Here is a 56,483-nt window from a genome sequence, read left to right on the forward strand (position 1 = left end):
CCGCGCTCCTCATCGATCTTCTTGAGGGCTTCCTTAAAGAGGTCGCGGGGTGGTGTGTTTGAATTTTGGTCGGACATATTGAGTCTCCATGATTTAGTAGCCCCCGAGCCTGCATGTCGGCAGCGGCTCAAGGGGCACTTGTTTTGAGGTAGTGAGCGGAAGACTAGGCTTGCGGCGCGGCCCAATCCTCGGCGTAGGTGTCAATCCACCATTGAAGGTCTTCGCCGTTACGCCACTGCTTGAGGAACTCGGGAACCTCCACCGTCAGTAGATGGTCCAGGGCGAACGCGATGGCCTCGCCATCTGTCTGAGGTAGGGACCATGTTTCGGGGTGCGGTGTTGCAGCCTCTCGGTCGGGACTAGCGCTCTCTTCGAGGATCGCAGCGTACAAGGCAGCTATATTGGCCAAGTAACTATCCACCGTTATCCCCGATGGAAGCGAACCGCTTGCTTCCCGCTCTTTGGCAACACGTTCGGTGTGTTTCTTCACCGTCTCAAGTGCTGCCTTCCGGGGGCGTCCGTAATTGTTCTTACGTAGTGTGAAGAGACGGAGGTCGCTGGTGCCCTCAAGGCTGTCTACGGTCTCGTCGCTGCTGGCATCCGCGAAAATGCGGGCCAACGTAACGCGATCATCCGCGAAGTCTCGTGGCCAGAACTTTGGGTAGATTATCGCCTTCGGCTTTCCGAAATTAGAGTTCGTGCCGAAGGTATTCCCGAAGCGGGAAAGCTCATAAAGATAGGAGGCTTGGAGGACGCTCATGAGTAGGGTCTTTCGGTGCCGTTTCCCCAACACGAGGACGGCGGTGGAGGAGATATGCCCCTCCCCGACTTCAGGCTCATCGAACTCATCAAGAATTCCGTACTGGACAACCCAGCTAGGCGGCACGGCAAGCGCTCGGTGCGGCTCGCGGATTGCAATCTCGGGGGTGATTAGTGGTGAGGTTTCAAAATTTCGCATGGGGAACTCCCTTGTGCAGCTACGTTGATGTGCTACAAGGTTCCCGAATGCCTCGAAAATTTCCGATGCGTTTTCAGTAAGATAATGGACTAAGTGGCGAGTTCGAGCCTCTCACCGCCCACCATTTTTCCTCTATGGCCTGCTGCCGGTTTCTTGGACACCGAGATAAGGTGTTTAACGGAATTGGAGAATTGGACTGCAGAATCGGAAACTGCCGCGGACGGAATAGAAGCTTCCCGCCAGTTGCGGTCATCAAACCGACAACCGCATGCATTGGCTTGTTGCCGTGTTTGTCACGGAGGTCAGAATGGCGCTAACCAGCAAGATTTCCGAATACGATAATCGATGGCCTGACATGTTCAACTCTGAAAAGGCTCATCTTGAAGGGGTTTTCGGCGCTAAGGCGATTGAAATTCACCATGTTGGAAGCACGGCAGTTCCTGGCCTTGCCGCGAAGCCGGAAATTGACGTGCTTGTGGTGGTCTCTGACCACGGAAATGAAGCCGGAATTGATCAGGCAATGTCATCTTTCGGGTATATCCGAGGCACGAACCTCTCGGACGGACACCACTTTTATCGTCGCGATGTTGGGGGCATCCGAACACATAAGGTTCATGTTTGCCTGACGAAGCATTGGCAGATTTCCAGAATGCTGGGCTTCCGCGACCTCCTCAGGCAGGATGATGATCTACGGCAGAAGTATCAGACCCTGAAGTTGGAGTTGGAATCCACGAACAAGCACGGAATTGGGGAATACTTGGCTCAAAAGGCTCCCTTTATCGATGCCGTTATTGGTCCTCCACCGACTGCGAAATAAAGTGTCGTGACCAGCGAAGAGAGCGTTCTCGCTGAAATCATTTCCAAGACTCACATCTGGTCTTTCGGACTCAAGGTCTGTGCGCGATCGCATATGACGCAACCATGTCACATGCGATGCTGAACCGACTTCTCCACAATCTGTTCTCTGGACACGTTCGGCGAGCATGATAATGACTCGTGACGCTTCGTAACAAACCGACATCGCCGATGGAGCCCGTCCTGTCCCCGCTTCCTCGCCTCCGCCGCCTTCTTGTTTCCCTTTTATCGCTGATTCTCGCCGCGTCCGTCCTGTCGGCATGCTCCACGACGGATGCGCTCGAAATTTCCCAGCCGCAGGCAGAGCCTTCGAAATACGCCGCCATCGTCATCGATGCCCGGTCCGGCAAGGTTCTATATTCGGAAGCGGCCGACCAGATCCGCTACCCGGCGTCCCTTGCGAAGATGATGACGCTCTACCTCGTCTTTGAGGCGCTGCAGAGCCGCCGGCTGTCGCTGAACTCCCAGATACCCGTTTCCGCCAACGCGGCGCGCCAGCCGGCGTCGAAGCTCTATCTGAAGGAAGGGACGACCATCGATGTCGACACCGCGATCCGGGCGCTGGTGGTCAAGTCCGCCAACGATGTCGCGACGGCCGTCGCCGAACACCTCGCCGGCAGCGAGGCGCAATTCGCGCGCCGGATGACCGCGCGGGCGCGCACGCTCGGCATGGGACGCACCGTGTTCACCAACGCCTCCGGCCTGCCCGACCCGGCCATGCGCACGACAGCACGCGACATGTCGAAGCTCAGCCTCGCGCTGCGGCGCGACTTCCCGCAATACTATTCCTATTTCAAGCTCGTCAGCTTCGAGTACCGCGGCAAGACGATCCGCGGCCACAACAAGATCCTCGGCATGGTCTCCGGGGCCGACGGCATCAAGACCGGCTATATCAGGGCGTCCGGCTACAATCTCGCGGCATCCGTGCGCCGCAACGGCCGGTCGATCGTCGCCGTCGTCATGGGTGGAAAGTCCGGTTCGGCGCGCGATGCCCACATGGCGCAATTGCTGACCGCCACCTTCAACCGCTCGATCCGCTGACGCGCCCCAAAGCGAAAATCCAGGCACAAAAAAACCGCGGCCACCCTTTCGGATGGCCGCGGCGAATAATGCGAGCTCGGCGGATCAGCCGTTGAGCGCGTCTTTCAGGCCCTTGCCGGCGGAGAACTTCGCCACGCGTTTGGCCGGAATATCAACCGGTGCACCCGTGAGCGGGTTACGGCCGGTCGTCGCGGCGCGCTGGTTCACGCCAAAATTGCCGAAGCCCAGGATGCGGACGTCGCCGCCGGATTTCAGCGTATCAGTGATGGTTTCGAACAGCGCGTCGACGGCCGAAGCGGCGTCGCCCTTCCCAAGACCCGTCTTTTCCGCAACTGTCGCGGCAAGCTCGTTTTTATTCATTGTCACAATCCTTCTCGATCTATGCGGCCGGGTGTGCCGTCTGCGGGAACTGCCCGACCGGTAACAGGCGGACCATATATGGATTCGCCGCCCGGCCGAAGGGGAATGGCCCGGAAACGCCCGGAAATCAAAGAAAAAACGCCGCATTTCTGCGGCGTTTACAAGTTTTTGGGAGTGAAACGCCTCAGTGAGCGACGTTTGAGAGGTTGTCATCGTCGATCGGGGCGACTTTACCCTTCATCGATTCGACCTCCTCGTTCCACTCGATCGGTTCCAGCTTGGCCGTCAGGGCGTGTTCGAGAACCTGCCCGATCCGTCCGACCGGTATGATTTCGAGCTCGCTTTTGACGTTTTCCGGAATGTCGGCGAGATCCTTCACATTGTCTTCCGGGATCAGCACCGTCTTGATGCCGCCGCGCAGCGCCGCGAGCATCTTTTCCTTCAGACCGCCGATCGGCAGCACGCGGCCGCGCAGCGTGATCTCGCCGGTCATGGCGACGTCCTTGCGAACCGGGATGCCGGTCAGCACGGAAACGATCGCCGTGGCCATCGCGATACCCGCCGACGGTCCGTCCTTCGGCGTCGCGCCTTCCGGCACGTGGACGTGTATGTCCTTCCTTTCGAAGATCGGCGGCTCGATGCCGAAATCGATGGCGCGCGAGCGGACATAGGAGGCCGCCGCCGAAATCGATTCCTTCATCACGTCACGCAGGTTGCCGGTGACGGTCATCTTGCCCTTGCCGGGCATCATCACGCCCTCGATCGTCAGCAATTCGCCGCCGACCTCGGTCCAGGCCAGTCCGGTGACGACGCCAACCTGATCGTCCGCGTCGATCTCGCCGTAGCGATAGCGCGGAACGCCCAGATAGTCGTCCAGGTTCTCCGGCGTGACCTCGATGACCTCCTTGTCGGTGCGCAGGATATCCGTCACGGCCTTCCGCGCGAGCGTCATCAGCTCGCGTTCGAGGTTACGCACGCCCGCCTCGCGGGTGTAGGTGCGGATAACCTGGCGCAGCGCTTCGTCGGTGATCGAGAACTCGCCCTCCTGGAGAGCATGGTCGCGGATTGCCTTGGGCAGCAGGTGCCGGCGTGCGATCTCGACCTTCTCGTCCTCGGTGTAGCCCGCGATGCGGATGATCTCCATGCGGTCCATCAGCGGCGCCGGAATGTTCAGCGTGTTCGCCGTGGTGATGAACATCACGTTCGACAGGTCGTACTCCACCTCCAGATAGTGGTCCATGAAGGTCGAGTTCTGCTCCGGGTCGAGAACCTCGAGCAGCGCCGATGACGGGTCGCCGCGGAAATCCTGGCCCATCTTGTCGATCTCGTCGAGCAGGAAGAGCGGGTTGGATTTCTTCGCCTTCTTCATCGACTGGATGACCTTGCCGGGCATCGAGCCGATATAGGTGCGGCGGTGACCGCGGATTTCGGCCTCGTCACGCACGCCGCCGAGCGCCATGCGAACGAATTCGCGGCCGGTCGCCCTGGCGATCGACTTGCCGAGCGAGGTCTTGCCGACGCCCGGCGGGCCGACGAGGCACAGGATCGGGCCCTTCAGCTTGTTCTGGCGCTTCTGCACGGCGAGATACTCGACGATGCGGTCCTTGACCTTCTCGAGGCCATAGTGATCCGTGTCGAGCACGTCCTGCGCGACGTCGAGGTCGTACTTGACCTTCGACTTCTTGCGCCACGGGATCGACAGCATCCAGTCCAGATAGTTGCGCACGACGGTGGCTTCGGCCGACATCGGGCTCATCTGCTTGAGCTTCTTGAACTCGGCGTCGACCTTCTCGCGCGCTTCCTTGGAGAACTTGGTCTTGGTGATGCGATCTTCCAGCTCGGCGAGTTCGCCGTTGCCGTCTTCGCCGTCGCCCAGTTCCTTCTGGATCGCCTTCATCTGCTCGTTGAGATAGTACTCGCGCTGGGTCTTCTCCATCTGCCGCTTGACGCGGCTGCGGATGCGCTTTTCCACCTGCAGGACGGAAATCTCGGATTCCATGTGGCCGAGCGCCTTTTCCAGGCGCGACTTGACGCTCACGGTCTCCAGGATGTCCTGCTTCTCGCCGATCTTGATCGACAGGTGCGAGGCGACCGTATCGGCGAGCTTGGAGGGCTCCTCGATCTGGGTCACCGCCGTGACGATATCGGGCGAAATCTTCTTGTTGAGCTTCACATAGCTCTCGAATTCCGAGACGACGGACCGCGACAGCGCGGACAGTTCGACCTCGTCTTCCTCGGGTTCGTCAAGCGCGGTCGCTTCCGCCTCCAGGTAGGAGGTGCGGTCGGAGAAGCCGCTGATTTCCATGCGCGACACGCCCTCGACCAGCACCTTCACCGTGTTGTCGGGAAGCTTGAGGAGCTGCAGGACGTTGGCGACGGTGCCGTGGGCGTAGATCGCATCCGGCGTCGGGTCGTCGTCCCCGGCATCCTTCTGCGTCGCCAGCAGGATCTGGCGATCGTTCTCCATGACATCTTCGAGCGCGCGGATCGATTTCTCGCGTCCGACGAAGAGCGGCACGATCATGTGCGGGAAAACAACAATGTCACGCAGCGGCAGGACGGCATAGAGCCCGTCTTGACCACCCGTTGCCGTTTTCGTTTCGGCTTCAGCCATTTACTGTTCCTTTCATGCCTTGTCGGCTTTCGGACATTCCGGTCCCGTGCCCATTGGCCGCGGTCGCGGAACACTCCTTGTAATTGGTCCTGCGTCCTGTCGTTTTCAACGGGCTCTAACAGGTGGAATCATACCCAAGTCTCGCGCCAAAGGCGGATGTCCGCAATGGCGCGGACCGGACTTCAAAAGAAAAAGGCCGGTCGCCCGGCCTTTTCACTAACGTTCACCGTGTGCGTCCGCGTCACGCGGATGCGTTTTCCTTGTCCTCGGCGCGGTCCGCGTAGATATAGAGCGGACGGGCGCTGCCTGACACCACTTCCTCGGAAATGACGACTTCGCGCACCCCTTCGAGGGCCGGAAGCTCGAACATCGTGTCGAGCAGGATCGATTCCATGATGGAGCGCAGGCCGCGCGCGCCGGTCTTGCGTTCGATCGCCTTGCGGGTGATCGCGCGCAGCGCGTCCTCGTGGAAGATCAGGCTGACCTCCTCCATCTCGAACAGGCGCTGATACTGCTTGACGAGCGCGTTCTTCGGCTCGGTCAGGATCTGCACCAATGCGTCCTCGTCGAGGTCCTCGAGCGTCGCCAGCACCGGCAGGCGGCCGACGAATTCGGGGATCAGGCCGAAGCGCAGCAGGTCTTCCGGCTCGACGCGGCGGAACAGTTCGCCCGCCTTGCGCTCGTCCGCGGATTCCACGGAAGCTGCGAAGCCGATCGAGGTCTTGCGGCCGCGGTCGGAGATGATCTTGTCGAGACCGGCGAAAGCGCCGCCGCAAATGAACAGGATGTTGGCCGTGTCCACCTGCAGGAATTCCTGCTGCGGATGCTTGCGGCCGCCCTGCGGCGGAACCGAAGCGACCGTGCCTTCCATGATCTTCAGAAGCGCCTGCTGGACGCCCTCGCCCGACACGTCGCGGGTGATCGAAGGATTGTCCGACTTGCGCGATATCTTGTCGATCTCGTCGATATAGACGATGCCGCGCTGGGCGCGCTCGACATTGTAGTCGGAGGCCTGCAGCAGCTTCAGGATGATGTTCTCGACGTCCTCGCCGACATAACCCGCTTCGGTCAGCGTGGTGGCGTCGGCCATGGTGAAGGGGACGTCGATGATGCGCGCCAGCGTCTGCGCAAGCAGCGTCTTGCCGCAACCGGTCGGGCCAATCAGCAGGATGTTCGACTTCGCCAGTTCGACGTCGTCGTTCTTCTCCGCGTGGGCGAGCCGCTTGTAGTGGTTATGCACGGCGACCGACAGGATACGCTTGGCGTGGCTCTGGCCGATGACGTAGTCGTCGAGGACACCGAGGATTTCCTGCGGCGACGGCACGCCCTCCTGGCTCTTGACCATGGAGGACTTGTTCTCCTCGCGGATGATGTCCATGCAAAGCTCGACGCATTCATCGCAGATGAAGACCGTCGGCCCAGCGATCAGCTTGCGGACCTCGTGTTGGCTCTTTCCGCAGAAAGAGCAGTAGAGCGTGTTCTTGGAGTCTCCTCCGCCGCCACCGCCACTGTTGCCAACCTTGCTCATGCCCATTCCTTTCAGAGGATCACGGTTCGGAACCTGAACATGCGTTCCCGCAATCCCGACTTCATTTCTGCGACGCGACCGACCGGCCAAACACGCCTTGCGTCACAAAGGATTCAAATCACATTCGTACACATATACGCTTCATGCGCAACGATTCGACAATTTCCTTTACGGTTCCCTTAAGACCGCGACACTGATTTCAACCTAATCGCCTCCCGACCGCGCGAAAAGCGTAGATTTGACGTAGCGTCGCGTTCCTCGCGCCCCGTCGCACAAATGCAACATGGGCGCGACGGACCTTATTTCTCTTCGGTATCGATCGCGTCGCGTGATTCGATGACCCGGTCGATCAGGCCGAATTCCTTGGCGAGATCGGCCGTCATGAAATTGTCGCGCTCCAGCGCGTTTTCAATGTCATCGTAGGACCGGCCGGTGTGCTTGACGTAAATCTCGTTGAGCCGGCGCTTCAGCGCCTCGACTTCCTTGGCGTGGATCAGGATGTCGGTGACCTGACCCTGGTAGCCGCCAGAGGGCTGGTGAACCATGATGCGCGAATTGGGCAGCGAGAAGCGCATGTCCTTGGCGCCTGCCGTCAGCAGCAGCGAGCCCATCGACGCGGCCTGGCCGATGCACAGCGTCGAGACCGGCGCCTTGATGAACTGCATCGTGTCGTAGATCGCGAGACCCGACGTCACCACCCCGCCCGGCGAGTTGATGTACATCGAGATTTCCTTCTTCGGGTTCTCCGCCTCGAGCCAGAGCAGCTGCGCGCAGACCAGCGACGCCATGCCGTCCTCGACCGGCCCGGTGATGAAGATGATGCGTTCCTTGAGCAGGCGCGAGAAAATATCATAGGCGCGCTCGCCGCGGTTGGACTGCTCCACGACCATCGGGACGAGGTTCATGGCGGTGTCGATCGGATTGCTCATCGGAGACCTTTCGGGGATTTGCTGGAAAGCGCACGGGAAACATGGGCGCGAAAGAATCATTCGGGCAATATTTAGGGTGCCGGACCCCGGTTCCGCAAGACGCGGCTGCACGTAAACCTTAATGGCCGGAAGGTGGGGAAAAGAACGCCGAAGGGGCGGTTTTCGCGTGACGTGTCAGGCGGGCGACCGCAGACGGGCGAATCGGCCCGCGTTTGGGTCGGATGTATGCACCGACATCGTCTTCTCGATACGACTGGACGCGCGTCACCCTTACGCAGTTGAACTGTCACGGTAAATTCAGTTGATCGGACGAGAAACTCATTTATTCTGAGATCACAAACGCAACTCGACGTGGATGCGCCATGGCCCGGACGTTTTAATCTCCCGCTTTCGTTGCCTTTCTGTGCGACCCGTTTCAACCGGCCGCGATACTGGCCCTTTACTATAAGACATTTCCAATGAACCGATATTTCTTCCGCTGCGTCGCGGCCATGCTCCTTTCCTTCTCCGCTGTCGCATCTGCCGAAGCGCAATCCGACAATTCCCGCGTCATGATGGTGCTCGACGGCTCCAATTCCATGTGGGGCCAGATCGACGGGGTCGCCAAGATCTCGATCGCAAAAGAGGTTATGACGGATCTGATCACGACCTGGGATGACGGCGTCGATATGGGGCTGATGGTCTATGGCCACCGGCGCAAGGACGACTGTTCCGACATCGAGGTAGTCGCCATGCCCGGCCCGGTCGACCGTGCGACGCTGATCGACAAGGTCCAGTCGATCTCGCCGAAGGGAAAGACGCCGATCACCGATTCCATGCTGCTCGCGGCAGCCACAGTCGGTTATTACACCGGCGACAACGCCTCGGTCGTTCTTGTTAGCGATGGGCTGGAAACCTGCGAGGCCGATCCCTGCGCCCAGGCGCGGTCCTTCGAGGTGGTCAATCCGGGCTTCGACGTGCATGTCATCGGCTTCGACGTGACCGACGAGGAGCTCGCGGCGCTGCAATGCATCGCCACCGAGACGGGCGGCCAGTTCTACCGGGCGAACTCCGCCGGTGAGCTGCTGAGCGCTCTGCGCGCCACCGTTGCTGCGACACCGGCTCCAGCGCCCGTGCCTGCCACGTCTGAACCCGCCGAGCCGAAAGCTTCGCAATTCCTCTACGCCAAATTGTGCGAGACCTGCGAGCGGCTCAACCCGCTCGACGTCAGCTGGAACGTCTACAAGGACGGCCAGCCCTTCTACGACGGGCTTGGCGTTGTCTTTCCCGACGACCCTGTATTTGAAGCCGGCACGTATGAAGTCGCAGTACGTTTCAAGAGCACCCATGTCACGGCCAAAGGCGAAATCGAATTCGGCGAAGACGGCAAGCAGATTGGCGCGCTCAACCTCAATGGCGGCTCAGCGGTCATGTTCGCCTATGCGACCGATGACAAGACAATTGCCGCCGATCCGATCCTTTATGAGTTCTTCGAGATTGGCGCGGATGGGCCGGCCTCCGAGGCGCTGACCGAAGCGGCCAGTTCCAATGCCGATACCTATCTGCCGGAGGGCCGCTATCTCGTGCGCGCCACCCATCAGGACATCAGCGAGACTGCCGAAATCGAAATCGTCGCCGGGCAAGCCACAGAGTACGCATTCGATATGCGGATCGGATTTCTGCTGCCCAAAGCCGTCCTGAGCGCCCAGGGGGCGCCCGCCACAGGCATCGATTACGAGGTCTACCGCACGCAGGCCGATGCTGATGCCGGTTCCGGCCGCGTGTCCTTCATGGTTGGAGAGCGAAATGCGCCAGAGGCGTTGCGTGCCGGCGATTATGTGATCAAGGCGCTTCTCGATTACGGCAACAGGCCGCCCATTTCGGTCGTGCGCACCTTTCCGGTGACGATCAGAGGCAATGAAACCGCCACGCCGACCCTCGACATGCAGGCGGGCCTGCTCAGCCATGAGATCGCCAACGAGACAGGCAAGAGCCTGCTCAATATCGATTATGTCCGCGAAAGCGACGGCAAGCGGGCCGCCTATTACAATCTCGGCGGATCGCACACGCTCGCTCTGGCCGAGGGGCGCTACTTCCTGCGCGCCATGATCAGCGGCGGCCAGACCTTCGACAGCGATCCATTCGACATAGCCGCCGGCCAGACAACCAATGTGAAAGTGACCTTGCGATGATCCGTTCGCGTCTCGTCTCGATCGCCATGGCAACGCTGATGGCCGGCAGCGCTCCGCTCAATGCGCTGGCCGGCCAGGCGCAAACCGCCCGGATCAACGCCGCCGAAGGCGCCTATCAGCAAGCGCTGAAGGACTATGCTGCAACCGAGGAACGCGCCCGCAGGGCCTTTACCGAGCGCAACGCGGCCAGGAAAAAATACCAGGCCGAATGGCAGGCCTATTGGGCCAAGCGCCAGGCGGCGGAAAAGGCCCACGCCGCGCTGCTGGACGAGCGCGGTCGCGCGCTCGACGCCGCCCGGTCGCGGATCACCGACGCGGAACTGGCGGCGGACCGCGCGACAGCCGAAGAAGCATCCGCGAAGGTGCGGCTGCTGAGCATGCTTCGCGCCCAGAGCGTCGCCGAGAAAGGCACCGACAAGATCCTCGCCCGCAACCTGGAAGCAAGGGCTGACGAGTTGCGGATGGCCTATGACGCGGCTGTGGACGCCGCTCGCGCCGCACAGCGTGAGGTCGCCGCCGCCGGGGAGGCCCTCGACGCCACCACGCGCGATTTCGAGGCGCGTCTCGACGCCGCCCGCGCCGCCATGACGAGCGAGCAGGAACTCGACGCCATCGAGGCAAGCTTTGCAGCCGCGCTCGACGCGGCGACGGCAGCGCCGACCGACGAAGCCCTCAATGCCCGCGCTCTTGAGCAGACAAGCGCGGGCGCTGCTTTCCTCGCCTTGATGCTTCAGGTTCCGCCGCCCTTCGTCGAGCGTGTCACCGTCCATCGCGGCGACGAGATCTGGTACGACGCGTCCTACGTGACCGACGAAAGCGGCTCGGCGACGGCAGATCCGCTCGGCCAACGCGGCTATCGCGACGCGCTGGCTCTCGCCGAAGCAAAGATCGCGAGCGCCGATGACCTGATCGCACAGGCCGAGAAACGGCTCGCCGGTGCCCGCGAGGCTTGGGAAGAGGCAAGCGAAAAAGCCGGCGAACACGCGTTGCGCATCCACCTGCGCAATCGCGACATGCTGATCTTCGTTCTGGCCGTGGAGTCGACCGGGGTGGTGCTGTCCGCCGCGCTGACGGGCGGCGCCGCCGCGCCGGCTGTCTCAGCCCTCGCCCGGAAGCTCGGAAAGGCCGGCCTTGAGATTCCCGCCCAGGCCGTTCGCAAACTGCCCAGTCGCTTCTGGACCGACTTCGACGCCGGCGGAATCGCCACGATCGCGACAGAGGCAATCCAGGCCGGAATCGGCAAGCATACCTCCATGCAGCTCGCCGAAAATCCCAACGTCGTGCCCTATGTCAACGATCTCAATGGCGTCGAATCGACGGTCGTCGGCGATGTCGTCGAGATGCTGGCCAAGGACGGTATCGGCAATGTGCGCACATTGATCTCCTCCGGCATCAGCGAAGGCCGTGTCCCGGTCGACGCGGTCACCAATGTCAGCATCGATGCCGTCGCCACGGCCTACAAGTCCTTCGCGCAGTCAGCGGTCAACCACTCCAATGCGCTCAGCGAAGACATCGTTTTCCAGAAGACCACCGAGGCGCTCCTGGCGCAGCGCAAATATAACGGCCTCGTCGCCTTCCGAAACGCCCTCATCACCGAGCGGGAGCGCCTCGCCGGCATCGCCTCCACGCTCGGCTCGATGATCGAACTCGGCCTGCACCCGCGCAAACGGCAGGTGGCTGCGGATACGGTCGTCCCGGCGAACGAGGCTGAGCGGATCGCCGAACGGCCAATCACCGTGACCGTGCGGTTTTCCGAGCCGCTTGAACACACGCCGAAACTGGCTTTCGACGATCCCGGCGTCAGGGTCGGCAAGCCGGTCGTCGGCGAGGCCGGTCCGTCGGTCTGGGAATTCCCGGTCACGCGCTTCGGCAGTCTCGCCGGCGCGGACACGATCCCCATGGAGATCTCGCTGTCGAGCGAGGAATCGCCCTACTCCAACCTCGATAGCAATCCCGCGACGCCGCCGCGCCTTGCCAGCCTGAACGCCTATGACTGGACCGGCTACGAACGCGGCACCGACCGCAACCATGCCGTCCGCCTCGCCCCGGCATCCGCAGACGTCCTGCTCATCGACATCCCGTCACTCGACCGTTTCGGCTGTCATGTCTATCGCGAAGTCGCGGTCGGCGAGGACGTCCTCGAACATGTCAGCGGTTACTATGATTTCGACCGCGGCCAGCCGGTGCCTCCTTTCGCAGACGGCGAAATTCTCTCCGTTTGCACGCAGGCCGGCGCCAATGCCGGCGAGGCAAAACACGATGCCGGGGGCCGCTTGCTGGCCATAGGCTGGGGGGACACCGATCCCGGATACTCCAACGGCTATTTCCGCCCGACGACCGATCTCTTCGAAGGCATCGACGACGGCGTTGAGGACTTGGACGACTTCATTCTCGATGGGCCGACGCCGGAGGACTTCCCCGAACTGGAATTGCCGAGCGGCAAGTTCGAAGTGATCGAAGTTTGCGGTAGCGAAGGCTTTTGCTGGTTGGAGTTGGTGAAGTAGCGCCGCAGAGGTCCTGCTGTCGGCCCTACCCCTCCACGATCGCATCACAACGATATCCGCCCCTCCTCGCTCGCCACGCCCTGGCGAACGAGCCACTCGGCCGCAGATCATTTACGTATTTGCAGCCCGGTTTGCTAAGCGCAGGGTTCGGCTCACAGGACCTGAAATGCAGACAAGGGAATAGGTATCACCGGTAAGCGTGAGCGACCTGGAGACGTCGTGATCAAATGAGCGCTTACTCGGCGGCCTGCACGAAGACCCTGCTTTCGAAGTTCCCCAGGTCTGCCCGCGACGCAAGGAAAGCGGCGAGAGCGATACCCCATCCGGTCGCCAGTGCGGTGAACCAGATGGTGCTTCCCATCGGCTCGATGACTGCGGCGAGCCCGGCGAGGCCGATGACAACCCGCAGCGACATGGCCAGCGGCTTTCCGCACCATCCGCCGAAGGCAATCGCCCAGAGCGCAGTCGCCACCATCAGACCAAGCGCGCTCAATCCTATCTCTGCCGCGGTTCCCTGCCAGAGAATACCAGGATCGAACACGAAGCCGAAAGGTATGAAGAACGCCACGAGGCTCATGCCGAAGGCGGACATGCTCGTTTTCATGGCCGAGGAGTTGCCGACTCCGGCTGCGGCGAAGGATGCCAGCGCGACCGGCGGCGTGACCATCGAAAGGACGCAGTAGTAGAAGATGAAGAAATGCGCTGCCAGCGGCTCCAGCCCAAGCTTTTGCATGGCGGGAACATAAAGAACCGCGCCAATGATATAGGCGGCGACCGTGGGCAAGCCCATGCCCATGATGATGCAGCCGAGCATGGCAAGCGCGAGAGACGCGTAGATCGAGCCTTCGGAAAGGGTCAGCAGCGAGCCTGCGAATTTCAGGGCGAGGTTGGACTGCACAGCCACGGCGATGACAAGGCCAATGGCGGCGATCGGTATCGCGACTTCCGCAGCCTGTTTCGGTGCTTCACGCAATCCTCCGATGAAGCCGTCGAGACCGATCCAGGTCGAACGGCGCAGGAAAGGCGTGACGATGGACGCGAGGGTTGCGATCACAGCCGAGTAGGCCGCCGAGTAGCCACTGACGAGCGCGAAGACGAGAACGACCGGCGGCAACAGGAGATGAAGACGCGGAAGCAGCGGAGCGGTCCTGGCGACTTCTTCCGCAGTCATCGCTCTCTGCCCGCCCCGGCGGGCTGACAGGTCCACCACGAGGAGAAGAGCGAGATAGAAGGCCACCGCAGGAATAAGTCCGGCAAGTGCGATCTGGCCGTAGGGCATGTTGAGCATCTCGGCCATGATGAAAGCGGCGACGCCCATCACCGGCGGCATGAGCTGGCCTCCCGTGGAGGCTATCGCCTCGACGCCGGCCGCGCGGTGATCCTTCATCCCGCAGCGCTTCATCAAGGGTATCGTGAACACGCCGGTCGAGACGACGTTGGCGACCGCACTTCCCGAGATCGACCCCATCAGGGACGAGGAAATGATAGCGGTCTTCGCGGGCCCGCCGACGGCACGTCCGGCCAGGCGGATTGCGAGGTCGATGAAGAGCTGACCGCCGCCGATAGCGCCGTAGAACGCGCCGAACATGATGAAATAGAAGATGAAGTCGGCGGAGGTGGAAGTCGTTATGCCGAGCACGCCCGCGGTCGTCATGGTCGAGATTTCGATGGCGGGCTCAAGGTCGAAGCCCCGGAATGAAAGCCAGCCTGGCAGAACATTGCCGAAGAACGCGTAGGCAATGAAAACCAGCAGGACGCTGACAAGGATCCATCCGACAGCGCGGCGGGCGCCTTCCAGCAACAGCAGCACGAGCGCGGTGCCAGCCCAGATGTCGATGGTGAGGATTGGCGACACGTTTTCCATTCGCGTCGTCAGCCGGTCGAATTCGCCGAGATAGTAGGCGCCGACGGCAAGCGAAGCGGCGATCAGCAGCGCGTCGATGGCGATGCAAAGGGAACGAGGCATCCAGTCCGCGGAAAGGGGCCTGTACAGGAACAGGAGGACGAGGGCGAAGACGACGTGGGCCGGTCGCTGGAGCATCGGCTGCTGGGCATCGAACAGTATCCACACCTGAAACGCGATGAACGCACACCCGATGACGAAAGCTGGCGAACGCAAAGCCGATTTGAGATTTTCTGCAGGCATGGTTCTTCCTCCCGAACCCAGAAGACAAACGGGAGGCGCATGTCGATGCGCCTCCCGAAACGGTTACATCCAGCCGCGTTCCTTGTAGTAGCGGACTGCGCCGGGATGCAGTTCGATTCCGGTGTTTTCCGGCTTGTATGCGTTCTCCGCCTTGAACGACTTCCAGGCGGCATGGGCGGCGCCCATTACCTCGGCGTTCTCGCACAGGGCCTTGGTGATCTGGTAGGCCTTCTCCTCGTCAAGGGAGGCGTTCGCGATCAGGACGGTGCCGAGATTGGCGCCGGTGTTCTCGCCCGTCTGGTCTTCGAACCAGGGACCATATTTGCCGGGTGTCATTCCATTCTTCGCGAGAAGATCCATCGCGTCCTGCGGAATGTCGAGGAAGACCGTATCCGCGGTCAGGTTGACCTCGGTGATCGTCGGATGCCCCTTGATCATCGTGTCGATGTAGATATCGGCGTTGCCGTTCCGGACCGTGTCGGCGATCTGGGCCGCGGCTACCTGAACGACATCACCGCCATCGGCCTTCAGTTTGTCGAAGCTCGATCCGTAGGCTTCCAGAATCAACTCCGCGGCGGGAACAGCGCTCGAACCGGTCGGCTTCAACAGGAGGCGGATCGGCTTGCCGGACTTGATGATTTCGGCAAGGTCGGTCGTTCCCATCTCGTCGGTGAAGGCCTTGCGGGCCATCACGCCGATATAGACGTTGTTGAGGCCGCCTACGAGCGCGCGGATATCGGGCGCTGAAGCGCCTTGATAGACCGGCGCGCCTTCTGCCGCCCATTTGGCCGTCGCCACGTTCGACAGCGCGATCTCGGCCTTGCCGGACTGTACGACCATCGGATTGGCGACACCGCCGCCGCGCGCGATGACCTCGACGGTATTCGCCCCGAAGATCGGCTCGATCATCTGTTCCAGCGTTGCCGCGAAGACATACCAGGAAGATCCTTCGCGCATCGCGCCGATGCGCACCTCCTGCGCGAACGCCGCCGTGGTTGTCGAGGCAATGACGACCGTAACAGCCGCTGCCTTGAGATAGCTCCCGAGAATGGAAAACATTTCTAACTCCTCCAGTTGAATTGGGCCCCTGCCGGAAGGCAGGGGCGGAAATTGACGGTCAGGCGGCCATCATGTTTTGGACAGGGCTGATGCCGGCGGCCTTGAACGCCTCCTCGATTTCGCGCTCGGCTGCCGCGCCGAGATCCTTCAGCGGCTCGCGGATCGTCGCATGGTCGAGCAGGCCGCGATAGCGCAGGCCGATCTTGAGGGCGACGGTGCCCTCCATGTGCGATCCACGGTGATAGACGGTGCGGGTGACCGGCAGGAGTTGTTCGAACACCTTGCGGGCAGCGGTGTAGTCCTGCGCCTTGCCGGCCTTGATCAGGTCTATCAGCAGTTCCGGTGCGATATTGCCGTAGCCGACAAGGAGACCGTCGACATCGAACATGGTGGGCAGAAGCCACTCGTCATGGCAGGACAGGATCTGCAGGTCGGGCTGGGCCTTCTTGAGTTCCGGGATCTCGACATACCAACGCTTCATGTTGCGAACGCCGTTCTTTGTCGCCACCACGCCCTCCTGGGCGGCAATCTCGATCTGCGTGTCGAGATCGTAACTTGCCTTGGTCGCATCGGGATACTGGAACAGAATGCACTGAAGCCCCGAATTTTCCCAGATCGCCTTGTAGCGGTCCTGCGGAGCCCCCTTCTGGAAGCCGAAACGCAGCCAGCCATGGTTCGGATAAACGAGCGCGCCGGTCGCGCCGGCCTCGCGGCACTTCTTTGCCTCTTCGGCGGCAACCTTGGTGCCCTCGCCCGTGATGCCGGCGACGATCGGCACGTCGACAGCATCCGCGTAGGCGCGGATGAGTTCAAGTCGCTCGTCCATGGTCAGGAAAGTGCCCTCGCCGGCATGGCCGAGAATGACGAGGGATTTGACGTCGTCGAATGAGGCAAGCCATTTGGCGATGCGGACGTTGGCTTCGATGTCGAGATCGCCATTGCGCTTGAATGCGGTGACAGGTGCGGGGCTGAGACCGCGAAGATCCATGGTGGACATGTGCTTCTCCTCACTTTAGGATCGATAACGGGAACGTTCCCATTTATGTTCCACCGAATTCCACTTGCGGAAAGGGATCGTTTGTGGGAACGTTCCCATCTAGAACCTGACAGAACTGCGAGTCAAGAGAAAATGTTGACCCTTCGTAAATCCGACGCTGTCCGAGGAGGCGATCTTGGATCAGAAAACGGAAGCCGGTGACCGAAAAGGCCGGGTGACGATCCTTGATGTCGCGGCCGCGGCCGGCGTCTCCAAATCCACCGTCTCGCGGATCCTTGACGAAAGGCTGCCGCGCTCGGACAGCGAGACGGCCCGCAGGGTTCGCAAGGTTGCCGAGGAACTCGGCTACATTCGCGACGTCTCCGCCGCCAGCCTGCGCCGCGGACGGACGATGACCGTCGGCGTGATCGTGCCACGGCTGACCGACACTGTCATGGCCATGCTCTACGAAGCCATCGCGCATGCGTGCGAACGGACCGGCCAGTTCGCCATCGTCGCCACCACCGAAGACAAGCCGGATGCCGGGCGAGAGGCAGCCGAAACGCTGCTCAATCGCGGCGTGGACGGCCTCGTTCTCGCGACGTCGCGTCTCGATGACGACTTCCCGTCCGAATTGCAGGCGCGCGGCGTGAACTTCGTTCTGGCCCTTCGTACGGACGGAAAAAGTGCGTCCGCGATCGGCGACGATCGCCTGGGCGGCTATCTTGCCACGCGCCACCTCATCGACCTCGGGCATCGACGCATCGGACTGATCAGCGGCCCATCCTATGCCTCGAGCGCACGCGGACGCCTCTCAGGCTATATGGACGCGTTGTCTGAAGCCGGGATCGGTTTCGACGAAAGGCTGGTCGCCAAATCGACCTTCGGAATCGATTCCGGAGCCGAGGCGGCCGAAAAACTCATGAGCCTGGAAGAGAGGCCGACGGCCATATTTGCAGTCAACGACAATACCGCCATCGGCGCGTTGTCGACACTGAGCCGAAAAGGTCTTTCGGTGCCGGAGGACATCTCTCTCGTCGGTTACAATGACGTTCCGATCGTCAGCAGCTTGCCGGTCCCGCTCACTTCCGTGCGCGTGCCATTCGACCAGATCGCCAGAGCGGCGCTCGATTTGCTGAGCAAGGATGCGGGCGGCAAGGCAGAGACAATTGTCGCCACGCCGACGCTATTTCCGCGGAGATCCACCGCCGGCCCGCCTGCAGCAAAGTGAAACGACGAATCGTCGAGATTCATTAGCCTAGACCTTCTCCCCCTACCCCTCCGCGCGCATCCACGCCTTCAGCGCGCCGAAGTCCCCGTGCTCGACATATTGCGCCACGCGCCGCCCCACCGCCGCGCCGAATTTGTAGCCGTGGCCGGAACAGGCCGAGACGACAATGCAGTTGTCGCGGCGGTCCACGAAGAAGCGTTCGTCCTCGGTGAAGGTGTAGGCGCAGGTCACGACGTCCGTCACGCGGTACTGCTCGATGTCGCGCATCGGCGGCGCGAACAGGTTGCGGACCGTCTCGCCCTCGCCCGCCACCGGCTCGCGGTTTGCGTCCGCGTCGGCGTTCTTCATCTTGTGCAGGCCCGAGCCGAATTTCAGCCCGCCGCCGCCGGAAGGCGGCAGGATGTAGCCGTCCGTTTCGCCGCCGACATCGAGCACCACCGGCGCATGCGCCCAGGCCTCGGCGAGGTGTGACGGCGGATCGAGATAGACCACGGCGGTCCGGTAGGCCGCCAGGTCGGAGACGAGATCGGGAAACAATTTGGTCACCCAGGCGCCGGCGGTGACGATCACCATGTCGGCCTCGATCACCCGCCCGTCCTCCGTCGTCACGGCGGCGCGCGCCGGGTCGACTTCCCTCACCCGCATCGTCTGGCGCAGCGACACGCCGTTGACCTGCAGCCATGCCGCAAGCCCGAACCCGATGCGCCGGCAATGCAGCGCGCCGCCCTCCGGCGAAACGAAGGCATAGCGGATCGTGTCCGGATCGAGGAAGGGAAACCGCTTCACCGCCACGCCCGGCTGTAGCACGTCGCAGGGCCAGCCGCCCTCGCGCAGGCCGTTCAGGTAATCCTCCGCCTCGTCGCCCGGCTCCCGGCTGACCGCCATGAACCCGCGCGGATCGAGGCAGGACTGGCCGAGATCGGCCCAGACCTCGTCCCACGCCTCATAGGCCTCGGTGATCGCCGCGCCGTAGCCGGAACCCGCGCCATAGGCGCGCCGGATGATGCGATGATGGTCGCCGGACGCGCCCATCGGATTGGGGATGGTGCCCTGTTCGAACAGGATGACGCTGTGGCCCTGTTTGGCGAGCGCCCAGGCCGTCGAAAGACCGGCAATGCCTGCACCGACAACGGATATTTTCATGCTGCTGCCCTACAACCGGATCACATATTCCTTGCGCGTCGTTTCGACGACTTCCCAAGTCCCGGCAAATCCCGGACGCAGGATGAAGCTGTCGCCCGCCTTCACGGTCATCGCCTCGCCGTCATCGCCGCAGATCACCGACACGCCTTCGAGGATATGGCAGAATTCCCACTCGTCATAGGCGATCCGCCATTTGCCGGGCGTCGCCTGCCAGATGCCGCAATAGAGCCCGTCGCGCTCCTCGACATTCCATGTCGTGAAGACGGGATCGCCGAAAATCACCTTTTCCGGCGACGGCCTTTCGGTCTCGGGCTGCGCGCCTTCGGGAATGACCGGCAGCATGTGCGGCCCGCTCAATGGCCTGTCCCCCGCATCAGCATACCTGCACACCGCATGCGGTGATCGTGAACTCTGTCGCCGGCTCCGTCCGCGCGGCGTCGAACTGGCGGCCGTCGCGGCATTGCGCGCGCGCCTCGAAGGTCTTGCGGCCGGCGAGTTCGTCTTCCTTGATGTTGAGGTAATATTCCACGGCGCATCCTTCATCGACGGCAAGCTGCGCCGCCAGCTGGTCCAGCCAGGCCGGGTCGGCCGACTGGGACAGCGCAGGCGAGACGCCCGCACTCAGGATAGCGAGGAAGAAGACGGCGCGCGCCGCCCGTCTGGAACGTGGCATGAGGGCCTCCACCGTTTGTGTTCGGTGGAAGCCTAGCCCAGGGCGCGCCGCATTCAATTGCGAAAGATCAATCAGGCGGTCTTGTCGAGCGCCTGGTCGATATCGGCGATGATATCGGCGACATCCTCGATGCCGATCGACAGCCGGACGACATCGTTGCCGGCACCCGCCTTCTCCCGCTGCTCGTCCGTGAGCTGGCGGTGCGTGGTCGATGCCGGGTGGATCACCAAAGTGCGCGTGTCGCCGATATTGGCGAGATGCGAGATGATCTCCACGCCCTCGACGAACTTGACGCCCGCCTCGTAGCCGCCCTTGACGCCGAAGGTGAACACCGAGCCCGCGCCTTTCGGGCTGTAGCGCTTCTGCAGCGCGTTGTTGTGGTGCCCTTCGAGGCCGGAATACTCGACCCACTCGACCTTCGGATGATCCTTGAGGTGTTTGGCGACGGCGAGCGCATTGTCGCAATGGCGCTGCATGCGAAGCGCCAGCGTCTCGATCCCGGTCAGGATCAGGAAGGCGTTCATCGGCGCGATCGCCGGGCCGAGGTCGCGCAGGCCGAGCACGCGGCAGGCGATGGCGAAGGAGAAGTTGCCGAAGGTCTCGTGCAGGACGACACCGCCATATTCGTCACGCGGCGTCGACAGCATCGGGTACTTGTCGGAGGCCGACCAGTCGAAGGTGCCGCCGTCGACGATCACGCCGCCCATCGAGTTGCCATGCCCGCCGAGGAACTTGGTCAGCGAATGGACGACGATGTCGGCGCCGTGTTCGAACGGGCGCACGAGATAAGGCGAGGCCATCGTGTTGTCGACGATCAGCGGGATGCCGGCATCATGGGCGATCTTGGCCATCGCCTCGATATCGGTCACGAAACCGGCCGGGTTGGCGAAGCTCTCGATGAACAGCGCCTTGGTGCGGTCGTCGATCTGCGAGGCGATCGTTTCGGGATCGTCGACATCGGCCCAGCGGACTTCCCAGCCGAAATTCTTGAAGGAATGGCCGAACTGGTTGATCGAGCCGCCATAGAGACGCCGCGCCGCGATGAAATTGTCGCCCGCGGTCATCAGCGTGTGGAACACGATCATCTGCGCCGCGTGACCGGACGCGACTGCAAGCGCCGCCGTGCCGCCCTCGAGCGCGGCCAGCCGCTCCTCGAGCACCGCCTGGGTCGGGTTCATGATGCGGGTGTAGATATTGCCGAAAGCCTGCAGGCCGAACAGCGACGCCGCATGGTCGGTGTCGTTGAAGACATAGGCGGTGGTCTGGTAGATCGGCGTGGTCCGCGCCCCTGTCGCCGGGTCCGGCTGGGCGCCGGAGTGAATGGCCAAAGTGTCGAAACCGGGTACTCGCTGGGACATGATCCCCTCCTCCTGAACGAATGTGCCTGATCTTTTGGCCGAGTGGCGGACGCCTGTCAAAGCGCATTTCAAAAGCAAACGGCACCCTGGCGGGATTTCCATACCCGCAAGCGGCTCCATCCGGGAAAACGAATCCCGGCCGTTTTCGGGACGGCCTATTTGTTCCGGATGCCGAAGCTCTGGAAGCCGGCGCGGACTTCCGGCCGGCGCGCCGAAATCGTCTTCGAGTTCACGCCGCTCCAGCCGATTTCCCCCGACAGGCGGCCATATTCGATCTTCGGGCAGCGGTTCATCACCACGTCGATACCGGCCGCCTCCAGCCGTTTCGCGCTGTCGTCGTCGCGCACGGTGAGTTGCATCCACACGACCTTCGGCAGCGGCTCCATGGCCAGCACCTCGTCGGTGATGCCGGGCACCGCCGCGGATGCGCGGAACACATCCACCATGTCGACGGGCTCGGGAAGCTCGGCTAGCGACGCGTAGGTCATGCGCCCGAGGATTTCCCCGCCCGCATGTCCCGGATTGATCGGGAAGACGGTGAACCCCTTGTCCATCATGTATTTCATGACGAAATAGCTCGGCCGCACCTGCTTGGCCGACGCGCCGATGATCGCGACCGATTTCACACTGGTCAGGATGGAGCGGATATAGTCGTCGCTGTAGTGATCGTGGTCCATGGCGCGCCCTGTCATTTGCCGCCCCATATCATTCCGGAGCGGCGCTGTCTCCGGCGCGTTTTGTCTCGCACCATTGCGCGACGCTGCGAAGGTCGTTTTCCATCGCGGCGGAAACCGATTTCTTCATCAGCGGCACCAATACACGCGCCAGCAGGCTTTTCGGCGTCGCGGTCATCTCCGCACCGACCAAGGACCCGTCTTCCGCCGGCCCGACCGTGAAGACCGTATCCCACTCGGCCCCACCGGCCTGCAGGACAAGCCGCACGCGCTCGTTCCGCACATACTCCGTCACCTCGATTTCGGTCGAATAGTCGCGCCCGCCCATGCGCCGCGTCTCGCAGAACCGCGTGCCAACGCCGCTCCGGGTCTCGCCCAGATACTCGACCGAGACGATGTCCGGCACCGCCTGCCTGAAATTCTCGATATGCGCGATCGTGTCGAAAACCATATCGACGGGCGCATCGACGTGACGCTGGAGGACGATCTTCATAGTGGACCAGACTTCATGGCAGACCAGAATAAGCGCGCGCGGAAACGCCGCCAATCACTTTGCTGTCATTGTTCCCTGGCCGTCATTGCTCCTTGCGGATCGCGACCGCGCTGATCCGCCAGCCCTGATCGGTTTTCGCGAAACAGACATGACTCGCCAGATAGGGGATCAGAGGCCCTTTGCCGAACCCCATCTGGACATAGGCGCCGATGCCCTCCGGCATGACGAGATGGCCCCAGCAGCAAGAGCGGATCTGCGGCGCGTCCGCATCGACATACAGCAATTGCCCAAGCTCCCAGCCGCGAAGCACGCCGCCACGAAAGAAACCGGTCTCGGCGGGTGTCCGGCGCGCGACACCCCAATCGGAGACCACGGTCCCGGTGTCCTCCAGAAGCGCTGTCATGTCCGCATGGGCCAGTTTTTCGAACGTCCCCGTACAGACTTCGCCGCCGAGCGATGAATTCGGGGCGACCAGCCCGTCCTCCAGCAAGGCTTTCAAGACGTAGCCGGCGTGCATCTCCGCGCCGCGGTCGGTCGCCGGTTCGTCATGCACGGCCCGGCCGATCGCCTTCATCGCTTCGGCGCGCTGCAATCGCGCCACCGGCACGAAACGATCGTCCTCGACAAGGTCGGGCGGGCCGACGAACAGGGTCACCTCGTCTGCCAGCACATCCCCGAAATCCGTCGGCGTCGCGTTTCCCGCCGCGACATTCGCCCCGCCGTGCCACATCACATCGCGGGCGCGCTCGATGAAGGCCTGGAGGTCCGGTTCGACAGGGCCGTGGTCGGCCAGGATGATGCGGTCGTAGGACACGCGCGGATTGCCGGCCGCCGCGTTCGTTATGCCTGCCGTCGCGACAATCAGGGCCGCGCCGAGCGCGATACTGACTGCGCGGCGCGTCATGGCGTGCGGTATCCGACCGCATCGATCTTCCAGGCGCCCTCCTCGTCGCGGCCGAAACAGACATGGCTGTTCATGTAGGGCCGCAGCAGCGGGTCGTAGACCGAGCGGCTGACATATCCGCCGGTGCGATCCGGCTTCTGCACGTAGTCCCAGCAGCAGTTTTCAGGCCGTTCCTTGTCGCTGTCCACATAGAGCAACTGGCCGAGCTTCCATTCGAACGGTCCCGTCCGGCCCATGAAGCCCGCCTCCTCCCAGGGGAACGCCGCGATCCGCCAGTCGGATTCGAAAGTATCGGTCCGCTCCACCAGCGAACGCATCTCCTCGTCGTCCAGCTTGCCGAAGGCCGATGTGCACATCGCGCCGTTCATCCACGGATTGGGCCCGACGAAGCCGTTTTCCAGCAATTCGCGCAGCTCGCGCGCGCCGCGCGCCTTCTCCTGCGACAGCGGGAGGCGGTTGTAGCCGGCAAATTCGCCGAACTCGCCGATGAAACGCCAGCCGGCATATTCCTCCACAAGGTCGAAATTGTCGCCGGCGGTCAGTTCCACAGCCCCGACATAGAGCCGCACACCATCCGCCATATGTTCCTCCAGCCTGCGCTCCTTCTTGAGATCCAGCTTCTCGCCGAGAAAGGTCGCGCTGATGGCGCTCTTGATGAAGGCCTGCAGATCCTCGGGCGGAGGCGGTGGCAATTCGATCAGGATTTCCGGGTAGTCCACGGGCTCCGCCAATGCGGGCGCGACCGCGCCCAGTCCGCATGTGAGGGCCACCCACGCCCCGGCCACCTGTCGGCACGCATGGCCGACCCCGCGAAAAGCACCCATCGCCATCCCCTGTTTTCAACCCCGGCGGGAAGCGAGTGTAAACGCGATTACGGCAGATCCATGAACCCGTCGGCGTTGTTCGCCATGAAGGGGTTGTAGGCCAGTTCCCACAGATGGCCGTCCGGGTCCGCGAAATAGCCGGAATAGCCGCCCCAGAAGACCTTCTCAGGCTTCTTCACCTCGGTCGCTCCGCAGGAAAGCGCATGCGCGAAGGCTTCGTCCACTTCGGCTTCGCTGCCCAGATTGTGCCCCAGCGTCACCGCGCGAAAACCCGATCCCGCTTCCTCGATACCCGCATCGGCGGCCAGCGCGGCGCGCCCGAACAGCCCGAGCACCGTCCCCTTCATCCTGAAGAAGGTCACGCTCTCCTGCGAGACGGAAGATTTCTCGAAACCGAGCTTCTGGTAAAATTCAGTCGAGGCCGCCAGATCGGCGACACCCAGCGTGATCATGGAAATGCGGGGATCGAAACTCATGGAATTTCCTTACATGAACAAATCGGGAACATTCTAGGCGACGGTATTGGCAAAGGCAAGCGTTCAGGCAGCGCGAGAAGCCCTCACAGGGCAATCGCCGTTTCATCCTTCGCCGTCCGGATGACCATCATGGTGAAGAAGCGCGCGATATTGGTCTGATCGCGGAAAAGCCGGTCGCACAACGCGTCATATTCCTCCATGTCGCGCAGGCGCAAGACGAGCACAACATCGGTCTCGCCCGTCACCGCATAGGCTTGCGAAACCGCTTCCTCAGCAACCGCCAGATCGAGGAAGCGCCGCATGTGCTGCTCTCCGTGCAGCTTCAGCTCCACGGTCACCAGCGCCTTGATCACCCGACCGGACCGTGCCGGGTTCAGGATGGCGACAACCCGGTCGATGATGCCTTCCTTGCGAAGCCTTCGAATGCGCCGCAGGCAACTGGAGGGCGAAAGGCCCACCTCGTCGGCCATATCGACATTCGTGCGCGACGCATCGCGCTGCATCAGGTTCAAAAGCTTGCGGTCGATCCGGTCCATGTTCGCGGTCTCCATCTCGAAATCCGTATGCAATAAAATTGCACCGAACTGCAATCTTTGACCACAAATGCGACTCGTGTCGCGGTAGCTGATGGGACCAATCTCGATGGAGTCCCGCCAATGCCGTTCCTGCCGTCCGCCATGCGCACAGCGCGCGAAACGATCGAAGTCTACTGGCTCCTCGTCCGCATCATGGTTCCGGTCACGATCCTAGCGGAGGCGCTGTCGCGCATAGGCGTAATCGAGGCGGTCGCGCCGGCCTTTGCGCCGGTCATGCATGCGCTTGGACTGCCTGCGGAACTCGGGCTGGCGTGGCTGACAGGCATGCTCGTCGGCGTCTGGGGCGCAGTGCCGCTGGTCTTCACGCTCGTTTCTCCCGGCGCGATGAGCGTGGCGGACATCACTGTCTTCTCGGCGCTCGTCCTTTTCGCCCACGGTCTGCCCATCGAGCAGAAGATCATCCGGCAAGCGGGTCCGGCCATGGCCGTGACCACGCTGCTGCGCATCGCCGGCGGGCTGCTCTATGCGTTCCTGCTGCACAGCCTGCTCGCGGCCACGGGATGGTTGTCGTCGCCCCTCGATCCGGTCTGGATACCGATGAGCGCGACACCCGGCTGGCCCGAATTCCTGGCCGGCCTCGCCGAAAGCCTCGCCTGGATGTTCGTGATCCTGCTGGGCCTTTCCCTCGGGCTTCAGGTTCTGAAGGCAACCGGCATCCTGGGCCTGATGATGAAGGCGCTTTCACCGTTTTTGCGGCTCATCGGCATCAAGGGCGAGGCCGAGCATCTCACCGCCATCGGCCTGTTCCTGGGCATATCCTACGGCGCCGGCCTGCTGATCCGCGAGGCGCGGTCGGGCGCGATATCGCCGCGCCAGATCTTCCTGTCCTGCGTTTTCATGGGCTTCGCGCACAGCGTGATCGAGGACACGCTGATCGTCATGGCGCTTGGCGCGGATATCGTTGGCATCCTCGTCGGGCGACTGATCTTCGCCTTCGCCGCAGTCGCGGCCATAGCCGCGTTCCTGCGGGGCCTGCCGGACGAGACCTTTCACCGATGGATATTCCGATCCGGCGCTCCCGCTAGTGCCGACCGGAACCTCACGGATACGGCAGACGCTTAGCGATCGGACGGGCGTAGCGGCATGCCCTTCAGCTTGAATCGGCCAGCCCGAGCTGCCGCACAAGAGTGGCGCTGTCATAATAGTCACGTCCCTCGACGACCATTCCGTCCTTGACGCGCATCACCGAGCAATAGCGGACTTCCGCCCGTTTTCCCGTCGGCGCGAACTCCCCTAGGCTGGACCGCAATATCCCGGTGTGTGTGCCGCTATTGCGAAACTCGACAATCGCCCATTCGCCACATTGGCTGATGATGACGTTTTCGACTTTGCACAATCCGTCCGGGAAGGCTTCGCGCCAGCGATGGTAGTCGGCCTTGTAGGCGGCTTTTCCCGGGAGTTTCTCGCCACGGGCGATGTCTTCGAAATCGCAATCCTCGGCGATCACTTCCGCGCCGCGATCGGGGTCTCGCATATCCCAGGATTCATGAAACTGGCGCACGATTTTCTCGGTGGGGTGCATTCTATAACCTCTCCACTTCGCCGCGACGGATCCCGGTCGTGGCCGGGCCTTACTTTTTTGCCGGTCCGCTGCCGCATCGGGGAATGGGACGACCGCGAGTGGCATACCCGATAAACATGGCTATTTCGTCAGCACGCGGTGCGTCCGGCACGCATAGCGTCATCGTATCGAAATGGTCGAACGACCACGGATCGTCCTTGTGGCCGAGCGGCATATCGATCGAGTCGCCGATGCCGCCGAGTTTCACATTGGAGGGAATCACCGCCAGACCGCCATGAGCGGCGGCCCGCATGGGCGCCCCCAATCTGGGGTGAATGACCGCTCCGCCATGCTCCATGTCGCCTGCCGCGCCAACAATTGCCGCCTTGCCATAGGACACGGCCGGTCCATCGAGCATCGCGACGGCCTGCTGCGCAAGCTGCTGCCCCAACAAGGCTCCGATCTCGAAAAGAGCAGACAGATCAGGCTCAAAACGGCCAGCTAACGGGTTGCGGAATACTGCGGCCACCGCGACGCGCGAAACCGGTTCGCACGGTTCGCCGAAGGAATCTGCAGTGATCAGCTCTCTTGTGAAGACTGTTTTGCGTGGCTCTACCATGACGCCACGTTAGCAGCCATCGAAGCCTCCACCAATGCAAATCGCATCCCCGTAGAGGGGCAAGCGCCTACTCGCCCGTCCACTCCGGCTTGCGCTTCTGCAGGAATGCGCCGATGCCCTCCTCCGCGTCGCGGAACAACATGTTCTCCACCATCACATTGGCGCAATAGTCATAGGCGTCCGACAGGCTCATCTCGGCCTGATGGTAGAACGCCTCCTTGCCGGTCTTCAGCGTCAAAGGCGATTTGGAAGCAATGACTTCGGCGTATTTGTTGACAACCTGATTCAAATATTCCTTCGGCACGATCCGGTTCACCAGGCCGTATTCCTTGGCGCTCGAGGCGTCGATGGTCTCGCCGGTCAAGAGCATCTCCATCGCCTGCTTGCGGTGGACGTTGCGGGTCAGCGCCACCATCGGGGTCGAGCAGAACAGGCCGATATTGACGCCTGGCGTCGCGAATGAGGACGTGTCCGTGCAGATGGCGAGATCGCAGCTCGCCACCAGCTGGCAGCCGGCGGCCGTCGCCAGCCCGTCCACCTCGGCGATCACCGGCTTGGGCAGCGTGACGATCGTCTGCATCAGGTCGGCGCACAGGCGCATCGTCTTTTCGAAGAACGCCCTGCCCCGGTCCTCGTCGGCGCGGTGCAGCGTCATCTCCTTCAGGTCGTGCCCGGCGGAAAACACCTTTCCAGCCGCCGCGATCACAATGACGCGCACATCGGCATTGTCGCGCGCCGCGCCAAGCGCAGCCATCAGCGCCTCCATCGTGGCGATCGAAAGCGCGTTGGCCGGCGGGTTGGCGAGCGTCAGCCGCAGGACGGGTCCGTTCAGATCCTGCGTGACGGGCGGCGTATCGACGAGTGCGGGTGCGGCGGACATGCGTATTCCTTCGGCTGGCATGGACTTGACGGTAAACTACCAGCCGGGCAAACCCGGCGGCAAGACAGATCGTCCACAGCAATTCGTTCAGGCCCGGCCATGTCCAATCCGCCCACCCCGATCGTCTCGGTCGAAGATCTCGAAACCTTCATGGAGACCGAGTTCTCGCAGGTCTATCTGGACGGGCGCATCTATGCGATCACCGATCTACGCCCCGGCGTGCTGACGATGCGGCTCGACCCGACCGAGCGCCACCTGCGCCCCGGCGGAACCGTCTCCGGCCCGTCCCTGTTCACGCTGGCCGATTACGCGGCCTATTGCGTCATCCTCGCCCATATCGGCCTGAAGGGGCTGTCGGTCACCACCAGCTTCCATATCGACTTCATGCGCAAGGCCGAGCCGGGCCCGGTCTATTGCGCCGCGAAGCTGCTGAAACTCGGCAAGCGCCTGGTCGTCGTCGAGATATCGATCACCGACGAAAAAGACGAACTGATCGCCCACGGCTCCTGCACCTACTCGATTCCGCCGCGCGATTGAGCGGATCGACAGTCGAAACAACGCTCCACGTTCCTGACGGGAACCGAGGCTGGGACCTTCAACGGGATAGATCGCGAACCGGGCGAACATGCTCCTCGAACGGCACATGGCGACGGCGGAAATTTGTGCCCTCCACGATTTCCGGCTTGCTGATCCGGTCCATGCGGAAGTGACGGAAATCGTCGCGCTGCGGATCCCAAGCCACCAGATACCAGAGTGGTGGCAGGATCAGCATGGCTTGCGGCTCGACAGTCCGGCTGGAGATTGAGCCTTTCGCGTCGCGGTACCCGAAGCGTATGTGCAGCCGATCCAGGAAAGCGGTTTCGAACGCAGGCAACAACGCCGGGTCCAACGCGCCCATGTCCGAGATGTCCACCTGCGGCGCAAGCTTGCCGACATAAAGGCAATCCAGAAACCGGCGCAGATCGCGCAGCTTGTCCGACGGAAGGGCGCGCTCGATCTTGGCAAGTCCGGCATCCGCGAGGCCCGAAAAAGGCAGGCTCCCGGCCGCCCGCATCGATGCAACGCTGATCAGGAGCGCGAAGACTTCGGCGACCGACAGCCGCGCCGTGGCCTGAACCGATTGCGGATCGAGTTGCAGGCCGCCTCCGCGTCCAGGTTCGGAATGGATGACGAAGCCCTCGTCGCGCAGCGCTCCGATGTCACGCAGCACCGTACGCCGCGACGCGCCGACCTCCTCTGCAAGTTCGGAGACTGTCGAAGTGCCGTTGCGGCGAAGGCTGCGCACGATGGCGTCTTGTCGGTGGCGGGCGTTCATATCGCAACTTTGTCACTGAAAGGTGACAAAATTTGGCACCATTCGATCCTAGGCAGCGAGCTCCGAAACGTCAGCAAGGAAAATGTGCAATGCCCGACATGATCGACTTCCCCGAACCCACCCTTGTCTCCGTCAACGGCGTCGAACTCGAAGTCTTCGAGGCCGGCCGGGAAAACAAAGGGAAACCCATCATCCTCTGCCACGGCTGGCCGGGTCACGCCTTTTCCTGGCGCCATCAGATGCCTGCGCTTGCCGCCGCCGGCTACCATGTCATCGTCCCGAACCAGCGAGGCTACGGCAACTCGTCGCGTCCGTCCGACGTCACAGATTATAACATCGCGCATCTGACCGGCGATCTCGCCGCGCTGCTCGATCACTACGGCTATGAGGACGCCGTGTTCGTCGGCCACGACTGGGGCGCGATGGTCGTCTGGGGGATGGCCCTCCTGCATCCGCACCGCGTCGACAAGCTGATCAATCTGAGCCTGCCCTACCAGGAACGCGGCGACGTCCCGTGGATCGAGCTTCTCGAACAGTTCCTTGGCAGCGACTACTACTTCGTCCACTTCAATCGCCAACCGGGTGTGGCGGACGCGGTTCTTGAGGCGAACACGTCCCGGTTCCTTTCCAATCTCTATCGCAAGAAACTGCCGCTCACGCCGCCAGAGCCGGGCATGATGATGATCAATCTCGCCAAGGCGGAGACCGCGCCCGGCGACCCCGTGATGAGCCCCGACGAATTGGCGGTGTATGTCTCGGCATTCGAGACATCGGGTTTCACGCCCGGCATCAACTGGTACCGGAATCTCGATCGAAACTGGCACCTGCTCGCGGATGTCGACCCGATCATCCGGCACCCGGCCCTGATGATCTATGGCGACAGGGACGTTATCCCGAAATTCGAGCGGCTGACCGATTTCGTCCCCAATGCCGATGTGGTCGCTCTGGATTGCGGTCACTGGATTCAGGAGGAAATGCCGGGAGAAACAACCCGGTCAATCCTGGCGTGGCTGGCCCGGCAGGAGAGGTCCTAGTCCGTCGAGTGTTCTACACCTGTGCATTCTGCCTTTCGGCTTGGCCGACGGGCGCAATGAGATATCCGGTGCAAGCAACGGTTCATGACAACTGCATCTGAGTGTTCTACCCGGACCGCTGCTCGGCGTTCACGAACTGCCGTGATGTACACGAGGCTAAACCAAGCCTCCCGGCCCAACAATTGTTTGCATACCTGTGACGGCCCTAAGCAGCCGGTCCGCCCCGCCCCCAATGTAGTCCGGCAGGAATGCGCCCCAAATCGGTCGCTCAAGTGCTCAGGACGACCTTTTAGAAGCTGTGGTTAAAGCGGGCTTCGAACCGACTCAGCTTTCGGCGGACTGTCAGGCGAAAGCAAACAAGCTTGGCAGCAATCGATTTCGCCGGCAACACCGGGCGACAGCCGAATGGTTCTTGGCTTTGACTTAGCCAGATAATAGTGTCCCGCGACAGTTAGCGTTCTCAAGCCTAGGGGGATCGGATGGATATCCAAAAATCAGACATCGACAGCTTGGAAGAACGAGTTAAAAAACAGTCTTATTTTTACTACTTACCAACCCTTCGCATGTCGAATGTCCGCAGCTTCGAGCATCAGACAATAACTTTCGATTTTCCAGTAACAGCAATTATCGGCACAAATGGTGGCGGAAAATCTACCGTTCTTGGCGCCGCCGCTATCGCCTATAAATCGATCAAGCCTGGGATTTTCTTTCCGAAGTCGAATATCGGGGACAACAGCATGGCAAACTGGCGGATCGACTATGATATAATTGATCGCTCTGTAAATGCCTCCGGCATAATTACTCGGAATGCACGGTTCGCGTCAGCAAAATGGCGGCGCGACAATGTGCCCGATAGACCAGTTGTCATCATCCCAATTCAACGAACTGTGCCCGCTAACGAGCAGAACAGGTTCAAACGCTTTATTGGAATGGGCAATGAGACCGACATAACCACAACCGCCATCGACGCCAATGTCTCGGCTTGCGTTTCACGCATTCTCGGCAAGGACGCTTCTGGGTATCAGCGTATCACGCTGAACAGAGATTCAAACAAGTCCATTTTGGTCGGCATGAAAAACGCAAACGACTATTCCCAATTCCACTTCGGAGCAGGCGAGGCATCAATTATCGAGATGGTTTCGCAGATTGAAGAGGCCGATAACAATGCCTTGATCTTGATTGAAGAGATTGAAAACGGCCTTCATCCTCTCGCAACGCGCAAGATGGTCGAGTACCTCTTTGATGTGGCGAAAAGGAAGAAGGCTCAGGTCATCTTTACGACGCACTCCGAATATGCGCTCGATGCTCTGCCGCCTAAAGCAATTTGGGGCTGCATCGATGGAGTAGCATATCAGGGCAAGCTCACGATCGAGAGCCTGAGAGCGCTGACGGGTACAGTTAGAAAAGACCGAGCAATTTTTGTCGAGGACGAGTTCGCGAAAGACCTGTGTAGTGAGATTCTCCGCCAATATGCGCCTGAAATACTGGACAAGGCTGAAATCCATAAAGCAGGCGGCTTCCCCTACGTCGTGGATGTACTGAAGCACCACAACACAAACCCGACGATTAAGAAAAAGGCAGTGGCCGTCATAGACGGTGATAATCCACCCTTGGCCGAAACGAATGACCATGTTCTCGAATTGCCAGAGGGAGCGCCTGAGGCGGTCGTATTTGGCTACATTGAAAAGAATTCAGAGGCGGTGGCGGGTCTTGTGCAGCAACGGTGTCAGTGCCCAGCAATCAGCCAAGATCAGATCGTCGCCACGATTAAAAAGATCGCACTTGATACCACCGATCATCACTTATACTTTGTGAAGTTAGGTGAAAGTCTAGGCTTCATATCAGAAATCATAGTTCGGCGGGGACTGTGTTCAATCTATGTTCAGAACGCTGCGACAGAGCTCGCACCGCTGGTTTCGAACCTCAAAGAAAAAATGAATGATTGAGGATGGGTTATAAGCGTAAGCCATAATTGTACTCCTCCATCAACGATGGGCAGCTTCGCCGGATCGCCCACCGAAACCTGCCTGAACGTTGCCACTCTCATCGGAGACATTGCTCGCTCGTGCCCGATGGCCCATTCCTCCGCTAAGCGATCCTTGACAATCTTGCCCGCATTTGCCGGATGAAATCGATGTGGACCAAACCGCCCGACCTGAAAGGCGTTCTCTTCGACAAGGACGGAACCCTTGTGGATTTCTCGCGCACGTGGACCGGGATCATCAAACGGTCGGCACGGCTCGCATCGGCTGGCAACGAAACGCTGGAGCGTGAGTTGCTTGTGGCGTGCGGCACCGATCCGGTCACCGGGACCACTGCCCCGGACAGCCTGTTCGCCTCGGGCAACACCAGGGAAATCGCCGAACGGATGCGCCAGCTCGGCAGCCCCTTCACGGTGGCCGACTTGGTCCGGCAGATGGACGAGCTGTTTGTCAGCGGCAGCAGCGACGCCGTGGCCATCACGGACCTGGCCGATGTGTTCGAGAAGATCAAAAGCCTCGGATTGCTTATCGGCATTGCGTCGAGCGACAACGAGGCCTCGATCCGCATCACGCTCGAGGCTCTGGGCATCGCCGGAACTGTGGATTTCGTCGCGGGATACGATAGCGGCCACGGCGTGAAGCCCGAACCCGGCATGGTCCGCGCATTCTGCGCCCATGCCGGCTGCACTCCGTCTCAAGTCTTGCTCGTGGGTGACAATCGTCATGACCTCGAAATGGGACGGGCGGCGGGATGCGGAGGAAATATCGGTGTTCTGTCGGGCACCGGGACCGCCGCCACGCTGGAAACCCTGGCTGACGTGCTGTTGTCCGACGTCGGCAAATTGCCGGATCTGCTGTTCGACAATGGCCGGTCGCGAAGCGTGCCGAATGGCGAAATCCACGACAAAACAGGGCATTGACCACGACGCGGTTGCCTATACAGCTTGCCAAGCTCTCCAATTATGCACCAAACTGTCCAACGGCTGGTGTCGCAGCAATCGATTATTCCCTCGCGAACGCCGCCATGGGAATGGTCGATATTGAGCCAACCGCTCAAATCGCTGGTTAAGCCGGTGGCGTTTTCAGGACTGGTTCCCGAAAACAAATTCAAGAGGGAGTATCAATTATGGATGGCAGAGGCAGTTTGCGTGCAATGCTGGGCAATATCGCTCGCCCGATGGCGGGGATGTTCCTCGGCACAGCGCTTGTCTTGTCGCTTTCGGGCGTATCGCAGGCGGGAAAAATCACGGTTTACACCTCCTATGAAGAGGACGAACTGGCCGCGTTTCTGGACGCGATGAAAAATGACGTGCCGGACATCGACGTGGATGTCCTGCGGCTCTCCACCGGCGATCTCAGGGCGCGCATGCTCGCGGAAGCGAGCAATCCCAAGCATGATGTCATCTGGGGATGGGCGGCGACGTCCATGGTCGATCCGCGCATCGTGGAGATGCTCGAGCCCTATTCGCCGGCCGGCATCGACAAAGTGCCGGAGCGCTTCCGCGACAAGGACGGCTACTGGTTTGCCACCACGGGTTACATGGGCGCCTTTTGCGTCAACAACCCGGAGATGGAGAAAGACAATCTGGCGATGCCGTCTTCATGGCAGGACCTGATCAAGCCGGAATATGAAGGCAAGCTGGTCATGCCGAACCCGGCAAGTTCGGGCACAGGCTATCTTCATATCGCTTCGATCCTTCAGATGATGGGAGAAGAGGAAGGCTGGGCCTATCTCGACGCACTCGACAAGAACATGGATCAGTACATCAAGTCCGGCTCCAAGCCCTGTAATGCGGCGAGTGCCGGAGAAAACACGATCGGCATCTCGTTTGCCCTGCGCGCGATCAAGAATATCGACGAGGGCTATCCGATCACCATGGTTATCCCGAGCGAAGGCGCAGGCCACGAGCTGGAAGCCAACGCGCTGATGAAGACCTCCCAGAACATGGAAGACGCCAAGAAGTTCCTTGACTGGACGGTCTCCAAGGGTGCGGAAGCCGAATACAACAAGTGGAAGTCGATCGTGACCATGCAGGGCCGTGAAATGCCCGAGAAATTCACGGAAGCCGGCCTGCCGGACGACATCTCCACGGTGCTGTTCGAGGTCGATTACGCCTGGGCCGCCGAAAATCGCGATCGTATTATCGCCGAGTGGCAGAAACGCTACGAGAACTAGGTCAATTTGCGGGGCGGCGAGCAAGTCGCCCCGCTATTTCCATCGGGGTCTGACATGTTTTTGAGTCTGCGCGACGTCACCAAGCGCTTTGGTGCGGTGGTGGCGGTGGATCACGTCAATCTTGACCTTTCCGAGGGTGATTTCGTTTGTTTTCTCGGACCGTCGGGTTGCGGCAAGACGACATTGCTGCGCCTAGTCGCGGGCCTGGAATCGCCCGACGAAGGCGAAATCCTGCTTCAGGGCACCGACCTTGCCGGACTGCCGGCGCGCATGCGCAATTTTGGCGTCGTGTTCCAGTCTTATTCCCTGTTTCCCAACATGACGGTCGCCCGCAATGTCGCTTACGGGCTGGAGTGCCGAAAATGGGAGAAGGCCAGGATCGACTCCCGTGTCAAAGAAATGCTCGCGCTGGTGCATCTCGACAAGCACGCCGAAAAGCTCCCGCATGAACTTTCCGGCGGCATGCAACAACGCGTCGCGCTTGCCCGCGCTCTCGCACCCGAACCGGCCGTTCTATTGCTCGACGAGCCCTTGTCGGCGCTCGACGCAAAGGTTCGGGAATCGCTGCGCGGAGAAATTCGCGAACTCCAGCAACGGCTGGGCATCACCACGATCATGGTCACGCACGACCAGGATGAAGCGATGGAGATGGCCGACAGTATCGTTGCGATGAATCGCGGCCGCATCGAACAGGTGGGCACGGCCGAAGAACTTTACTGGGAGCCGGAGACACGCTTCGTCGGCGAGTTTATCGGCCGGCTCAACCTGCTCGAGGCTCCCGCATTGCTCGCCGGTCTCGGTCCGCAAGGGCAAGACACGGTGCTGGCGATACGGCCCGAGCACGTGGCGCTTACGAACGAGGGCGCGCACAGCGGAACGGTCCGCTCGGTCGCCTTCCTGGGCAATACCATGCGCCTCGGTGTCGAGGCTGCTGGTCAGGACCTCGAAATCGAGGTCCACGGCCGACGAAAGCGCCTGAATGTGGGCGAGACCGTGAATTTTGAACTGCCCGCCGATCGGGTCAGAAGGCTTGCGTCGTCTTCGGTATGAGTGTCTCCACGTCAACCCGGCATTCCCGCTTACCGGATTCGGACCGGATCTTCGCTTTCGCCATGATTGCGGCGACCGGCCTGCTGCTCGTCACCTTTGTTCTGGTCCCGTTATGGGCGATCCTGAAGAATTCCTTCGTGACGCCGGACGGCATCGGCCTGGACAATTTCGTGCGTTACTTCACGGATTCGCGCTTCGTCACGATCGTCGGCAACACGTTCGAGGTCGGGATCAGCGTCACCCTGACAACCATGGTGCTCGCCTACGGGTTCGCCTACGCGATCCAGCGCACCTGCATGCCGCTTAGGAATGTGCTCAGGATTGTCGCGCTTCTCCCGATATTCTCCCCCTCGCTTGTGCAGGCATTGGGGCTGCAATTCCTTCTCGGCCGCAACGGGTTGGTCAATCGCACATTCGGCACGGAAATCGATATCTACGGATTTTGGGGCATCTACATTGCCGATGTCGTTTATGCCTTCCCGCACGCCTTCCTGATCCTGTCGACGGCGCTCGCCGTTGCGGATGCGCGCCTGTATGAATCCGCGGAGAGCCTGGGCGCCGGAGCGTGGCGAATTTTCAGGACCGTGACGCTGCCGGGGACCCGCTACGGTCTCGCGTCAGCCGGATTCGTCGTGTTCACCATCGTCATCACCGATTTCGGCAATCCGGTCGTCATCGGTGGCAATTACTCGGTGCTGGCCGTCGAAATCTACAATCAGGTTTCAGGCCAGGCGAATTTTGCCATGGGCGCCGTGATCGGGGTGCTTCTCCTCCTGCCGGCCGCGCTGGCCATGATCGGCGAGAAGTGGATATCCCGGCGGCACTTCGCATCCGTCACTGCGCAATCCGTACCGCTCGCGCCTCAGCCGAACCGCGCGCGCGATACGGCCTGGCTGATATACTCGCTGCTTGTTGCCGCGGTCATCCTGTCGCTGGTCGCCATCGTGATCTATGCAAGTTTTGTCAGGCTCTGGCCCTACAACCTCTCGTTTTCGCTGCGTCACTACGAATTCGATGTTCAAAACGGCCTGCAACCCCTGTGGACGAGCATTCAGGTCGCAATCCTGACGGCGGTTATCTCGATGATTTTCGTAACCGGCGCGGCCTATGCCAACCACGCATTTCCGATGCGCGCGAGCCGGGTTCTCTATTTCCTCGCCATTCTTCCGGCCGCTGTGCCCGGAATGGTGCTCGGCCTCGGCTACATTCTAGCCTTCAATACGCCCGGCCAGCCAATCTACTGGATGTATGACACCATCCTGATCATCGCCTTTTGTAACGTCTATCACTATCACGCGCAGGGCTTCCTGCTGGCGACCACCAATATCAAGCAGATAAGTTCGACATTCGACGAGGCCTCGGCGACCCTTGGCGCAACGAAGCTGAAGACAGTGTGGCGGGTGACGCTTCCGATAATCTGGCCGACTGTGCTGGCGGTTGGCGTCTTCTTCTTCATGCGCGCCATGGTGACGCTGTCGGCGGTCATCTTCCTGATCAGCCCATCGACCCAACTCGCTGCCGTTTCGGTGCTCTATCTCGATGATCGCGGCGCGCTCAACCAGGCAGCGGCCTTCGCCGTCTGTATCATGGCGACCGTCGTTGCATTTCTTGTTCTTGCGCAGATCGCATTGCGCGTCGCCGGCATTCGCGGCGTCAGCCTGGTCCGCTGATTCAGCTGCAAGACACGTGCCTCACCTTCTGCGACGGACGCACGCGCCGGATGGCGAATTCGCGCGCTGAACGGCCCGGAACCGCGAAACGGCTCGCATTTTGGCGCAATCTTATGCGGTAAAATATTACCGTATTTTCAACCCATTGTTTTTTATGGATTTTTCGATAATCTCCGACTTTTTCGCGCTTGACCGCCCCGTGAATTCCCTCTAATGCACCCGCAATCGCGCATGGACACGTCCGGCGCGGTTTGTTTTTGACGGGTCTTCCCGGCAATCCAAGCAACAAGAAAAGCCCGTTCCGGCATGCCGGTCCGGGATCGAACCAAGGAAGAAATCCCATGCGGACATTCTCGCAGAAGCCCGCGGACGTACAGAAGAAGTGGGTGCTGATCGACGCCGAAGGTCTGGTCGTCGGCCGTCTCGCCTCCATCATCGCCATGCGTCTCCGCGGCAAGCACAAGCCCAGCTACACCCCCCATGTCGATGACGGCGACAACGTCATCGTCGTCAATGCCGACAAGGTCGTGTTCACTGGCAAGAAGCGCTTTGACAAGAAGTATTACTGGCACACCGGCCATCCGGGCGGCATCAAGGAACGCACCGCCGAGCAGCTTCTCGACGGACGCTTTCCGGAGCGCGTCGTGGAAAAGGCCGTTGAGCGCATGATCCCGCGCGGCCCGCTCGGCCGTCGCCAGATGAAGAACCTGCGCGTCTACGCCGGCACCGACCATCCGCACGAGGCTCAGCAGCCCGAAGCGCTGGACATCGCCGCCCTCAATTCCAAGAACAAGAAAGTGGCCTGATCACCATGGCTGAATTGAACTCTCTCGAAGAACTCGGCGAAGCAACCGGCGCGGTCGCTGCCGAAGACACGCAGGAAGCTCCGGTGCATGTCCAGAAGCTGGACGCACAGGGCCGCGCCTACGCCACCGGCAAGCGCAAGAACGCGGTCGCCCGCGTCTGGATCAAGCCGGGCACCGGCCGCATCACCGTCGGCGGCAAGGACTTCACCGAATATTTCGCGCGTCCGGTCCTGCAGATGATCCTGCAGCAGCCGATCCTCGCGGCCAACCGCACCGGCCAGTACGACATCGTCGCCACTGCAACCGGCGGCGGCCTCTCGGGCCAGGCGGGCGCCGTGCGTCACGGCATCTCGAAGGCCCTGACCTATTACGAGCCGGAGCTGCGCACTGTCCTGAAGAAGGGTGGCTTCCTGACCCGCGACAGCCGCGTCGTCGAGCGTAAGAAATACGGCAAGGCAAAGGCCCGCCGCTCCTTCCAGTTCTCCAAGCGCTAATCCGCTTCGGACAATTGGCATCTGTCGAGGGGCGCTCCCGCAGCGCCCCTTTTTTATTGCCCGCGCCCTGCCCGTGGATCGCACCGCTTCGGACCAGCCCCATGCCTCCAGCCTCTGCAACACTGCACATGATTTGCGGCAAGGTCGCTTCGGGTAAATCGACACTCTGCGCCGAACTCGGCCGGTCTCCGAACACGGTAACCATCGCCGAGGACGACTGGCTGGCGGCGCTCTTCGGCGACGAGATGTCGTCACTTTCGGATTACGTGCGATGCGCCGCGAAACTGCGCGCCATCATGGGGCCTCACGTCACCGCGCTTCTCACGGCCGGCCTGTCTGTGGTTCTCGACTTCCAGGCGAACACGGTGGAAAGCCGCGCCTGGATGCGCGGCATCGCCGAAAGCGCGAACGCTGCGCACATGCTGCATTTTCTCGACGTTCCGGACGCCACATGCAAGGCGCGGCTGAAAGCCCGTAACGCCTCGGGCGAACACCCGTTCTCGGCCACCGACGAACAATTCGAGCAACTATCGAAGCACTTCGTCGTCCCTTCGGACGCCGAGGGACTGACCATTCAGCGCCACGGATGACCCGGGCCCACCGTGGCTTTGATACGCGGCTCGCGAACGCCGCTGCATATTTGTTTTGCACAACCTCTGGGAATTGCCGCTACTGGGCGTAAAACAGGCATGCGCGACTCGGCGCATGATAACGGGAGGACCGGATGCCATATGCGGGTTCCCTGACGGGACTGTTCCGCAACCAGACGTTTCGCATGCTCTGGATGGCGTCGCTCGCGTCCAATTTCGGCGGGCTCGTGCAGGCCGTCGGCGCCGCCTGGATGATGACCGAGTTGACGTCGTCTGAAAGCATGGTCGCCCTCGTCCAGACCTCGATCACCCTGCCGATCATGATCTTCTCGCTGATCGCCGGCGTCTTCGCCGACAATTTCGACCGCCGCAAGGTCATGCTCGTCGCGCAGGGCTTCATGCTCGTGGTCTCGGTGATCCTGACCATCCTCGCGCTGGAGGGTTTCCTGTCCCCCTGGCTGCTGCTCTCCTTCACATTCCTGATCGGATGCGGCACGGCGCTGCACAACCCGTCCTGGCAGGCGTCGATGGGCGATATCGTCACACGCGATGAATTGCCGGCCGCCGTCTCGCTCAACTCGATGGGTTTCAACATCATGCGCTCGGTCGGCCCGGCGGCCGGCGGCGCGATCGTCGCCATCGCCGGCGCGGCGGCGGCCTTCGCGGTCAACGCGGCCAGCTATGTGGCGATCATCGCGGCGCTGTTCCGGTGGCACCCGTCGCTGCCGCCGAACAGCCTCCCGCGCGAACCGTTCGGCATCGCCTTCCAGGCCGGGCTTCGCTATGTGGCGATGTCGCCCAACCTGATGAAGGTCATCCTGCGCGGTTTCCTGTTCGGCGTCTCGGCGGTCGCGTTGCAGGCGCTGCTGCCCATCGTCACGCGCGAAAATCTCGGCGGCGACGCCTTCATCTTCGGCGTCCTGCTCGGCTGCTTCGGCTTCGGCGCCGTCGTCGGCGCGCTCACCAATGCCGAACTGCGCTCGCGCTTCCACAACGAGAACATCACCCGGATCGGCTTCACCGGCTTTGCGGTCAGCACCTTCACCATCGCCGTCAGCCCCTACCTGATCGTCTCGGCGGTCGCGCTGTTGCTGGCGGGCGCGTGCTGGGTCGTCTCGCTGTCGCTGTTCAACGTCACCATGCAGATGTCGACGCCCCGCTGGGTCGTCGGCCGCGCGCTCGCGCTCTACCAGACCGGCGTTTTCGGCGGCATGGCGGCGGGAAGCTGGCTTTGGGGCGCCGTGTCGGAGAGTTTCGGCACCAATAGCGCGCTGACCGGCGCGGCGATCGTCCTGCTGTTCGGCGCGGCCATCGGCCGGTGGGCGCCCCTGCCCGATTTCGGCCAGCTCAATCTCGATCCGCTGAACCGTTTCACCGAGCCGCCGCTGCGTCTCGACCTGACCCAGCGAAGCGGACCGATCATGATCATGATCGACTACGACATCGCGCAGGAGAACGTGCAGGAATTCCTCGCCGTGATGACGCTTCGCCGCCGTATCCGGATCCGCGACGGCGCGCAGCAATGGGCGTTGCTGCGCAACCTCGAGAACCCCGATATCTGGACCGAGAGCTACCACGTTCCCACCTGGGTCGAATATGTGCGGCACAATCAGCGCCGCACCCAGGCGGACGCCGAGGTTACCGAACGCCTGCTGGCGCTCCACAAGGGCCCCACCCCGCTTCACGTCCAGCGCATGATCGAACGCCAGACGGTCACGCCGCATGACGACATGCCCCGGCTGCGCGAAGAAGCACCCTGATCCGGGGCTCGCGAGGCCCGGTTTTGCACCGATGTGACAGTTCTGTGTCGCCGGAGCGCTCCACGGCCTCTTGCTGTGCAAAACACCTTGCAACACACGAATTTCTCGTGTGTGAGTTCATGCATGACGGGCCTGTTATTGCGTGCCGCCCTTTTCGCCGTGCTGGCGCTCGCGGCGCTATATGAAAACGAGATCGCCTCCACGCTCTTCGCGGACCCCGCGGGCGGCGTCGCAACGGCCTTTTCCCTGACCGTTCGTTCCCTGACATGGCTTGCCGGCGCGCTGCTCGCCATCTCGGCGCTGGAGCGCTTCTTCTGGAACGGCGCGGTCGCCCGCCTGACGCGCCACCCGGTTCCGGCGCTTCTCAAGAGCGTGGTTGCGCTCATCATCCTGGTCGTGACGGCGACCTGCATCATCTCCTTCGTCTTCAAGCGCGACGTCACCGCCATCTGGGCGACATCCGGCGTCCTCGGGCTGGTTCTGGGTTTCGCGCTGCGCAACATGATCCAGGACATCTTCACCGGCATCGCGCTCAATCTCGACGGCTCGATCCGTGAAGGAGACTGGATCGCGTTGCATCACCGGGATTTCATGGCCGAGCAATACGGCAAGATGCTCGATATCGGCTGGCGCGTCTGCCGCATGCAGCTCGAGAACAACAATGTCGTGGTGATCCCCAACGGCATGCTCGGCATGATGGCGATCACCAATTTCGCCCACTCCGACCATGTCAGCCGGATGCAAACGGAAATCGTGATCGATTTCGACGTTCCGCCCGACCGGGCGCGCCGCATTCTGCTGGCCGGTGCAAGGGCGGCCGCGACCGAGAAAGGCATTCTCGACCATCCTGAACCCACCGTGCTGATCGGCGAGCCCGCCGATCACGGCGTCTGCTACATCATCCGGTTCTGGGGCAAGGTCGATGAACGTTCGCCCTCGGCTTTGCGCGACGCGGTTATGGCGCATCTGCTCCGCCAGTTGCACATCGCCGGCCTGACGCCCGCGCTTCCCAAGGAGGATGTCTTCCTCGACCGGCGGCCAAAGCGGTTGCTCGACCATGGTGGCGAGGACGACCGGATCGAGATCCTGTCGCGCATCGACCTGTTTTCCGGCGCGCTCGAAAGGGACGAACTCGCCGGCATGGCGCGGGCGGCCAAACTCCGCGAGTTCCCCGCCGGCGAAGCCCTTGTTCGCCAGGGCGAGGACGGCACCTCGCTCTATGTTGTCGCCGAAGGCATTCTGGATGTGCATATCGACGGGCCGGACGGAACCGCGGTGAAGGTCGGCCACGTCCTGGCCGGAGAAATCTTCGGCGAGATGTCCCTGCTGACCGGCGCGCCGCGATCGGCGTCGGTCACCGCCGCGACCGGCGTGGTGGTTTTCGAGGTCACGCGCGACCAGTTCGAGGCGGTCCTGAACGACCGGCCGGAGATCGCCGGAGAGATCAGCCGGCTCGTCGCTCGGCGTCAGGCCGCGACCGTCGGGGCCGCCAACGCCGACGAACCCGCCGATATCGAGAGAGAGGAACGCCTGCTGCGCCAGCGCATCCTCGACAACATGGCCAAGGTGTTTTCCGGTCTGCGCGGCAAGGCGGCGCAATCGCAGTCCGCCGCCCGGGCCTGAGCGCTGCCGCGAGGCCTTTATCCGGCCCCGCCTTTGCGCTACCAGACAAACCGTTCAAAACGCGGGTTCCGTCATGCCATCGAAGTCCATCGACAACGCCTTCACCGCGCGCAGCCTCACCGGCGCCGCCACCGACCCGACCCATGCCGGGGCGCTGTCCTTCATGCGGCGCAAATACACCAAGTCGCTGAAGGGTGCGGACGCCGTCGTATGGGGCATTCCCTTCGACGCCGCCGTCTCCAACCGGCCGGGCGCCCGCTTCGGCCCGCAGGCGATCCGGCGCGCCTCGGCGATCATGGACAACGACCCGCAATATCCGTTCGAGCGCGATCTCTTCGAGGAGATGGCGGTGATCGACTATGGCGACTGCCTGCTCGATTACGGCAACCACCAGAAGACCCCGGCGACGATCGAGCGCGAGGCCGCGAAGATCCTGAAATCCGGCGCGTTCCTGGTCACGCTCGGCGGCGACCATTACGTCACCTGGCCGCTTCTCAAGGCGCATGCGGCGAAGCACGGAAAGCTGGCGCTGATCCAGTTCGACGCGCATCAGGACACCTGGTTCGACGACGGCAAGCGCATCGACCACGGCTCCTTCGTCATCCGGGCCGTTCGCGACGAGGTCATCGATCCGGCGCACTCGATCCAGATCGGTATTCGCACTCATGCGCCCGAGGATTGCGGCATACGGATGCTGCACGGCCACCAGGTCGACGAGATGGCGGCAACCGCGATCGCCAACGAGATCCGCATGCGCGTCGGCGACATGCCCTGCTACATCACCTTCGACATCGATTGCCTCGATCCGGCCTATGCGCCGGGCACGGGCACGCCGGTCGCGGGCGGCCCGTCGTCGGCGAAGATGCTGTCGGTGCTGCGCCAGCTCGGCGATCTCGACATTCGCGGCGCGGATATCGTCGAGGTTGCGCCGGCCTATGATCATGCCGATATCACGGCGATAGCCGGTGCCGCCGTGGCGCAGCACTATCTCGGCCTTCTGGCCGAGAAGCGCGCCCGACGATAGGCCCTGCCCGCGCCCGACCTTTCAACCGACAGACAGACCATGATCATGAAACCGAAACTTTATATCGACGGCGAACACGGAACCACGGGCCTGCAGATCCGGCAGCGGATCGCGAAGCGCGACGACCTCGACGTCCTCTCCATCCCCGAAGCCGAGCGGCGCAACCAGTCGATGCGCGAGCAGCTTCTCAGGGAAGCCGATATCGCGATCCTCTGCCTGCCGGACGACGCTTCGCGCGAGGCCGTCTCGATGATCGGCGACGCCGGCACGCGCGTCATCGACGCGTCGACCGCCTTCCGGACCGCCGAGGGCTGGACCTACGGCATGGCCGAACTCGATGCCGGGCAGGCCGAAAAGATCGCCTCGGCGCAGTTCGTCGCCAATCCCGGCTGCTGGCCGCAGGGGCCGATCGCCTCGCTGCGCCCGCTGGTGAAGGCAGGTCTGATCCCGGCGGACTACCCCGTCACCTTCACCGGCATCACCGGCTATTCCGGCGGCGGCAAGGCGATGATCGCCGATTACGAGGCACAAGGCGAAAGCGCGCCGGAGTATCTCCCCTACGGACTAACTTTGTCGCACAAGCATTTGCCGGAACTGAAGAAAAACGCCCTGCTCGACCGCGACCCGCTGATGGTTCCGGTCGTCGGCGATTTCGCGCAGGGCATGGTCACCATGGTCCCGCTGCAACTCGGCGCGCTCGCCACCGTGCCGACGGGCCGGCAGATCCACGAAGCCATCGCCGATCATTATGCGTCGCTCGAGGAATGCGTCATCGAGGTCGCGCCGTTCGAGAAACTGGAACGCGTCCCCGACCTCCAGCCCGAGGCGCTGAACGGCACCGACGGCATGCGGCTCCACGTCTTCGCCAATGACGACCGCGCCCAGGCCGTCCTGATCGCCGTCTACGACAATCTCGGCAAGGGCGCGTCGGGCGCTGCGGTGCAGAACCTCAATCTGATGATCGGCGGATGAGCGCGCACAAGGAATAGCCCGCGGGCGGCTGGCGAAATATCGCCAATCGACCGCGGGCGAGAAATGCGCCTTGAATAAACCGCAATACCGATCTACAAGGACACATCGTTCTTTTGGCCAGCTTTGGCTTTTCGCGGCGTCAGTGCTTTCGACCCGCCATTCTTTCCAAATCATCGATATTTGATCGCGTCCGCACGCTGCGGCGCGGCGACTTACTTTTGGGAACTACAAAAATGCAGACTGGTACAGTTAAATTCTACAACGGCCAAAAGGGCTTTGGCTTCATCACTCCGGAAGATGGCGGCAAGGACGTCTTCGTCCACATCAGCGCGCTGGACCGCGCCGGCATGGGTGGTCTCGTCGAAGGCCAGAAAGTCGGCTTCGAGCTGGAAAGCGGACGCGATGGCCGCACCAATGCGGCAAACCTTCAGGCTCTCTGATTTTGCGCATGGTCCCGGACATCCGCCGTCTCACGATGCCGATGTCCGGAACCTGACGTCTTATGAAGCGGGGAATGATCCCCGCTTTTTTTGTTTCGGAGAGACCCCAATGTCCACTCATCGATTCGCATTTGGCGACATCGTTTCCATCCAGGGCCGAGCGCTCGTAAAACGCCCCGAGTCCTTTGAAGTCGTGGCCTTGATGCCGCCCCGTGACGGAGTCGTTCAGTACCGGATCAAGAGCGACAGCGAGCAGTTCGAGCGCGTCGTCCGGGAAGACGACCTCGCGCTTTCATTTGACGGCCATCCGGCCGAAAACACCAATTTCGCCGCGCAACCGCGGAACTGATCGGCGCGAAGCGTCGCAAAGAAGGGTATCGCCATGCAGGTTCTCGTCCGGGACAACAATGTCGATCAGGCTCTCCGGGTCCTGAAGAAAAAGATGCAGCGCGAGGGCTTGTTCCGCGAATTGAAGGCCCGCCGCTCCTACGAAAAGCCGTCGGAAAAACGCGTTCGCGAGAAGCAGGAAGCCGTTCGCCGCAGCCGCAAGGCAGCACGCAAGCAGGCACAGCGAGAAGGCCTGATACCCGGGCCGAAGCGCAAGCCGCGCCCGACGGACCGTCCCTCCGCCCGGTAGATTTCACCATGCGATCGACAAAGCAGACCCTGTTCAAGCCGACGCGGGCGGAATCCAAACTGTCCACGACCGACACGGCGGCTCGGCTGATCGTTCGCAAGGAGACCGAAGCCAGGTCTGAAAAATCCCGTCGCCTCCGCGAAATGCGGCTGGCGAAGGAAGCCGCACTTCCCGATGAAACGGCCGCTCCCGCGAAAACCGGCAAAAAGAAAGCCCGGCCTACGCGCCGCGCTGCCGGGTAACGCTACGCGTCCCGTACAGGCCTCGGCCGACGATACGGCGAAAATCAGCTAAAAATCGTCCCTTGAAAGGACATAGACGGACCGTCGCCCGTGGCCATAGGCATTTCGGGCAGCGCCATGGATCACCTCCAGTTTCGAGGTGAACACGGTCATATAGTCGGTTTCGCCGTGTTTTCCGTCATAGCCCTCCTCGAAAAACGCGTCGAGATCGATGCGGAACGAGACGGCTTGCGATCCGTCATGCGCGACGAAACGCATCTGTCGGCGCGTGTGGTCGAAGTAGCTCATGTCCTCCAGGAAGCACAGTGTCATTGTGCGTCCTGGCGCGACGGATCCCGATCCGTCATTTCTTTCCTGCGGAAGGCGTAACGGACTTGAACGGCGTTAAGCTGCCCATCGCGGGCACAGCCTCTTTGACCGGCTTTTTCTGTTTTGGTTTTCGAAGCTCGCGGTTCCCGCGTTTCTGGCCCTTTGCCATGATCGTTTTCCCGTCGGTTTGAGTGTGTGAAATCAATCGGCGCCAGCGGCCACCCGCTCGCGGTCGAGTTCCAGCGCCGCGTTCAGTTCCGCGTAATCGATCGGCACCATTTGCTGGCTGCTCGATCCGTGTTTCGGCAGGGGGAGATAGATGAATGCGGCTGTGCGTTGCCAGGCGATCCAGCTCAGCCCTTCGATGATCTCGTCATCCTCGGCGATGCTGTATTCGCCTGCCGGCTGAACGCCATCGACCCCGCTCAGCGAGAAGGGATAATGGAAGGAAACGATGGAATGGCGGGTTCGGGTATGCATCGACGCTCCTGCATTGCGGCAATCCGCATTGGTCGCATCGTCAGTCGCCGATGCTGCGCAGGAAATCGGGTTACGCCGCTCCCATCCTGATGGTGGGCGGTGCTTGTCGCGGATAAGGGGACACCATGGTCCCTCATTGAGGCTTATTGGAGGCGGGTTCGGACGAATTCGGCACCTGTATTCAGGCCCGATGAACGCGACCGGGGTCTTTTCGCCCGCGTTGCGCGGTGGGCATTTCGAATCTTGTAAATCGCGGCGTGGAAACCGCCCGCGCGTCGCGGGCGGCTCCGCCTGCGTTTCCTACTCGGTGAGCACGAAGCTGACCTTCATGTTGACCCGATACTCGTCAACCTTGCCGTCGGTGACCCGGGCCTTGACGTCCTGGACCCAGACCTGTTCGACATTCTTCAAGGTTTCGGAAGCGCGCGCGACGCCATTCTCGATCGCGTTCTCGATGCTGGAACCGGATGCATTGATTTCGGTGATACGTGCAACTGACATGTTTTCCTCCTGTGTCTATGAAGACCAATGAAGGAGGAAGCCGAACGTTCCACGCCGCGTGCGACATTCGGACGGCCGCGCGTCAACCGTTCCCGAGTATCTTCTCCATCTCCTTACGTGCCTTACTTCTCGCCTTTTTGGAGAAGGTGGATGCGGGCATTCCGTGAATGACCGCAGACGGATGAGATGTCTCTTGTATGTCTCAGAACATTAGTCATCAGTGACCTCTTGGGGCACTGGTGGTTGGATTTGCGCGAGGCGCTCCGCTATGCCCCAGTGGCTCACCCTGTACTTATTGAGAGCGTTCTCCTGCGCTATTTGTTGAAGAGCATTATCTGTTTTGCGCATTATCTCGACATTGAAGGCGTCGGGATTTGCTAGATTGTTGTATTGTGTAAGCGCTCTACGCATAACTCGGAAATCTTGACCTTTGTGATATTTTAACACGCGGATATACTCTTCTACCGCAAGTCCAGCCAATCGTTCTGTGATGCTTCTGTCGTGACCGTTGTCCGCGAGCAATAAAAAGAGTTCGTCGATTGATGGTGACGGTTTATGTTGCTCTTGTAGCGCCAAGAGTTTTTCCTCGATGTCAGAGTCGAGGCGGGTCCCGAACAGCTCGAAATCGCTGAAGTCATAGGCGTTTTCGACGTCCGCCCGTGCCTCAAGGTAAGCATCCAGAAGCTTATCGCCACGGTCTTTCCGGTCTACAGCGCGAAACATGTTCACTACCGCTATTAAGTCACTGAGGGAGTAAAACTTTGCGTTGGCGAGAATGCAACTTTCGAAGCGCTTCACATGCCCGTCAATATCCTCATCGAAGACATTGTGGAACTCCCCCCATGTATTACGAAGTTGTAATGCAGCCATATCCATTTCTATCCGTTGATTTAATTCAACGGCATTCTTATCGATGGCTTCCTTGGTGAAGTATCCATCTTCGATTCCCTTCAATATTTCCAAATCAAACTCGTCGGTATGGCTATACCCATACTCAGCAATGAGCTTGATCCACCCCTGCTCTTGAGAATTGAGCTTACCATTTTGATCGTCCACATAGTCTGAAAAGACCCCTTTTCTGCGAACTAGGAAGTCCTTGCTTGGCGCAAATTCCGGCTGCAAGTGACACCACCCCATCAGTACAATTGTATTTGCGACACTCTGGAAAACGCCGTACTCGTACTGCTTCAAAAGCGGTTCGATTTGTTCCACGAAGTAGTACAGTTTCCGGATGACGCGGACGTTGTCGATACCCAGCTTGGTTGTCCGTTCACGCACTAATTCCTTAAGTTCGTCGGTTCCATCCAACGCCTTTAGTGCGATTTCTGCACTGTCCTCCGCTGTTGGACTAAAGCGCAGATTGACGTCTACGACCTTCTCCAAGTAGTTTTCAAACTGGTTTCTGTCGTCCAGAGACTCGTCATTCAACAGCATAACCACCTTGCAGTTGCGGTCTTCGCGAAGCTGCGAAACTAGTCCGAGGACATCGGCACTCCGAAGGCCGTCACCCTTGCGCTCCAAGTCATCGATGCAAATAATGCGGTTTCTCACCAGCATATACATGACGGCCACGCCAGCGCTGGTGTAATTTTCTCCGAGAAACTTTCCGGCCAAGCCGCCGAGCTTCAGAAGGCCGGGAAATGCGTTTTTGACATAGGACTCAACGTTCTCGAAGTCGAATGCCCTACCAACTTGTTCAATTTCAATAGATTGATGGATTATCTCTTGCTTGAGATCATTTAGACTGTTTACGCCAAAAAGCGACACATAAGCATATTTGCCTCGAGAAACTTTCTTGCTAGCGACAGCATCCTTGAGCACTTCATGCCAATTGTAGGTTTTACCTGTCCCCCAATTTCCGCGAATACACAACACTTCGGCCGCCTCTGCTTCGAGAAAGCGTGCGGCTTGAGCTTTTACATTTTCGACCGACATTGGATTGCCTCAAATGAACGGGTATCTCACTGCTATTTCATACATCCTATAGCATGAGGCACCCAGGAATACCGGCTGACAGACGAAGTTCACCCTTTTCTTATCCACCGCCCCGCCCCTGCCCTTAGCCTGATCCGTCAAACGCAAAGGACGGCTTCACGTGGACTGGGCAGGCGCAATCGATCGGAATCTGGACGACCTACTGGCGGTCGTCGCGCGCCTGTTCGCGATGGCCGGCATCCGGTCCGGGCGTTCGGTCATCATGATGCCGCGCTATCTGCGCATTCGCGTGCTGGCGATGCTGCGTCCCGCCGAATTCGCCGCGCGCAGGCTGATCGCCATCGCGGCATGCAAGCTGGTGACGGTGACCGCGCGTCGAGCCGAGAATCGCGGGCAATGCCCATCCAAGGCCGAGGATGACTTGCGCGAGGAAGCATCGCGGCCAATCGCCAAGACCGCTCCAATCGGCTCCCTCTCCGCCTTCCCCCTGTTCGATCCGATCAAACCCTACCGCTATCCCTGGCTTGAGGACGGCGAGAGCGACGACGAAGCCAAGCTGCCACGCGACAACGGACTTCGCCCGGACGATCCGGTCGATGCGCGCACGCTCTGCCGGCGCATCATCAGGCTGGAGCAGGCATTGCAGGATCTGGAAACCCACGCCAAACGCCTCGCCCGCTGGCGCGCGCGGCGTGACAGATTGTGGTCTTCATCCGCAGATCGGCCCCATCTGAGGCCCCGGCGATTCAGCCCGATCCGGCCGGGAAGACCGCCGGGCTGGCGAAAGCGTCCGAAAACGCCGGTCGCCGAAGTTCTGAAGGAGTGCGACGCGCTTGCCCGCGACGCGTGGAACACGTCGTGACCCGTCCCACCATCAGACCAATTCAATCCGCCTTTTCGACAAGCGCGGAAACGACGACGCATGCCTCCCTCCTTTTCCTTCGCCCCGCCTGCGGGGAAAAGGTGGCCCGAAGGGCCGGATGAGGGGCATGGCGCGGCGTGCCGTCTCAGTCCCGCACGCCGACCATGTCCAGCCGATGCGGCGTGCCGTCGGAGAGCGGCAACGGGCCTTTCAGGCCGCGCCAGTGGGCGACGGCGAAGCCGAGCACAACCAGCGCCGTTCCCTGGTGCAGCAGTGCCCAGCCGAGCGGCACATAGGTCAACAGCGTGACGATGCCGAACACCGCCTGCAGGGTCACCAGTGCGAACAACAGCACCGCGCGGCGCGCATGGGTCGAGCCCGGCGCGTGGCGCAGCGACGCGATCATGTGCATGCCCGCCGTCAGCCAGACGACATAGGCGAAGGTGCGATGGGTGAACTGGATGATTGCCGGCGTGTCGAAGACATTGCGCCAGCCGAGCGCGGCGTCCCATTGCGAGGCCGGGAAGAAGCCGCCATCCATGGTCGGCCAGGAGTTGAAGACCAGACCGGCATCAAGCCCCGCGACCAGCGCACCGAGATAGATCTGGAACAGCACCATCAGCGCCAGGACCGCCGCCATGCGGTCCGAGCTGTCCGTCGGCTTCAGATCGGAGGCATGCGGCGCGATCAGCCGCGCCACCCACACGATGCAGGCGATGATGATGCTGGCCACCGTCAGATGGACCGCGAGCCTGTAGTGGCTCACATCCACCCGCTCGACCAGCCCCGAGGAGACCATCCACCAGCCGATGAAGCCCTGGAAGCCGCCAAGGCCGAGAATGCCCAGCAGCGGCAGCTTTATGCGGCCGTCGAGACGGCCCGTCGCCCAGAAGAAGGCCAGCGGCAGGGCGAAGACGAGACCGACGCCGCGCGCCAGCAGCCTGTGGCCCCATTCCCACCAGAAAATGAACTTGAACTCGTCGAGCGACATGCCCTTGTTCACCTGCTCATATTCGGGAATCTGGCGATACTTGGCGAGTTCTTCCTGCCACTGCGCTTCGCCGATCGGCGGGATAACGCCGTGGATCGGCTTCCATTCGGTGATCGAGAGGCCCGAATCCGTCAGGCGCGTCGCGCCGCCGACGATCACCAGCGCCACGAGCATCAGCAGCATGACGTAGAGCCACGCGCGGACCTGGGCGCGATTGCGCAATTCGCGCGTGTGCGCGTCGAGGGAGAGCGGCCGGCCGCTCCCGGTTGTGGTCAGTGTGGTGTCTGTCATGTGCTATGCCTGTCTGCGAGACACATAAATCCACTCCCGGCGCATGAAAAGCGGCTGAATGCCGCATGGGCGGGATTGGTTTTGGTGGCCGGAATGCTACATAGCCCGCCTGTCGACAAAGAAACACGTCCAATGCCCCACCGTCTGAAAAAATTCATCGGCATGCTGATCCTGGTGGCCCTCGTGGTGATCTACGCGCTGGTCGCGACCACCGTCGCGACGTATCGCCTCGCCGAGAGCCCCTGGTACATCCATCTCGCCTTCTTCGCGCTGTCGGGTCTCGTCTGGGTCCTGCCGGCGATGGGCGTGATCAGCTGGATGGAGCGCAAGCCGAAGGGCGGCGACGCTACACGGTGACGAAGGTGCGGCCGCAATTGGCCGCCGGCACGGTTATGCCGCTCAGCATGGTCTCGACATAACGAAGCCGCTGGTAGTAGCCGTTGACCGAGATACGCGGCAGCGCGAGCAGATTGTCGCCATGGGCGGGCCGCAATACCCCGTGCCGGGTGGTCACTGCGGTGGTGAACCCCGCCTCGCCCGCCAGTTCCACCTCGCGCGGGCCGACAGAGACGGCATTGCCGTAGGGATAGGCCATGTGACGCGGCCGCTCCCCGAGCTTGTCGCCGATGACGTCGGCGGCGCGGGCGATCTCGTCGGCGGCGCGGTCGCGCTCCAGCCGGCGCAGGTGGTAGTGGTTCATCGTGTGCGCACCGATCGTCGCCAGCGGGTCGTCGGCCAGTCCCCGCAACTCTTCCCAGGTAAGCAGCGCCTCGCGCCGGTGTCCGTCCGCGTCGATCCCGTAGGTCACGCACAGGGACTGGACCAGTTCGCGCATGGCGTCCTCTTCGATCACCCGCGAACCGTACTCCACCAGGTGGCCGAAGGCCTTATACTTCTGCGCAGGCGTCACGCAATCCAGCGTGACCGGTCCGGAGGGTGAGCCATATGTCAGCGTGTCGTTGTTCTCGATGATGATCTGGAGCAGTTCCCACCACAAGTCGCTTGTTCCGTCGGTCAGCCCCGGCGCGATATGAATCGCGTATGGCACGCCAAACTGCCGGAACACGGGTGCGGCGTGGTGAAGATTGTCGCGGTATCCGTCGTCCAGCGATACCGCAAGGAACCGCTCGTCCGCGTGGCCAGCCTTCAGCCGGTCGGCCGCCTCGTCCATGGAGACGAAACGCGCGCCCCGCTCCTGCAGCGCCTCGATCAGGTCTGCAAGGAAAGCCGGATCGACATGCAGTTCCCGGTTGAGCAGCACTTCGTCGCTGCGCGGGTGGACATGATGCAGCATCAGGATCGCACCGACGCCGCCGAGCACGGGGTCCAGCAGCCCGGACAATCCGCTGTACCGTGCGCCGTTCATGAAGGCCTTGCGCATAAAGGTTTTGATAACCGACATCGAATTGTTGATTTCTGCTCTGCCCGGACCGGTCGCGACGAAGGGATTTCGAAACCCGACCCTGTTAGTCCTGCCATCAAAGGATTGAGACATGGTTGATATCGGCACCGCTACAATCTCCACGACACGCACCGTGTCGGGTACAGCCGACCCGCGCGTCACCGTTCACGCCGGACGCGACGCGGCGCTGGCGGCGGTCGATGCGATACCCTCCGACGCGGTATGCTCCGCCTATCAGCGCGCCGATTTCCTGCGCGCATGGGTCGGCCAATCGCCACACGAGCCCGTCTTCGTCTCGCTCCGGCCCGCCAATTCGGGTCCTGTCCTGCTACCGCTCGAACGCACCCAGTCCGGCAACCTCGCCTATCCCGGCGAGCGCCATGCGAACGGGAATTTTCCTGTCGGTCGCGCCGAGGATCTGGCGGCGCTGGCCGATCTCGGCGAAAGCCGGATCGTCTCGGCGCTGCGCGCCGCGGGGCTCGGCGCCGACGCCATCGTGCTCGAACGGCAACTGGCCGAGTGCGGCGGCGTGGCCAACCCGTTCGTGTTTTCCCGGTCGCATGTCAGTCCCAATCCGGCGTTGTCGCTACCGCTGGAAGGCGGCTTCGACGCCGTTCTCAAGCGCCACAGTTCCAAACGCCGCCGCAAGCGCTTCCGCGGGCAGGAACGACGGCTCGCCGAAATGGGCGGTTACCGTTTCGTCCCCCTCGTCGATGCCAACGACATCAACCGCACGCTCGACCGGTTTTCCGAGTTGAAGGCGAAGCATTTCCAGCTCGCCGGCATTCACGACGTCTTCGCGGACCAACATGTCCGTGGCTTCTTCAAGGATCTGTTCGCGGCCGGATTGAACGAGACACCGCCGTCGCGCGAGTTGAAGACCATCGAGGCCGGCGGCGTTCCGATCGCCATCATCGGCTGCACTGTCCATGACGGTTGTCTCACGGTCGAATTCGGAACCTATGCCTCGGAATATTCGGAAATCGGCCCGGGCGACATGCTGTTCTTCCTGGCGATCCGCGAGGCCGCCGAACGCGGACTGGACATCTTCAGTTTCGGTATCGGCGACGAGCCTTACAAGCGGGGCTGGTGCGAGATCGAAGCGCTTCAAAGCGATACGGTCATCGCATTGACCCTGCGCGGTCGCGCCGTCGCGTCCGCCAAGGTCGCGCGGAGTACCCTGGTGCGGACGATCAAGAGCAACAAGCTCGTCTGGACCGCCGTCAAACAGATCCGCAAACGGGTTGCCATACTGCGATAGGCCGGACCGCCCGGTCAGCGGGCGTAGGCACTGCGCGACTGCGGATCGACCGGGCTCTCGTCTTCCTCGTCCGTGGTGACCAGCAAGAGATCGTCATAGCCCGCGTCGACGAGGTCTTCGGCGGTTTCCACGATTTCCGGCGCTGCGGGATCGGACACGGCCAGCACGATCCGGCTGCCCGCTCCCGCCAACCGCCTCAGTCCCTCGGCATTGGTCGGTCCGCATTCGACGATGACCATGTCGTAGGCCGAGACCAGCGCATCCAGAATGATCGGCAGCCGGTCAGCCGCGCGCATCGCCCGTGCGGGATCGGCGATACCGGTCGGGATGATATGCGCACCGGTCGCATAGTCCGGATAGATCACATCCGAATAGGACGACGAGGCCGCCAGAAGGTCGGTGATGCCGGGGCAGTCGGCGTCCTCGAGCATGCGCCGCGTCGCCGCGCCTGTGCCGCTGAGGTCGACCACCACGGTCCGCAATCCCTCGCCGGCCAGCATACGGGCCAGCGCAACCGAAGCCGCCGCCCCTGCGTCGCCTTCCGGCGATACGATGATCGCGCGGTCGGCCCGCGCCTCCACAAGGCTGATCGCCAGCGCTTCGATCCCGTATTTGTCATCGGAGACCGGTTCATCCTCCACGAGGGACGCAGCGGGAGGTTCGGGGGCCTGCTCCATGACCGGCTCCGGAATTGTCTCCACCTCGACTTCGGCAGGTGTATCATCCTCGGAGACCGGGGGTGCCATGGCCACGGCGGGCTGCTCCGGCGGGACCGCGACACTGACGGGTACGAATGCCCTGCCCGAGAACAGTTCGCGTACAAGGGTGACCAGCATCATGATCAGCAGCGACACGAAGAAGGCGGCGCCGGTCAGCGGAATCACTTTCGGGAAAGCGGCTTCGTTCGACACCACGGCGCGCGAGATCAGGCGCGCCTTGGCCGGCGCGTACTGGCCCTCGTCGCGCGACCGGGCCTCGCGAAACCGGACGAGATAGCTTTCCAGCAGGTCGCGCTGCGATGCCGCCTCGCGCTCCAGCGCCCGCAACTCGACCTCGCTCTCGCTGGCGTCGACCGACGCGGCCTTGAGGCGGCTGACCTCGGCGAGGACTTCCTGTTCGCGCGAGCGCGCGATTTCCGCTTCGCTTCGCAACCCGGCCAGCACCTTGCGAACCTCGGAGTCGATCTGGCGGGACAGGTCGCGGAGCTGCGAGCGCAGGCCCTGGATGCGCGGGTGTTCCGGCAACAGCGTTGCCGAGAGGTCAGCGATCTCCGACTGAAGCGCGATCTCGCGCTCCCGCAGCCGGCCGATCAGCGCGGACTGCACGACATCGGGAAGCGAATCGACGGATGCGCCGGCGTCGAGCGCAGCCCTTACGCTGCGCGCCCGAGCCTCGGCGCCGGACCGTTCGGCGCGCACGCGCGACAGTTCTGTCGTCAGTTCGGCGAGCTGCTGGGTCGCCAGCACATTGTTGTTCTGGCCGATAAACAGACCGGAAGACGCCCGGTAATCGGCGACGGCCGCCTCGGCCTTGCGCACGCTGTCCTGCAGATCGGCGATCTCGTCGGCCAGGTAGTTCGCGGCCTTGCCGGTCGTCTCCAGTTGCGCCCGGCTTTCGAGCGCCAGATAGGCCTGCGCCAGCGCATTGGCGAATTTCGCCGCCAGCTCCTTGTCGGTGGACTGGAACTCGATCACGACAACGCGCGAATTGGTCACCGCGTAGACATCGAGGCGGTTGCGAACCGCGTCGAGGATCCGCTTTTCCGGCGTAACCTGCGACGGATCCTCCATGAGGCCGAGCGCCGCAAGGCCCGCCTTCAGGCCGGAAAACAATCCATCGGGATTGAATTCATCGTATTGTTCCAGAGCAAGATCGTCCGCGACCTGCATCAGCAGATCGCTGGACGTCAGGATCTCGACCTGGCTGGCGACCCCTTCCGGATCGGGCAGCGGTGAATCGGCGGAACCGGCATTGTCGCTGCCGGGGCGCGTGAAGACGGACTCTCCCGATTCGATAAGGAGGCGTGCATCCGACATGTATTTCGGCGTCATCAGCGACAGACCGACAAAGACCAGCCCGGTGATGACGAGCGCGCCGAGAAGGATGCGTATCCGGTCGCGCCA

56 protein-coding genes (1 of these 56 running past the window's edge) are annotated in these 56,483 nt (G+C 61.7%); 26 read left to right on the forward strand and 30 right to left on the reverse strand.

What is annotated here, in order from left to right; translation table 11 throughout:
- Window positions 1-163 precede the first annotated feature (163 nt).
- Window positions 164-958, reverse strand: a complete 795-nt coding sequence (locus LC343_RS08780; protein ID WP_223476753.1) for a hypothetical protein — start codon at window positions 956-958, stop codon at window positions 164-166.
- Window positions 959-1,265: 307 nt separating this feature from the next.
- On the opposite strand from LC343_RS08780, the gene LC343_RS08785 reads away from it, so the two are divergent.
- Window positions 1,266-1,775, forward strand: coding sequence for a GrpB family protein (locus LC343_RS08785; protein WP_223476754.1), 510 nt, complete (start codon window positions 1,266-1,268; stop codon window positions 1,773-1,775).
- Between the two features lie 179 nt (window positions 1,776-1,954).
- Window positions 1,955-2,854 carry a D-alanyl-D-alanine carboxypeptidase family protein gene (locus LC343_RS08790; protein ID WP_223476755.1) on the forward strand — a complete coding sequence of 300 codons (900 nt, stop codon included), beginning with the start codon at window positions 1,955-1,957 and terminating at the stop codon, window positions 2,852-2,854.
- 84 nt (window positions 2,855-2,938) lie between these two features.
- Here LC343_RS08790 and LC343_RS08795 read toward each other — a convergent pair whose 3' ends face one another.
- The 4 genes from LC343_RS08795 to LC343_RS08810 form a co-directional block, all read right to left on the reverse strand.
- Window positions 2,939-3,214: an HU family DNA-binding protein gene (locus tag LC343_RS08795; RefSeq protein ID WP_223476756.1), complete on the reverse strand. Its 276-nt coding sequence runs from the start codon at window positions 3,212-3,214 to the stop codon at window positions 2,939-2,941.
- A 184-nt stretch (window positions 3,215-3,398) separates the two neighbouring features.
- Window positions 3,399-5,828 (reverse strand): endopeptidase La, encoded by a 2,430-nt coding sequence (lon, locus tag LC343_RS08800; RefSeq protein WP_223476757.1) that lies wholly within the window; start codon window positions 5,826-5,828, stop codon window positions 3,399-3,401.
- A 241-nt stretch (window positions 5,829-6,069) separates the two neighbouring features.
- A complete protein-coding gene (gene clpX / locus LC343_RS08805) occupies window positions 6,070-7,356 on the reverse strand; it encodes an ATP-dependent Clp protease ATP-binding subunit ClpX (protein ID WP_223476758.1) in 1,287 nt (428 codons plus the stop codon).
- 299 nt (window positions 7,357-7,655) lie between these two features.
- A complete protein-coding gene (locus LC343_RS08810; protein ID WP_223476759.1) occupies window positions 7,656-8,285 on the reverse strand; it encodes an ATP-dependent Clp protease proteolytic subunit in 630 nt (209 codons plus the stop codon).
- Window positions 8,286-8,743: 458 nt separating this feature from the next.
- Between LC343_RS08810 and LC343_RS08815 the strand changes: the two genes are divergently transcribed.
- Complete coding sequence (locus tag LC343_RS08815) at window positions 8,744-10,456, forward strand: vWA domain-containing protein (protein ID WP_223476760.1); 1,713 nt, start codon at window positions 8,744-8,746, stop codon at window positions 10,454-10,456.
- Window positions 10,453-12,960 (forward strand): coiled-coil domain-containing protein, encoded by a 2,508-nt coding sequence (locus LC343_RS08820; protein WP_223476761.1) that lies wholly within the window; start codon window positions 10,453-10,455, stop codon window positions 12,958-12,960. Before LC343_RS08815 ends, LC343_RS08820 begins: the two co-directional genes overlap by 4 nt.
- Before the next feature lie 235 nt (window positions 12,961-13,195).
- On the opposite strand, the gene LC343_RS08825 is transcribed toward LC343_RS08820, so the two are convergent.
- The 3 genes from LC343_RS08825 to LC343_RS08835 form a co-directional block, all read right to left on the reverse strand.
- Window positions 13,196-15,106 (reverse strand): TRAP transporter permease, encoded by a 1,911-nt coding sequence (locus LC343_RS08825; RefSeq protein ID WP_223476762.1) that lies wholly within the window; start codon window positions 15,104-15,106, stop codon window positions 13,196-13,198.
- Between the two features lie 63 nt (window positions 15,107-15,169).
- Entirely contained in the window at window positions 15,170-16,165 is a 996-nt protein-coding gene (locus tag LC343_RS08830; protein WP_223476763.1) for a TAXI family TRAP transporter solute-binding subunit, read from the reverse strand.
- Window positions 16,166-16,223: 58 nt separating this feature from the next.
- Window positions 16,224-17,162: a dihydrodipicolinate synthase family protein gene (locus tag LC343_RS08835; protein ID WP_223476764.1), complete on the reverse strand. Its 939-nt coding sequence runs from the start codon at window positions 17,160-17,162 to the stop codon at window positions 16,224-16,226.
- A gap of 175 nt (window positions 17,163-17,337) precedes the next feature.
- On the opposite strand from LC343_RS08835, the gene LC343_RS08840 reads away from it, so the two are divergent.
- Window positions 17,338-18,372, forward strand: a complete 1,035-nt coding sequence (locus LC343_RS08840) for a LacI family DNA-binding transcriptional regulator (RefSeq protein WP_223476765.1) — start codon at window positions 17,338-17,340, stop codon at window positions 18,370-18,372.
- 42 nt (window positions 18,373-18,414) lie between these two features.
- On the opposite strand, the gene LC343_RS08845 is transcribed toward LC343_RS08840, so the two are convergent.
- The 10 genes from LC343_RS08845 to LC343_RS08890 all read right to left on the reverse strand — a co-directional run bounded on the left by LC343_RS08845 (window position 18,415) and on the right by LC343_RS08890 (window position 25,453).
- On the reverse strand, window positions 18,415-19,515 hold the full coding sequence (locus LC343_RS08845; RefSeq protein ID WP_223476766.1) for an NAD(P)/FAD-dependent oxidoreductase: 1,101 nt from the start codon (window positions 19,513-19,515) through the stop codon (window positions 18,415-18,417).
- A gap of 9 nt (window positions 19,516-19,524) precedes the next feature.
- Entirely contained in the window at window positions 19,525-19,857 is a 333-nt protein-coding gene (locus LC343_RS08850; protein WP_223477258.1) for a cupin domain-containing protein, read from the reverse strand.
- 31 nt (window positions 19,858-19,888) lie between these two features.
- Window positions 19,889-20,188: a hypothetical protein gene (locus LC343_RS08855; RefSeq protein WP_223476767.1), complete on the reverse strand. Its 300-nt coding sequence runs from the start codon at window positions 20,186-20,188 to the stop codon at window positions 19,889-19,891.
- A 71-nt stretch (window positions 20,189-20,259) separates the two neighbouring features.
- On the reverse strand, window positions 20,260-21,546 hold the full coding sequence (locus LC343_RS08860) for an O-acetylhomoserine aminocarboxypropyltransferase (protein ID WP_223476768.1): 1,287 nt from the start codon (window positions 21,544-21,546) through the stop codon (window positions 20,260-20,262).
- A gap of 155 nt (window positions 21,547-21,701) precedes the next feature.
- Window positions 21,702-22,223: a CoA-binding protein gene (locus tag LC343_RS08865; RefSeq protein ID WP_223477259.1), complete on the reverse strand. Its 522-nt coding sequence runs from the start codon at window positions 22,221-22,223 to the stop codon at window positions 21,702-21,704.
- A 28-nt stretch (window positions 22,224-22,251) separates the two neighbouring features.
- Window positions 22,252-22,767 carry an SRPBCC family protein gene (locus LC343_RS08870; RefSeq protein WP_223476769.1) on the reverse strand — a complete coding sequence of 172 codons (516 nt, stop codon included), beginning with the start codon at window positions 22,765-22,767 and terminating at the stop codon, window positions 22,252-22,254.
- Between the two features lie 28 nt (window positions 22,768-22,795).
- A complete protein-coding gene (locus LC343_RS08875; RefSeq protein ID WP_223476770.1) occupies window positions 22,796-23,617 on the reverse strand; it encodes a hypothetical protein in 822 nt (273 codons plus the stop codon).
- A complete protein-coding gene (locus LC343_RS08880; RefSeq protein WP_223476771.1) occupies window positions 23,614-24,441 on the reverse strand; it encodes a hypothetical protein in 828 nt (275 codons plus the stop codon). Before LC343_RS08880 ends, LC343_RS08875 begins: the two co-directional genes overlap by 4 nt.
- A gap of 47 nt (window positions 24,442-24,488) precedes the next feature.
- Entirely contained in the window at window positions 24,489-24,917 is a 429-nt protein-coding gene (locus LC343_RS08885) for a VOC family protein (RefSeq protein ID WP_223476772.1), read from the reverse strand.
- Between the two features lie 83 nt (window positions 24,918-25,000).
- Window positions 25,001-25,453: an Lrp/AsnC family transcriptional regulator gene (locus LC343_RS08890; RefSeq protein ID WP_223477260.1), complete on the reverse strand. Its 453-nt coding sequence runs from the start codon at window positions 25,451-25,453 to the stop codon at window positions 25,001-25,003.
- Window positions 25,454-25,573: 120 nt separating this feature from the next.
- Here LC343_RS08890 and LC343_RS08895 point away from each other — a divergent pair, with 120 nt between their 5' ends.
- Complete coding sequence (locus LC343_RS08895) at window positions 25,574-26,575, forward strand: nucleoside recognition domain-containing protein (RefSeq protein WP_223476773.1); 1,002 nt, start codon at window positions 25,574-25,576, stop codon at window positions 26,573-26,575.
- Between the two features lie 28 nt (window positions 26,576-26,603).
- Here LC343_RS08895 and LC343_RS08900 read toward each other — a convergent pair whose 3' ends face one another.
- The 3 genes from LC343_RS08900 to LC343_RS08910 all read right to left on the reverse strand — a co-directional run bounded on the left by LC343_RS08900 (window position 26,604) and on the right by LC343_RS08910 (window position 28,513).
- Window positions 26,604-27,035 carry an ester cyclase gene (locus tag LC343_RS08900; RefSeq protein ID WP_223476774.1) on the reverse strand — a complete coding sequence of 144 codons (432 nt, stop codon included), beginning with the start codon at window positions 27,033-27,035 and terminating at the stop codon, window positions 26,604-26,606.
- A 49-nt stretch (window positions 27,036-27,084) separates the two neighbouring features.
- Entirely contained in the window at window positions 27,085-27,633 is a 549-nt protein-coding gene (locus LC343_RS08905) for an amino acid synthesis family protein (RefSeq protein ID WP_223476775.1), read from the reverse strand.
- Window positions 27,634-27,700: 67 nt separating this feature from the next.
- Complete coding sequence (locus tag LC343_RS08910) at window positions 27,701-28,513, reverse strand: enoyl-CoA hydratase (protein ID WP_223476776.1); 813 nt, start codon at window positions 28,511-28,513, stop codon at window positions 27,701-27,703.
- Between the two features lie 99 nt (window positions 28,514-28,612).
- On the opposite strand from LC343_RS08910, the gene LC343_RS08915 reads away from it, so the two are divergent.
- On the forward strand, window positions 28,613-29,050 hold the full coding sequence (locus LC343_RS08915) for a PaaI family thioesterase (RefSeq protein WP_223476777.1): 438 nt from the start codon (window positions 28,613-28,615) through the stop codon (window positions 29,048-29,050).
- Window positions 29,051-29,108: 58 nt separating this feature from the next.
- Here LC343_RS08915 and LC343_RS08920 read toward each other — a convergent pair whose 3' ends face one another.
- Window positions 29,109-29,828, reverse strand: a complete 720-nt coding sequence (locus LC343_RS08920) for a helix-turn-helix transcriptional regulator (RefSeq protein WP_223476778.1) — start codon at window positions 29,826-29,828, stop codon at window positions 29,109-29,111.
- Window positions 29,829-29,917: 89 nt separating this feature from the next.
- On the opposite strand from LC343_RS08920, the gene LC343_RS08925 reads away from it, so the two are divergent.
- The 16 genes from LC343_RS08925 to rpsU all read left to right on the forward strand — a co-directional run bounded on the left by LC343_RS08925 (window position 29,918) and on the right by rpsU (window position 46,086).
- The gene (locus tag LC343_RS08925; RefSeq protein WP_223476779.1) at window positions 29,918-30,862 is read left to right on the forward strand and encodes an alpha/beta fold hydrolase; all 945 of its coding nucleotides are present in this window, start codon (window positions 29,918-29,920) and stop codon (window positions 30,860-30,862) included.
- A 479-nt stretch (window positions 30,863-31,341) separates the two neighbouring features.
- On the forward strand, window positions 31,342-32,808 hold the full coding sequence (locus LC343_RS08930; RefSeq protein WP_223476780.1) for an ATP-dependent nuclease: 1,467 nt from the start codon (window positions 31,342-31,344) through the stop codon (window positions 32,806-32,808).
- A 179-nt stretch (window positions 32,809-32,987) separates the two neighbouring features.
- Window positions 32,988-33,764 carry an HAD family hydrolase gene (locus LC343_RS08935; RefSeq protein ID WP_428982527.1) on the forward strand — a complete coding sequence of 259 codons (777 nt, stop codon included), beginning with the start codon at window positions 32,988-32,990 and terminating at the stop codon, window positions 33,762-33,764.
- 233 nt (window positions 33,765-33,997) lie between these two features.
- A complete protein-coding gene (locus LC343_RS08940; RefSeq protein ID WP_223477262.1) occupies window positions 33,998-35,020 on the forward strand; it encodes an ABC transporter substrate-binding protein in 1,023 nt (340 codons plus the stop codon).
- A 54-nt stretch (window positions 35,021-35,074) separates the two neighbouring features.
- Window positions 35,075-36,070, forward strand: coding sequence for an ABC transporter ATP-binding protein (locus LC343_RS08945; RefSeq protein ID WP_223476781.1), 996 nt, complete (start codon window positions 35,075-35,077; stop codon window positions 36,068-36,070).
- Between the two features lie 62 nt (window positions 36,071-36,132).
- On the forward strand, window positions 36,133-37,740 hold the full coding sequence (locus LC343_RS08950) for an ABC transporter permease subunit (protein WP_223476782.1): 1,608 nt from the start codon (window positions 36,133-36,135) through the stop codon (window positions 37,738-37,740).
- A gap of 341 nt (window positions 37,741-38,081) precedes the next feature.
- The gene (gene rplM / locus LC343_RS08955) at window positions 38,082-38,546 is read left to right on the forward strand and encodes a 50S ribosomal protein L13 (protein ID WP_223476783.1); all 465 of its coding nucleotides are present in this window, start codon (window positions 38,082-38,084) and stop codon (window positions 38,544-38,546) included.
- A gap of 5 nt (window positions 38,547-38,551) precedes the next feature.
- Entirely contained in the window at window positions 38,552-39,040 is a 489-nt protein-coding gene (gene rpsI / locus LC343_RS08960) for a 30S ribosomal protein S9 (RefSeq protein WP_223476784.1), read from the forward strand.
- Between the two features lie 101 nt (window positions 39,041-39,141).
- A complete protein-coding gene (locus LC343_RS08965; RefSeq protein WP_223476785.1) occupies window positions 39,142-39,630 on the forward strand; it encodes a P-loop nucleotide/nucleoside kinase family protein in 489 nt (162 codons plus the stop codon).
- 134 nt (window positions 39,631-39,764) lie between these two features.
- Window positions 39,765-41,390 (forward strand): MFS transporter, encoded by a 1,626-nt coding sequence (locus LC343_RS08970; protein ID WP_223476786.1) that lies wholly within the window; start codon window positions 39,765-39,767, stop codon window positions 41,388-41,390.
- 123 nt (window positions 41,391-41,513) lie between these two features.
- Window positions 41,514-43,013: a mechanosensitive ion channel family protein gene (locus tag LC343_RS08975; RefSeq protein WP_223476787.1), complete on the forward strand. Its 1,500-nt coding sequence runs from the start codon at window positions 41,514-41,516 to the stop codon at window positions 43,011-43,013.
- 73 nt (window positions 43,014-43,086) lie between these two features.
- A complete protein-coding gene (gene speB / locus LC343_RS08980) occupies window positions 43,087-44,037 on the forward strand; it encodes an agmatinase (protein ID WP_223476788.1) in 951 nt (316 codons plus the stop codon).
- A gap of 45 nt (window positions 44,038-44,082) precedes the next feature.
- On the forward strand, window positions 44,083-45,009 hold the full coding sequence (gene argC, locus LC343_RS08985) for an N-acetyl-gamma-glutamyl-phosphate reductase (protein WP_223476789.1): 927 nt from the start codon (window positions 44,083-44,085) through the stop codon (window positions 45,007-45,009).
- A 233-nt stretch (window positions 45,010-45,242) separates the two neighbouring features.
- Complete coding sequence (locus LC343_RS08990) at window positions 45,243-45,449, forward strand: cold-shock protein (protein ID WP_223476790.1); 207 nt, start codon at window positions 45,243-45,245, stop codon at window positions 45,447-45,449.
- Window positions 45,412-45,798 (forward strand): hypothetical protein, encoded by a 387-nt coding sequence (locus LC343_RS08995; protein WP_223476791.1) that lies wholly within the window; start codon window positions 45,412-45,414, stop codon window positions 45,796-45,798. Before LC343_RS08990 ends, LC343_RS08995 begins: the two co-directional genes overlap by 38 nt.
- 33 nt (window positions 45,799-45,831) lie before the next feature.
- Window positions 45,832-46,086 carry a 30S ribosomal protein S21 gene (gene rpsU / locus LC343_RS09000; protein WP_223476792.1) on the forward strand — a complete coding sequence of 85 codons (255 nt, stop codon included), beginning with the start codon at window positions 45,832-45,834 and terminating at the stop codon, window positions 46,084-46,086.
- A 290-nt stretch (window positions 46,087-46,376) separates the two neighbouring features.
- Here the strand turns inward: rpsU and LC343_RS09005 are convergent, their stop codons facing one another.
- The 5 genes from LC343_RS09005 to LC343_RS09020 form a co-directional block, all read right to left on the reverse strand.
- Window positions 46,377-46,640, reverse strand: a complete 264-nt coding sequence (locus tag LC343_RS09005; protein ID WP_223476793.1) for a DUF1488 family protein — start codon at window positions 46,638-46,640, stop codon at window positions 46,377-46,379.
- A gap of 31 nt (window positions 46,641-46,671) precedes the next feature.
- Window positions 46,672-46,806, reverse strand: a complete 135-nt coding sequence (locus tag LC343_RS25130; RefSeq protein ID WP_274384749.1) for a hypothetical protein — start codon at window positions 46,804-46,806, stop codon at window positions 46,672-46,674.
- A 32-nt stretch (window positions 46,807-46,838) separates the two neighbouring features.
- Window positions 46,839-47,117, reverse strand: a complete 279-nt coding sequence (locus LC343_RS09010) for a hypothetical protein (RefSeq protein WP_223476794.1) — start codon at window positions 47,115-47,117, stop codon at window positions 46,839-46,841.
- 300 nt (window positions 47,118-47,417) lie between these two features.
- Window positions 47,418-47,618, reverse strand: a complete 201-nt coding sequence (locus tag LC343_RS09015) for a dodecin family protein (protein WP_223476795.1) — start codon at window positions 47,616-47,618, stop codon at window positions 47,418-47,420.
- Window positions 47,619-47,828: 210 nt separating this feature from the next.
- Window positions 47,829-49,553, reverse strand: coding sequence for a hypothetical protein (locus tag LC343_RS09020; RefSeq protein WP_223476796.1), 1,725 nt, complete (start codon window positions 49,551-49,553; stop codon window positions 47,829-47,831).
- Window positions 49,554-49,713: 160 nt separating this feature from the next.
- On the opposite strand from LC343_RS09020, the gene LC343_RS09025 reads away from it, so the two are divergent.
- Window positions 49,714-50,415: a hypothetical protein gene (locus LC343_RS09025; RefSeq protein WP_223476797.1), complete on the forward strand. Its 702-nt coding sequence runs from the start codon at window positions 49,714-49,716 to the stop codon at window positions 50,413-50,415.
- 145 nt (window positions 50,416-50,560) lie between these two features.
- On the opposite strand, the gene LC343_RS09030 is transcribed toward LC343_RS09025, so the two are convergent.
- Window positions 50,561-51,697 carry a COX15/CtaA family protein gene (locus LC343_RS09030; protein ID WP_223476798.1) on the reverse strand — a complete coding sequence of 379 codons (1,137 nt, stop codon included), beginning with the start codon at window positions 51,695-51,697 and terminating at the stop codon, window positions 50,561-50,563.
- Window positions 51,698-51,829: 132 nt separating this feature from the next.
- Here LC343_RS09030 and LC343_RS09035 point away from each other — a divergent pair, with 132 nt between their 5' ends.
- Window positions 51,830-52,054, forward strand: a complete 225-nt coding sequence (locus tag LC343_RS09035; protein ID WP_223476799.1) for a DUF2842 domain-containing protein — start codon at window positions 51,830-51,832, stop codon at window positions 52,052-52,054.
- Here LC343_RS09035 and LC343_RS09040 read toward each other — a convergent pair.
- Window positions 52,044-53,099, reverse strand: a complete 1,056-nt coding sequence (locus LC343_RS09040; protein WP_223476800.1) for a polysaccharide deacetylase family protein — start codon at window positions 53,097-53,099, stop codon at window positions 52,044-52,046. The two genes, LC343_RS09035 and LC343_RS09040, sit on opposite strands and share 11 nt — an antisense overlap.
- A gap of 91 nt (window positions 53,100-53,190) precedes the next feature.
- Here LC343_RS09040 and LC343_RS09045 point away from each other — a divergent pair, with 91 nt between their 5' ends.
- Window positions 53,191-54,360, forward strand: a complete 1,170-nt coding sequence (locus LC343_RS09045; protein ID WP_223476801.1) for a GNAT family N-acetyltransferase — start codon at window positions 53,191-53,193, stop codon at window positions 54,358-54,360.
- Window positions 54,361-54,374: 14 nt separating this feature from the next.
- On the opposite strand, the gene LC343_RS09050 is transcribed toward LC343_RS09045, so the two are convergent.
- Window positions 54,375-56,483 carry the 3' portion of a GumC family protein gene (locus LC343_RS09050; RefSeq protein WP_223476802.1) on the reverse strand. It continues 66 nt past the right edge of the window, so 2,109 of the gene's 2,175 nt are visible here — the last part of the coding sequence; its start codon lies off the right edge, out of view — the gene reads right to left on this strand; its stop codon occupies window positions 54,375-54,377.

Origin of the sequence: Oricola indica (assembly GCF_019966595.1) — a bacterium.
Taxonomy (GTDB): Bacteria; Pseudomonadota; Alphaproteobacteria; order Rhizobiales; family Rhizobiaceae; genus Oricola; species Oricola indica.

Coding starts and splice junctions, on each gene's coding strand:
- LC343_RS08780 (WP_223476753.1), bottom strand. CDS start 958: ATGCGAAATTTTGAAACCTCACCACTAATCACCCCCGAGATTGCAATC.
- LC343_RS08785 (WP_223476754.1), top strand. CDS start 1,266: ATGGCGCTAACCAGCAAGATTTCCGAATACGATAATCGATGGCCTGAC.
- LC343_RS08795 (WP_223476756.1), bottom strand. CDS start 3,214: ATGAATAAAAACGAGCTTGCCGCGACAGTTGCGGAAAAGACGGGTCTT.
- lon (WP_223476757.1), bottom strand. CDS start 5,828: ATGGCTGAAGCCGAAACGAAAACGGCAACGGGTGGTCAAGACGGGCTC.
- clpX (WP_223476758.1), bottom strand. CDS start 7,356: ATGAGCAAGGTTGGCAACAGTGGCGGTGGCGGCGGAGGAGACTCCAAG.
- LC343_RS08810 (WP_223476759.1), bottom strand. CDS start 8,285: ATGAGCAATCCGATCGACACCGCCATGAACCTCGTCCCGATGGTCGTG.
- LC343_RS08815 (WP_223476760.1), top strand. CDS start 8,744: ATGAACCGATATTTCTTCCGCTGCGTCGCGGCCATGCTCCTTTCCTTC.
- LC343_RS08820 (WP_223476761.1), top strand. CDS start 10,453: ATGATCCGTTCGCGTCTCGTCTCGATCGCCATGGCAACGCTGATGGCC.
- LC343_RS08825 (WP_223476762.1), bottom strand. CDS start 15,106: ATGCCTGCAGAAAATCTCAAATCGGCTTTGCGTTCGCCAGCTTTCGTC.
- LC343_RS08830 (WP_223476763.1), bottom strand. CDS start 16,165: ATGTTTTCCATTCTCGGGAGCTATCTCAAGGCAGCGGCTGTTACGGTC.
- LC343_RS08835 (WP_223476764.1), bottom strand. CDS start 17,162: ATGTCCACCATGGATCTTCGCGGTCTCAGCCCCGCACCTGTCACCGCA.
- LC343_RS08845 (WP_223476766.1), bottom strand. CDS start 19,515: ATGAAAATATCCGTTGTCGGTGCAGGCATTGCCGGTCTTTCGACGGCC.
- LC343_RS08850 (WP_223477258.1), bottom strand. CDS start 19,857: ATGCTGCCGGTCATTCCCGAAGGCGCGCAGCCCGAGACCGAAAGGCCG.
- LC343_RS08855 (WP_223476767.1), bottom strand. CDS start 20,188: ATGCCACGTTCCAGACGGGCGGCGCGCGCCGTCTTCTTCCTCGCTATC.
- LC343_RS08860 (WP_223476768.1), bottom strand. CDS start 21,546: ATGTCCCAGCGAGTACCCGGTTTCGACACTTTGGCCATTCACTCCGGC.
- LC343_RS08865 (WP_223477259.1), bottom strand. CDS start 22,223: ATGGACCACGATCACTACAGCGACGACTATATCCGCTCCATCCTGACC.
- LC343_RS08875 (WP_223476770.1), bottom strand. CDS start 23,617: ATGACGCGCCGCGCAGTCAGTATCGCGCTCGGCGCGGCCCTGATTGTC.
- LC343_RS08880 (WP_223476771.1), bottom strand. CDS start 24,441: ATGGGTGCTTTTCGCGGGGTCGGCCATGCGTGCCGACAGGTGGCCGGG.
- LC343_RS08885 (WP_223476772.1), bottom strand. CDS start 24,917: ATGAGTTTCGATCCCCGCATTTCCATGATCACGCTGGGTGTCGCCGAT.
- LC343_RS08890 (WP_223477260.1), bottom strand. CDS start 25,453: ATGGACCGGATCGACCGCAAGCTTTTGAACCTGATGCAGCGCGATGCG.
- LC343_RS08895 (WP_223476773.1), top strand. CDS start 25,574: ATGCCGTTCCTGCCGTCCGCCATGCGCACAGCGCGCGAAACGATCGAA.
- LC343_RS08900 (WP_223476774.1), bottom strand. CDS start 27,035: ATGCACCCCACCGAGAAAATCGTGCGCCAGTTTCATGAATCCTGGGAT.
- LC343_RS08905 (WP_223476775.1), bottom strand. CDS start 27,633: ATGGTAGAGCCACGCAAAACAGTCTTCACAAGAGAGCTGATCACTGCA.
- LC343_RS08910 (WP_223476776.1), bottom strand. CDS start 28,513: ATGTCCGCCGCACCCGCACTCGTCGATACGCCGCCCGTCACGCAGGAT.
- LC343_RS08915 (WP_223476777.1), top strand. CDS start 28,613: ATGTCCAATCCGCCCACCCCGATCGTCTCGGTCGAAGATCTCGAAACC.
- LC343_RS08920 (WP_223476778.1), bottom strand. CDS start 29,828: ATGAACGCCCGCCACCGACAAGACGCCATCGTGCGCAGCCTTCGCCGC.
- LC343_RS08925 (WP_223476779.1), top strand. CDS start 29,918: ATGCCCGACATGATCGACTTCCCCGAACCCACCCTTGTCTCCGTCAAC.
- LC343_RS08930 (WP_223476780.1), top strand. CDS start 31,342: ATGGATATCCAAAAATCAGACATCGACAGCTTGGAAGAACGAGTTAAA.
- LC343_RS08935 (WP_428982527.1), top strand. CDS start 32,988: ATGAAATCGATGTGGACCAAACCGCCCGACCTGAAAGGCGTTCTCTTC.
- LC343_RS08940 (WP_223477262.1), top strand. CDS start 33,998: ATGCTGGGCAATATCGCTCGCCCGATGGCGGGGATGTTCCTCGGCACA.
- LC343_RS08945 (WP_223476781.1), top strand. CDS start 35,075: ATGTTTTTGAGTCTGCGCGACGTCACCAAGCGCTTTGGTGCGGTGGTG.
- LC343_RS08950 (WP_223476782.1), top strand. CDS start 36,133: ATGATTGCGGCGACCGGCCTGCTGCTCGTCACCTTTGTTCTGGTCCCG.
- rplM (WP_223476783.1), top strand. CDS start 38,082: ATGCGGACATTCTCGCAGAAGCCCGCGGACGTACAGAAGAAGTGGGTG.
- rpsI (WP_223476784.1), top strand. CDS start 38,552: ATGGCTGAATTGAACTCTCTCGAAGAACTCGGCGAAGCAACCGGCGCG.
- LC343_RS08965 (WP_223476785.1), top strand. CDS start 39,142: ATGCCTCCAGCCTCTGCAACACTGCACATGATTTGCGGCAAGGTCGCT.
- LC343_RS08970 (WP_223476786.1), top strand. CDS start 39,765: ATGCCATATGCGGGTTCCCTGACGGGACTGTTCCGCAACCAGACGTTT.
- LC343_RS08975 (WP_223476787.1), top strand. CDS start 41,514: ATGACGGGCCTGTTATTGCGTGCCGCCCTTTTCGCCGTGCTGGCGCTC.
- speB (WP_223476788.1), top strand. CDS start 43,087: ATGCCATCGAAGTCCATCGACAACGCCTTCACCGCGCGCAGCCTCACC.
- argC (WP_223476789.1), top strand. CDS start 44,083: ATGAAACCGAAACTTTATATCGACGGCGAACACGGAACCACGGGCCTG.
- LC343_RS08990 (WP_223476790.1), top strand. CDS start 45,243: ATGCAGACTGGTACAGTTAAATTCTACAACGGCCAAAAGGGCTTTGGC.
- LC343_RS08995 (WP_223476791.1), top strand. CDS start 45,412: ATGGCCGCACCAATGCGGCAAACCTTCAGGCTCTCTGATTTTGCGCAT.
- rpsU (WP_223476792.1), top strand. CDS start 45,832: ATGCAGGTTCTCGTCCGGGACAACAATGTCGATCAGGCTCTCCGGGTC.
- LC343_RS09005 (WP_223476793.1), bottom strand. CDS start 46,640: ATGACACTGTGCTTCCTGGAGGACATGAGCTACTTCGACCACACGCGC.
- LC343_RS25130 (WP_274384749.1), bottom strand. CDS start 46,806: ATGGCAAAGGGCCAGAAACGCGGGAACCGCGAGCTTCGAAAACCAAAA.
- LC343_RS09010 (WP_223476794.1), bottom strand. CDS start 47,117: ATGCATACCCGAACCCGCCATTCCATCGTTTCCTTCCATTATCCCTTC.
- LC343_RS09015 (WP_223476795.1), bottom strand. CDS start 47,618: ATGTCAGTTGCACGTATCACCGAAATCAATGCATCCGGTTCCAGCATC.
- LC343_RS09020 (WP_223476796.1), bottom strand. CDS start 49,553: ATGTCGGTCGAAAATGTAAAAGCTCAAGCCGCACGCTTTCTCGAAGCA.
- LC343_RS09030 (WP_223476798.1), bottom strand. CDS start 51,697: ATGACAGACACCACACTGACCACAACCGGGAGCGGCCGGCCGCTCTCC.
- LC343_RS09035 (WP_223476799.1), top strand. CDS start 51,830: ATGCCCCACCGTCTGAAAAAATTCATCGGCATGCTGATCCTGGTGGCC.
- LC343_RS09040 (WP_223476800.1), bottom strand. CDS start 53,099: ATGTCGGTTATCAAAACCTTTATGCGCAAGGCCTTCATGAACGGCGCA.
- LC343_RS09045 (WP_223476801.1), top strand. CDS start 53,191: ATGGTTGATATCGGCACCGCTACAATCTCCACGACACGCACCGTGTCG.